52 protein-coding genes (1 of these 52 only partly in view) are annotated in these 57,671 nt (G+C 28.9%); 8 read left to right on the top strand and 44 right to left on the bottom strand.

Annotation, left to right across the window (positions count from 1 at the left end; genetic code table 11):
- The 5 genes in view from iolD to OW729_RS00805 are tightly spaced (at most 44 nt apart) and all read right to left on the bottom strand, a layout consistent with a single transcriptional unit that may run on beyond the window.
- On the bottom strand, positions 1–506 hold the 5' portion of the coding sequence (gene iolD / locus OW729_RS00825; RefSeq protein ID WP_268059497.1) for a 3D-(3,5/4)-trihydroxycyclohexane-1,2-dione acylhydrolase (decyclizing). It extends 1,429 nt beyond the left edge of the window; only the first 506 of its 1,935 coding nucleotides appear in the window; the start codon lies at positions 504–506; its stop codon lies beyond the left edge, outside the window.
- Between the two features lie 19 nt (positions 507–525).
- The gene (locus tag OW729_RS00820) at positions 526–1,314 is read right to left on the bottom strand and encodes a 5-deoxy-glucuronate isomerase (RefSeq protein WP_268059496.1); all 789 of its coding nucleotides are present in this window, start codon (positions 1,312–1,314) and stop codon (positions 526–528) included.
- Positions 1,315–1,346: 32 nt separating this feature from the next.
- Positions 1,347–2,363 carry a 5-dehydro-2-deoxygluconokinase gene (gene iolC / locus OW729_RS00815; RefSeq protein WP_268059495.1) on the bottom strand — a complete coding sequence of 339 codons (1,017 nt, stop codon included), beginning with the start codon at positions 2,361–2,363 and terminating at the stop codon, positions 1,347–1,349.
- Between the two features lie 21 nt (positions 2,364–2,384).
- Positions 2,385–3,230 (bottom strand): class II fructose-bisphosphate aldolase, encoded by an 846-nt coding sequence (locus OW729_RS00810; RefSeq protein ID WP_268059494.1) that lies wholly within the window; start codon positions 3,228–3,230, stop codon positions 2,385–2,387.
- Between the two features lie 44 nt (positions 3,231–3,274).
- On the bottom strand, positions 3,275–4,429 hold the full coding sequence (locus OW729_RS00805; RefSeq protein WP_268059493.1) for an iron-containing alcohol dehydrogenase: 1,155 nt from the start codon (positions 4,427–4,429) through the stop codon (positions 3,275–3,277).
- A 338-nt stretch (positions 4,430–4,767) separates the two neighbouring features.
- On the opposite strand from OW729_RS00805, the gene OW729_RS00800 reads away from it, so the two are divergent.
- Together OW729_RS00800 and OW729_RS00795 are read left to right on the top strand one after the other, a co-directional pair.
- The gene (locus OW729_RS00800; protein ID WP_268059492.1) at positions 4,768–5,559 is read left to right on the top strand and encodes a DeoR/GlpR family DNA-binding transcription regulator; all 792 of its coding nucleotides are present in this window, start codon (positions 4,768–4,770) and stop codon (positions 5,557–5,559) included.
- Between the two features lie 130 nt (positions 5,560–5,689).
- Positions 5,690–6,646, top strand: a complete 957-nt coding sequence (locus tag OW729_RS00795; RefSeq protein ID WP_268059491.1) for a 2-hydroxyacid dehydrogenase — start codon at positions 5,690–5,692, stop codon at positions 6,644–6,646.
- A 322-nt stretch (positions 6,647–6,968) separates the two neighbouring features.
- Here OW729_RS00795 and OW729_RS00790 read toward each other — a convergent pair whose 3' ends face one another.
- The 8 genes from OW729_RS00790 to OW729_RS00755 form a co-directional block, all read right to left on the bottom strand.
- Complete coding sequence (locus OW729_RS00790; RefSeq protein ID WP_268059490.1) at positions 6,969–9,323, bottom strand: hypothetical protein; 2,355 nt, start codon at positions 9,321–9,323, stop codon at positions 6,969–6,971.
- 8 nt (positions 9,324–9,331) lie between these two features.
- On the bottom strand, positions 9,332–11,065 hold the full coding sequence (locus OW729_RS00785; RefSeq protein ID WP_268059489.1) for an Ig-like domain-containing protein: 1,734 nt from the start codon (positions 11,063–11,065) through the stop codon (positions 9,332–9,334).
- Between the two features lie 785 nt (positions 11,066–11,850).
- A complete protein-coding gene (locus OW729_RS00780; protein WP_268059488.1) occupies positions 11,851–13,629 on the bottom strand; it encodes an aminopeptidase P family protein in 1,779 nt (592 codons plus the stop codon).
- A gap of 324 nt (positions 13,630–13,953) precedes the next feature.
- Positions 13,954–14,436 (bottom strand): QueT transporter family protein, encoded by a 483-nt coding sequence (locus OW729_RS00775; RefSeq protein WP_268059487.1) that lies wholly within the window; start codon positions 14,434–14,436, stop codon positions 13,954–13,956.
- Positions 14,437–15,132: a radical SAM protein gene (locus OW729_RS00770; protein ID WP_268059684.1), complete on the bottom strand. Its 696-nt coding sequence runs from the start codon at positions 15,130–15,132 to the stop codon at positions 14,437–14,439.
- Between the two features lie 345 nt (positions 15,133–15,477).
- Entirely contained in the window at positions 15,478–16,326 is an 849-nt protein-coding gene (locus tag OW729_RS00765) for a patatin-like phospholipase family protein (protein WP_268059486.1), read from the bottom strand.
- Positions 16,327–16,572: 246 nt separating this feature from the next.
- Positions 16,573–16,956, bottom strand: a complete 384-nt coding sequence (locus OW729_RS00760; RefSeq protein WP_268059485.1) for a hypothetical protein — start codon at positions 16,954–16,956, stop codon at positions 16,573–16,575.
- Positions 16,957–17,024: 68 nt separating this feature from the next.
- A complete protein-coding gene (locus OW729_RS00755) occupies positions 17,025–18,026 on the bottom strand; it encodes a glycoside hydrolase family 65 protein (RefSeq protein ID WP_268059484.1) in 1,002 nt (333 codons plus the stop codon).
- A gap of 477 nt (positions 18,027–18,503) precedes the next feature.
- Between OW729_RS00755 and OW729_RS00750 the strand changes: the two genes are divergently transcribed.
- The 3 genes from OW729_RS00750 (at position 18,504) to OW729_RS00740 (ending at position 22,662) form a co-directional block, all read left to right on the top strand.
- Complete coding sequence (locus tag OW729_RS00750; RefSeq protein WP_268059483.1) at positions 18,504–18,992, top strand: NADH-quinone oxidoreductase subunit NuoE family protein; 489 nt, start codon at positions 18,504–18,506, stop codon at positions 18,990–18,992.
- 90 nt (positions 18,993–19,082) lie between these two features.
- Entirely contained in the window at positions 19,083–20,891 is a 1,809-nt protein-coding gene (locus OW729_RS00745) for an NADH-ubiquinone oxidoreductase-F iron-sulfur binding region domain-containing protein (RefSeq protein WP_268059683.1), read from the top strand.
- 34 nt (positions 20,892–20,925) lie between these two features.
- Positions 20,926–22,662, top strand: coding sequence for an NADH-dependent [FeFe] hydrogenase, group A6 (locus OW729_RS00740; protein WP_268059482.1), 1,737 nt, complete (start codon positions 20,926–20,928; stop codon positions 22,660–22,662).
- Positions 22,663–22,776: 114 nt separating this feature from the next.
- Here OW729_RS00740 and OW729_RS00735 read toward each other — a convergent pair whose 3' ends face one another.
- The 5 genes from OW729_RS00735 to OW729_RS00715 form a co-directional block, all read right to left on the bottom strand.
- The gene (locus tag OW729_RS00735) at positions 22,777–23,949 is read right to left on the bottom strand and encodes a SpoIIE family protein phosphatase (protein ID WP_268059481.1); all 1,173 of its coding nucleotides are present in this window, start codon (positions 23,947–23,949) and stop codon (positions 22,777–22,779) included.
- Complete coding sequence (locus OW729_RS00730) at positions 23,946–25,676, bottom strand: [Fe-Fe] hydrogenase large subunit C-terminal domain-containing protein (protein ID WP_268059480.1); 1,731 nt, start codon at positions 25,674–25,676, stop codon at positions 23,946–23,948. Before OW729_RS00730 ends, OW729_RS00735 begins: the two co-directional genes overlap by 4 nt.
- A gap of 46 nt (positions 25,677–25,722) precedes the next feature.
- Positions 25,723–25,971, bottom strand: a complete 249-nt coding sequence (locus tag OW729_RS00725) for a (2Fe-2S) ferredoxin domain-containing protein (protein WP_268059479.1) — start codon at positions 25,969–25,971, stop codon at positions 25,723–25,725.
- A gap of 39 nt (positions 25,972–26,010) precedes the next feature.
- Complete coding sequence (locus OW729_RS00720) at positions 26,011–27,747, bottom strand: [Fe-Fe] hydrogenase large subunit C-terminal domain-containing protein (RefSeq protein ID WP_268059478.1); 1,737 nt, start codon at positions 27,745–27,747, stop codon at positions 26,011–26,013.
- 212 nt (positions 27,748–27,959) lie between these two features.
- Positions 27,960–30,137, bottom strand: a complete 2,178-nt coding sequence (locus tag OW729_RS00715; RefSeq protein WP_268059477.1) for a GGDEF domain-containing phosphodiesterase — start codon at positions 30,135–30,137, stop codon at positions 27,960–27,962.
- Between the two features lie 412 nt (positions 30,138–30,549).
- Here OW729_RS00715 and OW729_RS00710 point away from each other — a divergent pair, with 412 nt between their 5' ends.
- On the top strand, positions 30,550–30,933 hold the full coding sequence (locus OW729_RS00710; protein ID WP_268059476.1) for a winged helix-turn-helix transcriptional regulator: 384 nt from the start codon (positions 30,550–30,552) through the stop codon (positions 30,931–30,933).
- A 62-nt stretch (positions 30,934–30,995) separates the two neighbouring features.
- Here OW729_RS00710 and OW729_RS00705 read toward each other — a convergent pair whose 3' ends face one another.
- From OW729_RS00705 to OW729_RS00645, 13 genes are all read right to left on the bottom strand, one after another.
- Positions 30,996–31,163 carry a zinc-ribbon domain-containing protein gene (locus OW729_RS00705; protein ID WP_268059475.1) on the bottom strand — a complete coding sequence of 56 codons (168 nt, stop codon included), beginning with the start codon at positions 31,161–31,163 and terminating at the stop codon, positions 30,996–30,998.
- A 251-nt stretch (positions 31,164–31,414) separates the two neighbouring features.
- The gene (locus OW729_RS00700; RefSeq protein WP_268059474.1) at positions 31,415–32,800 is read right to left on the bottom strand and encodes a GntP family permease; all 1,386 of its coding nucleotides are present in this window, start codon (positions 32,798–32,800) and stop codon (positions 31,415–31,417) included.
- A gap of 398 nt (positions 32,801–33,198) precedes the next feature.
- Positions 33,199–34,200: a 4-hydroxythreonine-4-phosphate dehydrogenase PdxA gene (pdxA, locus tag OW729_RS00695; protein WP_268059473.1), complete on the bottom strand. Its 1,002-nt coding sequence runs from the start codon at positions 34,198–34,200 to the stop codon at positions 33,199–33,201.
- 12 nt (positions 34,201–34,212) lie between these two features.
- Positions 34,213–35,523 (bottom strand): four-carbon acid sugar kinase family protein, encoded by a 1,311-nt coding sequence (locus OW729_RS00690; RefSeq protein WP_268059472.1) that lies wholly within the window; start codon positions 35,521–35,523, stop codon positions 34,213–34,215.
- Between the two features lie 221 nt (positions 35,524–35,744).
- Positions 35,745–36,503, bottom strand: coding sequence for a DeoR/GlpR family DNA-binding transcription regulator (locus OW729_RS00685; RefSeq protein WP_268059471.1), 759 nt, complete (start codon positions 36,501–36,503; stop codon positions 35,745–35,747).
- Positions 36,504–36,949: 446 nt separating this feature from the next.
- A complete protein-coding gene (gene ymfI / locus OW729_RS00680; RefSeq protein WP_268059470.1) occupies positions 36,950–37,690 on the bottom strand; it encodes an elongation factor P 5-aminopentanone reductase in 741 nt (246 codons plus the stop codon).
- A gap of 253 nt (positions 37,691–37,943) precedes the next feature.
- The gene (locus OW729_RS00675) at positions 37,944–38,231 is read right to left on the bottom strand and encodes a DUF2325 domain-containing protein (RefSeq protein ID WP_268059469.1); all 288 of its coding nucleotides are present in this window, start codon (positions 38,229–38,231) and stop codon (positions 37,944–37,946) included.
- A 90-nt stretch (positions 38,232–38,321) separates the two neighbouring features.
- A complete protein-coding gene (gene feoB / locus OW729_RS00670; protein ID WP_268059468.1) occupies positions 38,322–40,340 on the bottom strand; it encodes a ferrous iron transport protein B in 2,019 nt (672 codons plus the stop codon).
- Between the two features lie 126 nt (positions 40,341–40,466).
- Positions 40,467–40,694, bottom strand: a complete 228-nt coding sequence (locus OW729_RS00665) for a FeoA family protein (RefSeq protein ID WP_268059467.1) — start codon at positions 40,692–40,694, stop codon at positions 40,467–40,469.
- Between the two features lie 19 nt (positions 40,695–40,713).
- On the bottom strand, positions 40,714–40,938 hold the full coding sequence (locus OW729_RS00660; RefSeq protein ID WP_268059466.1) for a FeoA family protein: 225 nt from the start codon (positions 40,936–40,938) through the stop codon (positions 40,714–40,716).
- A 149-nt stretch (positions 40,939–41,087) separates the two neighbouring features.
- Positions 41,088–41,687 (bottom strand): DUF3793 family protein, encoded by a 600-nt coding sequence (locus OW729_RS00655; RefSeq protein WP_268059465.1) that lies wholly within the window; start codon positions 41,685–41,687, stop codon positions 41,088–41,090.
- 112 nt (positions 41,688–41,799) lie between these two features.
- A complete protein-coding gene (locus tag OW729_RS00650; protein WP_268059464.1) occupies positions 41,800–42,231 on the bottom strand; it encodes a flavodoxin in 432 nt (143 codons plus the stop codon).
- 90 nt (positions 42,232–42,321) lie between these two features.
- The gene (locus tag OW729_RS00645; RefSeq protein WP_268059463.1) at positions 42,322–42,933 is read right to left on the bottom strand and encodes a DUF3793 family protein; all 612 of its coding nucleotides are present in this window, start codon (positions 42,931–42,933) and stop codon (positions 42,322–42,324) included.
- A gap of 234 nt (positions 42,934–43,167) precedes the next feature.
- On the opposite strand from OW729_RS00645, the gene OW729_RS00640 reads away from it, so the two are divergent.
- Entirely contained in the window at positions 43,168–43,341 is a 174-nt protein-coding gene (locus OW729_RS00640; protein WP_268059462.1) for a 4Fe-4S binding protein, read from the top strand.
- 117 nt (positions 43,342–43,458) lie between these two features.
- Here the strand turns inward: OW729_RS00640 and OW729_RS00635 are convergent, their stop codons facing one another.
- The 3 genes from OW729_RS00635 to OW729_RS00625 form a co-directional block, all read right to left on the bottom strand.
- A complete protein-coding gene (locus tag OW729_RS00635; RefSeq protein WP_268059461.1) occupies positions 43,459–44,649 on the bottom strand; it encodes an HD-GYP domain-containing protein in 1,191 nt (396 codons plus the stop codon).
- Positions 44,650–44,694: 45 nt separating this feature from the next.
- A complete protein-coding gene (locus OW729_RS00630) occupies positions 44,695–45,978 on the bottom strand; it encodes a methyl-accepting chemotaxis protein (RefSeq protein ID WP_268059460.1) in 1,284 nt (427 codons plus the stop codon).
- 433 nt (positions 45,979–46,411) lie between these two features.
- Positions 46,412–46,582, bottom strand: a complete 171-nt coding sequence (locus tag OW729_RS00625) for a DUF362 domain-containing protein (protein ID WP_268059459.1) — start codon at positions 46,580–46,582, stop codon at positions 46,412–46,414.
- Positions 46,583–47,004: 422 nt separating this feature from the next.
- Here OW729_RS00625 and OW729_RS00620 point away from each other — a divergent pair, with 422 nt between their 5' ends.
- Positions 47,005–47,250, top strand: coding sequence for a glutaredoxin family protein (locus OW729_RS00620; RefSeq protein WP_268059458.1), 246 nt, complete (start codon positions 47,005–47,007; stop codon positions 47,248–47,250).
- 141 nt (positions 47,251–47,391) lie between these two features.
- Here the strand turns inward: OW729_RS00620 and OW729_RS00615 are convergent, their stop codons facing one another.
- The 10 genes from OW729_RS00615 to OW729_RS00570 form a co-directional block, all read right to left on the bottom strand.
- Positions 47,392–48,555, bottom strand: coding sequence for an LCP family protein (locus tag OW729_RS00615; protein ID WP_268059457.1), 1,164 nt, complete (start codon positions 48,553–48,555; stop codon positions 47,392–47,394).
- 159 nt (positions 48,556–48,714) lie between these two features.
- The gene (locus OW729_RS00610) at positions 48,715–49,110 is read right to left on the bottom strand and encodes an ArsR/SmtB family transcription factor (protein ID WP_268059456.1); all 396 of its coding nucleotides are present in this window, start codon (positions 49,108–49,110) and stop codon (positions 48,715–48,717) included.
- Between the two features lie 27 nt (positions 49,111–49,137).
- Positions 49,138–49,710, bottom strand: a complete 573-nt coding sequence (locus tag OW729_RS00605) for a DJ-1 family glyoxalase III (protein WP_268059455.1) — start codon at positions 49,708–49,710, stop codon at positions 49,138–49,140.
- A gap of 211 nt (positions 49,711–49,921) precedes the next feature.
- A complete protein-coding gene (locus OW729_RS00600) occupies positions 49,922–50,170 on the bottom strand; it encodes a DUF3892 domain-containing protein (protein WP_268059454.1) in 249 nt (82 codons plus the stop codon).
- Positions 50,171–50,274: 104 nt separating this feature from the next.
- Entirely contained in the window at positions 50,275–51,645 is a 1,371-nt protein-coding gene (locus OW729_RS00595; RefSeq protein WP_268059453.1) for a hypothetical protein, read from the bottom strand.
- A 385-nt stretch (positions 51,646–52,030) separates the two neighbouring features.
- Entirely contained in the window at positions 52,031–52,675 is a 645-nt protein-coding gene (gene trmB, locus OW729_RS00590) for a tRNA (guanosine(46)-N7)-methyltransferase TrmB (RefSeq protein WP_268059452.1), read from the bottom strand.
- A gap of 91 nt (positions 52,676–52,766) precedes the next feature.
- Positions 52,767–53,843: an AI-2E family transporter gene (locus OW729_RS00585; RefSeq protein WP_268059451.1), complete on the bottom strand. Its 1,077-nt coding sequence runs from the start codon at positions 53,841–53,843 to the stop codon at positions 52,767–52,769.
- 385 nt (positions 53,844–54,228) lie between these two features.
- Complete coding sequence (locus OW729_RS00580; RefSeq protein ID WP_268059450.1) at positions 54,229–55,374, bottom strand: ABC transporter permease; 1,146 nt, start codon at positions 55,372–55,374, stop codon at positions 54,229–54,231.
- On the bottom strand, positions 55,375–56,502 hold the full coding sequence (locus OW729_RS00575) for an ABC transporter permease (RefSeq protein WP_268059449.1): 1,128 nt from the start codon (positions 56,500–56,502) through the stop codon (positions 55,375–55,377).
- Between the two features lie 11 nt (positions 56,503–56,513).
- On the bottom strand, positions 56,514–57,449 hold the full coding sequence (locus tag OW729_RS00570) for an ABC transporter ATP-binding protein (RefSeq protein WP_268059448.1): 936 nt from the start codon (positions 57,447–57,449) through the stop codon (positions 56,514–56,516).
- Positions 57,450–57,671 lie beyond the last annotated feature (222 nt).

The raw sequence follows: 57,671 nt of genomic DNA, 5'->3' as shown, positions 1-57,671 counted from the left end.
GCGTTTATCATTGCGCTCATAAGTTGCTCTGGTCTGCTAACTCTATCCCAGTATTTACTAACTGCTCTAAAAGCGTCGTTAGTTGATATCGATAAATCATGTATTTGTTCTATTTGTTGTAATACTGGATCAGGTTGTCTTGTTGCAAATACATCTCCTGGTAATAACAAAACTGGTATATTATTCGCAGTAGCTGTTGCTGCTGCTGTTACCATATTTGCAGCTCCTGGTCCAACTGATGAAGTACATGCACAAATTTGTTTTCTATGTTTTTGTTTTGCAAATCCCATTGCAGCTTGCGCCATACCTTGTTCATTACGTCCTTGGTAAACTTCTAATTCACCTGGATCTTGTTCTAAAGCTTGGCCTAAACCAACAACATTACCGTGTCCGAATATAGTAAAAATACCTTTTACAAATCTTTCTTGTTTTCCATCAAACTCAACATATTGTTGGTTAAGAAATTTAACTAAAGCTTGAGCGGTAGTCATTTTAATAGTTTTCACCTTTAATTACCTCCATCTCCTATTTCTCTGGCCAAATTTTAACATCTTTGCCTAATAACCATTTATGTTCTTCTGCATCGATTCTATCTGTCCATGGATTGTTATCTAAGTGTCTTATCATCCAGCAGTAGTACATTGCATATCCTGGAGCAGCTACTTGTGGATGAACTAACCCTCCTGGAATTATAGATGTACTGTTGTCTTCGATTTTATAAACATCATCACCTATTATTGAACATCCAAATCCTTGCGGTTTATTAAACTTGTAGTAATAAACTTCTGGTTGTGGATGATGGTGTGGTATATAACTAGACCATCTTCCTGGGAAGTTAATAACTTCTCCTATTACTAAATTTGAGTAAGGTGCATTTGAATAATCAAATACTGTACGAACTACTCTTCTAGCAGCATCTTTCCATACACCTTCTCCAAATATATCACTTCTGCAATCCTCTGGTGAATATAATTTGCAATCGAATTCCTTTTCATTATCTGTCTTTTGAAGAATCACTTCTGATTCTTTAACAGCAGTAATTTTTATTTCAACATTTTTAGGAACATGTAAACACCAAGGATCTTCATCAAAAACTGAATTTCTTTCAATTTCTTTTTTGTTTCCATCCCATTCTAATACTAGCTTACCAGTTAATAATAAAACAGCACTTTCTTTTTCATTATCAAGACAAACCTCTTCTTGTCCTGCTTTCATTTTGTATACGCCGATATCCATTAGCATATCTTTGTGCTTTCCATTCATTTCTGTTAAAACATTATATCCTTCTTTAAGTTGACCTAATCTATCAATCACCCTTAATTACCTTCTTTCTATTAAACAATCTTTTAAGCTCTAGCTATCATTTCACCATATTCTTCTTTCTTTTGGCGAATAAATTCTTTTACTTGTTCTGCTGAAGGCATATCTTCAGAACAACTGTGACTAGCAACTAACATAGCTGCTGAAGCACTACCAAATTCTAAGGCATCGATTACATCCCAACCTTCCATTAAAGCGTACATGAATGCTGAACCATAAGCATCTCCGCCACCGAAAGATTTTAATAATTTAACTGGGAATGGTTTTATTTTAAATGATTGTCCGTCATCTGTATAGGCTGTTGAACCTTCTTTTCCGTGTTTAATAACAACTATTTTGTTTCCAGCTTTAATCCATCTTGCTGCTGTTTCTTGATCAGTGCTACCTGGGCTTATGATTTGTTCCATTAAGTCAAATTCTTCTCTTGACCCCATTACAATGTCACTCATTCTAGCAGCCATTGCATAATAAACTGCGATTTCTTCTTTTGACTTCCAAGTATAGCTTCTATAGTCTACATCAAAAATTACTACTGTACCATGTTTTTTAGCATACTCTATAGCCACAAAGCAAGCTTCTCTTGAAGGACTTGCTGCTAATGCAACACCTGATACAACAATTGCTTTTGCACTTTTTATATAATCTTCATTTATATCTTCTGGAGATAATTGAAGATCTGCTATACCATTTCTGTACATTAATATGCTACTCTCTGTTGGGCTTAAAATTTCAGTAAATGTTAATCCTAATGACTCACCATTTTTAGCTACAGAAACATTTGAAGTATCTATACCTTCTTTTTCAAAATAGTTAGTTACGAATTTTCCAAATTGATCATCAGAAACCTTTCCAATAAATCCCACTTTTTTCCCTAATCTAGCCATTCCAACTGCTATATTTGCTGGAGAACCTCCAACATATTTTGTAAAAGTTCTACTTTCTTCTAAAGGTCTGTGTATTTCATTTGGATTAAAATCAATAGCAACTCTCCCTATTGGTATTATATCTAATGGTTTAGAGCTATCAAATTTTATATTATTCATTATAAATTGCCTCCTTACAAATTATGCTCTGTTATTACTTCCAAAAATATTCATATGGTTTTTCACATTCTCATATGCGCCTTCAATGACTTTTTGATGATAAGTAAAATAATCTACTGATTCAGAACTCTTGAACAATTCATCTACTCTCTTGACTACATTATTAAATGTAGCTGTAGCAACATTTATTTTCTTTACACCGTTTTTAATACAATTTCTAAATCCGTCCGCATCAATACCTGATCCTCCATGTAAAACTAGAGGTGTCTTTACTTCGTTATCTATTTCTTTTAATCTTCCTAACTGTAAAACCGGTGTTTCTTTATAAACTCCATGAGCATTTCCTATAGCTACTGCTAATGCATCTACATTTGTTTCCTCTGCAAAACGCTTAGCCTCTTCTACGCTAGTAATTAACATACTTATATCTTGTGATCCATCTTCACTTCCGCCAACTCTTCCTATTTCAGCTTCTACAGTTGCACCATATTCCTTAGCTAATTCTATTACTTCTTTTGTTTTTTTGATATTTTCATCTAATGGCAAGTGAGAACCATCAAACATTACTGAAGTAAATCCTAATTCTAAAGCTTGTTTAATAGTTTCAATTGTCATTCCGTGATCTAAGTGAACAGCTACTGGAACTTTTGCCTTTTTAGCAGCTTCAATCATTACTGGGCCAATCAAATGTAATGGAGAATGTTTTAATCTTACCTCTGCAATTTGTAATATTAAAGGTGAATTTAATTCTTCAGCAGCTTTAACAGCTCCCATAATCATTTCCATATTTGCTATACTAAATGCACCAACACCATAATCTGATTTATCTGCCTGTTCTAGTAACTCTTTCATTTTAACTAGTGACATTATAGTTTGCTCCTCCCTAACTATATCAACTCAAGACTAGGAAACTAGTTCCATAGTCTTGTGTAAATATCTATGACATCTTGCTTTGAAGGTTGTTTTATTGTATTTGCAGGACTTCCACTTGCTAATGCATCTTCTGCCATCTTGTCCATATTTGTAAAGAATTCTCCACGTTCTATTCCGAAATCTTCTAAAGTAGGAATATTTATATCATCACATAATTTTTTAACTTCTAATACTAACGCTTTTGCAGCATCCATATCAGATATACCTTCTTTATAAGCTCCTATTACTTTTGCAATTTGTGCAAAACGTTCAGGTGCCCCTTCTACTGCAAATTCTAAACATTCTCCTATTAACATAGCATTTGCAATTCCGTGTGGTACGTGGAACAATGCTCCTATTGGCCTACTCATTCCATGGATAATTGTAACTGAAGCATTGTTGAAAGCTATTCCTGCTTCTAATGCTCCAAGAGCCATCTCATTTCTTGCTTCAAAATTCTTTCCATCATTATATGCAGTTCTTAAATTTGCAAAAATACGTTTTATAGCTGACAAAGCAAATGTATCAGATAATGGTTGAGCAAGTCTTGAAGTATATGATTCAATAGCATGAGTTAAAGCGTCTATACCAGTTGCAGCAGTAACATTAGTTGGTGATGTCATTGTCATTTCTGCATCAACTAAAGCTAAAGTTGGAACTACATTTGGTCCTTTTAATAACATTTTAACGTTATTTTTTGTATCTGCTATTATTGTAAATTGTGTAGCTTCTGAACCTGTACCAGCTGTAGTTGGTATAGCTACAAGTGGTGGCATAGGATTTGGAATGACTTTTCCCATATAATCAGTTATTTTTCCTGGGTTTGTAATCATTGCTCCTATAGCTTTAGCAGCATCTATCGGACTTCCTCCACCTAGTGCTACTAAAAAATCACAACCGTTTTCTTTGTATAATTTTATTCCTTCTTCAACTATTACATCAGTAGGTTCTTTGTTAACTCCACTGTAAATTTCATATTGTATTCCATTTTCTTTTAATACTTTTGTAACTTTATCTACATTTCCAATTTGGACCATTATGTTATCGGTTACAATTAAAGCTTTCTCTCCAAATTCTTTAATGTAAACTCCCGCTTCTCCTAAAGCATTTTTTCCTGAGATAATATTCTTAGGAACTATAAATTTGTGTGCCACAAGGCTCCCCCCCATTTCATAAAATTCCAAACTACTACATGTTTTGAGTAACTCTTATGAATTTATTGTCATCTTTTGATTAAATTTTACTCCACTTATTACCGATTGTCAATTATTTTTTTTATTTTTTATATTGTTTTATAATTTTAATATAATTTTTTGGTTATGTTTTGATTAACTTTTGTATATACATCTTGTAATTTGGTATCTTTTTTTATATAATTATAATATATTTATATGTAACTTTAAAAAATTTATATAAATATATTGTGAATAAATATGTGATTTTTTACACTTTAAAATATTTGAAAATGTAACCTAGTAGGGGGGGACAAAAGTTGAAATCAGATAGATTAAGAGAAATGGAGAATTATATATTAAAACATGAAAGTGTTTCAATAAATACTCTATGTTCCATTTTTGATGTTTCAAAAAATACTATAAGGAGAGACCTTGGTGAACTTGAGAAAAAAGGCATAATAAAAAAAGTATATGGCGGAGTTACTTTAAGTGATAGTCAAAAAGACACTGTACCTTTTTCAGAAAGAGAGATTAAAAATAAATCAGTAAAACAACTTCTTTGTGAAACTGCAAGTTCATTAGTAAATGATGGTGATATTATATTTATTGATTCAGGAACAACTACAATGCACATGCTTCCTTTTTTAGCAGACAAAAATAATCTCACCATAATAACTAATAATATTAATGTTTTAATAAACTCTCTCCCGTATCCTAATTTAAATATATTGTCTACAGGAGGATCATTGTTTAGAGAAACAAACTCTCTTATAGGAATAGAAGCTGTAAACTTTCTACAAAACTATAATATTTCCAAAGCTTTTATGGCATCAACAGGAGTTTCCATTTCAAAAGGTGTTACCAATTCCTCTTGTATTGAGTATCAAATCAAGAAAAAGGTAGTAAATAAAAGTGATAACATAATAGTTTTAGCTGACGAATCAAAACTGGGTGTAGCATCTTTAATGACCTACTGTGAATTACAGGATATAGATGTGTTTATTACAGATAAAACACCCCCTAAACCTTTTCAAAATTTCTTTCAGCAAAATAATGTTAACGTAATTGTTCCAACTATATATAAAGAAAAAGAGGCCGTAAATATTTAATTATATTTGCAGTCTCTTTTTCTTTTATTAATTTATGCTATCATTATAATATGAAGTATTTTAGATTATCAAATAAAAATTAATCAAAACAAGTTATCCAATAATTTAATATGAAAAGGAGTGTGTTTATATGCGTATTGTTATGTTAGAACCACTAGGAATAAGCCAAAATGATGTACAAACTTTATCTAAATCACTCACATCTAAAGGACATGAATTTGTACCATGTTACAAAAAAATAGAAACTAATGAAGGTTTATTAGCTCAAGCTAGTGGAGCAGATATATTTATCATTGCAAATTCTCCATTAAATAGAGATATAATAGAGTCTGCTCCTAACTTAAAAATGATATCTGTTGCTTTTACAGGTATAGACCATGTAGATATAGCTACTTGCAAAGAAAAAGGTATTACTATTTGTAATGCAGCCGGATACTCTACTAATTCTGTTGCAGAATTAACCTTTGGTCTTATCCTATCAACCTTTAGAAACATAATCCCATGTGATATAGCTACAAGAGAATCCAAAACTAAAGCAGGTTTAGTTGGTAATGAGCTTTATGGTAAAACTCTAGGGATTATAGGTACAGGCTCTATTGGAAAAAGAGTTGCTGAAATAGGTAAGGCTTTTGGGTGCAAACTATTAGGCTATAGCAGGACTCAAAGAGAAGATGCTAAAAACATAGGCATTACATATGTTACTTTGGAAAACCTTTTAAAAGAAAGCGATATAGTATCTTTACATGTTCCTCTTACAGATGAAACAAAACTACTTATAAATAAAAAAAATCTATCTTTAATGAAACCTTCGTCTATTCTAATAAATGCAGCAAGAGGAGGAGTTGTAGATAGTGAAGCCTTAGCTAATGCATTAAACAATGAAAAGATTGCTGGAGCTGGAATAGACGTATTTGAAATGGAACCTCCAATTCCTACAAATCACCCACTTTTAAATGCCAAAAATGTTGTTCTAACACCTCATGCTGCTTTTGCTACAGATGAATCTATGCTTAAAAGAGCAGAAATAACTTTTGGCAACATAACAAAATGGCTTGAAGGTAATCCACAAAACCTTATGAAACTTTAGAAAAATGTTGTGACATAATGAATAACGGCATAGAAATAGATTTTTCTAAATATATGTAGTTATCCATTAAACCTTCAGCACGCAAAGAATTACTAAAGGCGTAGCCTTCTAAAAATCCTACCCTTACTATGCGTCGTCCATGACGCAGTTCGGCTGCAGGAGTCCATTCCTGCAATTACGGGTTTTTAGAATTCTACACCTTAAGTAATTCTAATTGCTACTTCAAAGTTTAATCGGCTAACTACATATATAAGAAAATCTGATTTCTCTGCCTTGATTTTTTCATAATTAAATATCGATAAAATAACTACTCTATCAATACTTAACATCTCTTATTTATTCTTGTTTGCTCTACTACTTTTTGTAATCTATCTCTTATAGTTATATCGGTATAGCTATCATATTCTATAATTGTAATAGTATATCGGTTACCTGTATGGTATATAGTTTTATTACCACTAATCTCAGTTAGTTCTGGTAAAATCTCCCCATATCCTTTTTGCTTATCCGATATAATTTTTCCTGTAGCTTTATCAAATGTTCTTACATCACCATTAACATAATAATTAGTGTAAGTTCCATCATTATTATCTACAGTTTTAATAGGTTTTTGCATAGATAATCTTCCATAGTTAGTTATTTCTTTATTACTTCCAACATCTACACCTATCTTATTAGCTAATCCTGGGGAGTCTTGGAATTCGCTATCTTTAGGATATAATTTATTTCCGTTTTCATCGATTACTGGAATATTGGGATCATCATAATGTATAACTCTAATAAAATTCACCGTCTTATCTGTAAATTTATACCAGACTTCAGTAGGTATCCCTCTCCAAGAATCGAAGTTAATAGTTTTACTACGCTTAAAGCCTTTTAAAGTTTGTGTATCACTATTCGATAAGAATTTAATAGGGACTTCTAAGTCTAAATCATCTTTATAAGTATCAATTAATTGTTCCCAATATTCTTTGATAATAGAAGTTTTAAACTTACAAAATCTTTTATTTGTAGCTTCATCTTCTATATCATAATGAAATTCATAAATAGTATCCTCATTAGGTATACCACTATATGTTATATTTCTATGCTCTTTTGTTTGATTATCCAAAGTACCATCCACACCATATTCAGTAGGAGCTGTTACAGTTAAACAATTATCTGGCTCTAGATTATCATCAATATCTATTCCAAAAGTTAAAGAATCAATTGCTCGGTCATGAGCTATTTTGTCTATTTCTATTGTTGGCATAGTCCAGTCAATATCATAATCTCCCGATTTACCAACAGGATTAGGCGGTGGTCCTGGTATATCTGTATCATAAATACTTCCTGGCATTGAAGGTACACTATACTTAGCTTTTTTCCAAAATCCTTTTGCAGATAAACCAAGATTTTCACCTTCGTGAGTTATATCAACTTCACTTTTTTTGCCAGTAAATGTTTTACTAGCATCCCCATTAACTTCAATCCTGTCCAAATCATACACTACATCAAAATGTTTTGTATAATAATCATAATGACAACTTTTATGACCTTCTGAATTTGTATGGCATACTTTCTTTTTACTTTTTACAGTACCTTTATAAACTATTTTGGTATCTCCTTTATATTCCACTTTAACATTATATGCTCCAATACCTTCTGAAGTTTTACCTCTATTACTCCAAGTAGTTGAATTAGGTTTAAATACTATAGGTCCAACTTTACCACCTGGATGTGTGTTTTCATCCTCTTCGTCACCTGTAACTACCTTATAATCAGCTTCCAATTTTGGATTTCTAGTTATCGGAGGTGAATAATAATTGAATGTTTGTTGCCCATATTCCCCAGAGCAATAGTAATCTTTCATAGTGGGATGCCAGTTATCAGAATTTAACCAGGCTTTTGGATATCTTACGCCTGGAATCATACACACATTTCTAGGTCCTCTTAAATTATCTTTATAAACTCCAAACTCAAGTCCAGGATCTTTACCTATACGTCTTTCTGGGTAAGCTGTTCTTACAACCATAAGAGATTTTAAACTACTTTCAGTAACCTCAATACCAGTAATGGCTAATAGTTGTTTTTTAAATTCCTCTTCATCTACAATAAATTGAATACTATCTGTGAAAGATTTACCTGTTTTCATTACATACCCAACAGCGTCATCAGATAAGAATGTCTTATTAAAGAAATCAGAACCATCCCTTATTGCAGGATTACTGGCTACACTAAAATCACCATAAATCAAAGAACGTATGCCCAAACTATTTGGTTCGTATAAAGTACTATAACCAATTTGATAACCTTTTGTCCAATTTTCACCACTAGGCGTTCCTGGTGGTTGCTTTATAGGGCTTTTTGTTTCATCCCAAGTATTTGTTTGTTTACCTATAAAATGACCTTCTGTTGGACTATCTTCTATCCACTTTACATAATATTTCATATTTAAATCTCTATTGTAGGATAAACTTATCTCTGGTAATGTAATAGGTTTTCCTGATCTAATAGGACTTATTCTTTCTAATTTTCTTCCTTGTGAATCACTCTCTATAATTTGAGGTAAATCAGTTTCACTTTCACCAACTACAGTAATTATTTCACCTTCAGCTTTAACTTGAGTAGGCATAATTAGAGTGCTTATAAATAAAAAACTTAAAACTAGACTATTTATTTTTTTCAGTTTTAACATATACTCACCTACTCCGTTATCACAAAGACACCGGTCATACCATTAATATCTGCTTTATGTCTTGAACCTTCATATATACTTCCCACACCAATATATTTTAGATTAGGATCTAAAAAGTCTCTCTCTATATTAGCTTTTTTAGAGTATTTTATAAACTGCTCTCCTCTACCATGTGGTTGATAGTTTGTCTCATCTTTCCATTCTTTTAAAAATCCCTTAGCACTTATAATATAATTACTTACATCACTGAATGCTCTAACTTTATTTGGGTAATTAAATAGTTTATTGGTATTATCTTCTATAGGATATATAGCATCATGTCCCTTTGTGTCCTCATCGTTCATAAGTCTATCGGTATCTAAATCACCATAGTCATAAGGAAAAGGTACACATCCTCTACACCAATTAAGTTGTCCTCCTCTTACACTAAACTCTAAAGTATTCGATATTAAACTATTGTGACTATAACCTAAATGGCTTCTTTTTGCTGAGAATTTAGCCATAGCTACTAAGTCATTTTTTACTGTCAAAGGTTTAGCACCTTTAGATATTCTCAACTTATTTATCTCTTCTACCATTTCCTTTTCTAAATCTGGTCTCCAGATATATTTAGATAAAGTTTCACTCTTCCCTTCCATTATGGTAAATGCATAACCATCTGTAGTATCGTATGGTTTAAGATATAAATTAGGTATTTCTTTTGGTAAATCTGATCTATCTTTTTTATTTGAAGTGTATAGTTGGATATTTTTAGAATCCCCTAGATTTCTTCTGCTGAGTCCTTTGAAACTTACTGTTGTATTAGGTAACTTTTCATATAGATAAGGATCTGTCAGATTGGAATAAATCGGATTATTGAAATATTTATTTTCTAACCTTGTACCTCTTTCCATTCTTTCTTTGTAGACATCAATAGAATTATTAACACATCCATATTTTGTTTCTTTTCCTAAATTCCACATACCCATATAATCATACTCTACACTGTCATCATAGTAACCACCGCTAATATCTTTCAGTATAGATAGCATTTCTGATTTACTAAATTCTTTACCAGGATTAGTTGTTCCCGCATCTGCTTTAATACTGAATACAAATACTACATCTTTTTTTAAGCCTTTATGACTTGTTAGATTTGTTGTTATATTTGTATTCATTATTAATGCATAAGTTTCACCTGCTTTCCACTCTGATGCAGGTTTTATATCCCATACCTTTAAATTACCACTATGCGGTTCCATTTTAATTTCTTGTACTTTACCTTCACTATCTACAACTTTTAAATTATTTGTATTCATAGTTGTTCTATCTACTTCATGGTTAAATGTGATCTTCCACACTTTATTTTGTGGTAAGTCCTCTTTAGTTCCAAAAGTTTTATAATTGTTAGAATATTTAGTTAAAATACTTGACATATCTTTTGCCACTGTTTTAGCTCCTAATCTTCTTTTACCTTCACTATACTCTTTAACCACATTATCGTAAGTGATGTATTTTCCATCCTTATCCTTTACTCCTAAATACTCAGATTGTGAGACATTTTCTGCAAATTGTTTATACAATTTAGTACGTTGCCTTTCATCTTTTGTCTTTGTTAGGGACTTTTGTAATTCCTCAGTTTTATAACTATGCGTTTGCCCATCTTTAGTTTTTAAATCATAGGCATTAACAATCTCCACATTTGAGATTGTCGTATTTAACAATAGAAATGTTATAAGTAATTCTATCTTTCTTTTTGACATATTTTCTCCCCCTGTTGATCATTATTTTTTATCTGTAAAACCTTAGGCTTATTGCGTCTTTGTTTATACATTATTTATACCTATTTAAAAATAACAAAGTTAGTACAAAAGCTGTTCCCTTTCAATTAACCTTCTACCATAACTTCAATTATCACAATCAAAGTTCTACAATTATATTTATCGCTAATTATGTTTATCCCTTTACAATTCTTATTTATTTAACCAGTTATTACCGCTCTAGTATTATACCATAAGCTTATATATTATGCATAAAAAATCACTATGTTTAGTTTTTGCCTTTTTACCTCATTTTTTAAGCAAAACCTACCTAAATTAACTACAAAAAATCAAAACAAAAAAAGAACTATAATGGAATTAAATTCCCATCATAGCCCTATTTATTTTATCAATTGTTCACTGTCTATTAAATTTAAAGTCACTAATCGCTTTTAATCCTTTAGTCTTCCTATCTCTCCCCAATATATATTTTAAACTATATTATTGATAATAAATCAAGGCATAGGAATAAGTTTTTCTTATATACGTAGTTAGCACATTAAACTTTGAAGTAGCAATTAGAAGTACTTAAGGTGTAGAATTCTAAAAGTGCGTAATTGTCAGAATGGACTCTGACAGCCGAGCTGGGGAATGGACTCCCCATAGCGAGGGTAGAACTTTTAGAAGGCTACGCCTTTAGTACTTCTTTGCGTACTGAAGGTTTAATAGATAACTACATATATCTAGAAAAACTATTTCTTTGCCGTTATTCATTACTTCATATTTTATTATATAGTTCTTGTTTCTTTCTTAAGCCATTCTCTTTCTTCTTCATTTAAATAAGATGAAAGAGTTTCATATACTTTTTTATGATAGTTATTTAACCATAATTTTTCTTTTTCTGTAAGCATATTTATGTCTATTCCATCTAAATCTATTGGACAATAAGTAACAGGCTCAAATCTCATAAATTGACCAAATTCTGTTTCCTCGTCTTTAACAACTAACAATTCATTTTCTGTTCTTATACCATGCTTACCTTCTTTGTAAATTCCAGGTTCATTAGTAATAATCATTCCTGCCTTTAATACTGCATTATTTAAATCTTGACTAAATCTTTGAGGACCTTCGTGAACATTAAGAAGGAAACCTACTCCATGTCCTGTACCACATTTATAGTCAATACCTTCTTCCCATATTGGCTGTCTAGCTATTACATCAAGATTACTACCAGTAGCCCCATATAGGAATTTCAAATTACTTAAAGCCATATGACTTTTTAATACTAATGTAAAGTCATGTCTTTCTTCTTCAGTTAAAGTTCCTAAAATAATTGTTCTTGTAATATCTGTTGTTCCATCTAAATATTGTCCACCTGAATCTACTAATAACATACCCTCTCTTTTTAAAGAATAGTCTGTATCTTCAGTTGCTTTATAATGCATCATAGGTGCATGGTCTTTATATGCCGCTATAGTATCAAAACTAGTTTCTATAAAATGTTCTTGCTCTCTCCTAAATCCTTCTAACTTGTCGGAAGCAGAAATTTCTGTAATATCAACATTTCCTACATTTTCATCCAACCAACGAAGGAATTTTACCATAGCCACACCATCTTTTATATGACATCTTTTTAAATTTTTAATTTCAACTTCATTTTTAACTGATTTTAGTGTAGTAGTAATATCTCTTTCCTCTACTTTAATACATTTTTTTGGAATAGAATCATAAAGTTTTAAACTTACTTTATTAGGATCTATATAAACAGCATTACTTGAATTTAAGTTATTTAGATATTCCTCTATTTTTAAGTATTCTTTTACTTGAACCCCATTTTCTTTTAGAATTTCTGATACTTCTTTACTTATTTTTTTATTATCTACAAATAATATAGCATCTTTTTCTGATATTAATGCATAAGAAACCACTACTGGATTATTACTTACATCATTTCCTCTTATATTAAATAACCATGCTATATCATCTAAAGAACTTAATAAATAATGTTGTGCTCCTATTCTATCCATATAATTTCTTACTATTTTTAACTTTTCTAAAGTACTTTTCCCACAATATTTCACATCATGGATATAAACTTCACTCATAGGTATCTCTGGTCTGTCTTCCCATATTAAATCTATTAAATCATAATCACCATTAATTTTTATTCCCTTTTTATCAAAATGTTCTTTCATCTCTCTTATTTGAGACCATGAAAATACACTACTATCAACTCCGACACATTCTCCTTGTGAAAGTGAATCTCCAAGCCACTCTGTATATGTAGGAACATTAGGTTGTCTCATTTTAAACAACTTAGTTTCTGTTCCACTAAGTTGTTTATCAGCTTGAATAAAATACCTTCCATCTGCCCATAAACCACTTTCTTTCATGGTAATAACAAAAGTACCTGCTGAACCAGTAAATCCAGATATCCATGCTCTTGATCTCCAATGATCAGCAACATACTCACTTTGATGAGCATCAGAACTAGGTATAATATAAGCATCTAATCCTTTTTTCTTCATCTCTTCTCTTAGTAATCTTAGCTTTTCCTTTACTTCCATCTCGTCCCCTCCAAACAATATATTTAATGGACAATTGTCCATTTTCAATTATTACATAATAGTAAAAACATTCTAAAGTTAATAAACTTATATCAATATCTATACCTACTAACACCGCAAAAATAGAACAATATAAATAATCATTACATTATTCATACCATTTCACCTCTATAATAGTAATTATTCCATATATTACAACAATTTTAATTATAGTACAGTGATTTGTTTATGTATATGATTTTCTATTAATTATAAATAACTTAATCATAAATGTAATATAATTTTATTTTCAATGACAAATAAAAAAGCCCTCAGTAAGGACTTTTAATTTATTCTTAAAGCATTGACTATATTTTTATTTTTTAATATGAGATACTTAAATATAGGATATCCTAATAAAGTTACAACTACAAATTCACCTAAAGCTACTTGTAATGTAGTCAACCAAAACGGAAGCTTAGATATATAGTATAACTCTGCTCCTACAAATACACAGTTTACTGTTGGCCATATAGATGCTATTAATAGATTTTTAGTTTTGCTTATCATATATACACTTATGAATGTAGCAAAGCTTCCAACTACTACATCTACTATCCCTAAAGGACTAAATAGATTTGCAATAGCACATCCTAAAACTAATCCTGGTATATATAAAGGATCTATAAAAGCAAGAAGCACCATAATTTCTGACAATCTAAATTGTACAGCTCCATAGCTTATAGGACTTAAACCTGCTGTCAAAACAGCATATATAGCAGCTACAAGTGCCATTTTTATTAAAATACTAGTTTTTATATTTTTCATTTAAATTTCTCCCCCAACCCCAAAATCTGTATTATTCCAGAGAATTTCTATATTTTCATTTTTATCTAAATAAGAATACTCCTCTTTAAACCAATTTATTAATTCCTCATCTCTTTTAAAATGAGTGGTGTTTTCTATATAGATGTTTATACATCCTCTCTCAAAATATTTTTGCAAATATTCCATATCTTTTTTTATCATTTCTTTTGTTTGTCCTTTTATTCCTACCATAAGACATATTGACTTAAAATATTTTGCCACCTCTTCTGGCGAAGAAAATTTAGCACCTTTCTTAAGAACTTCATTCCTAAAATAATCATCAAAAGTTTCTATCCCACATTTAAACACTATAGGTATATTAAAAAATTCTCTCATCTCTTGAAGCCTATTTTTATATATCCAATGACTTTCAAAAAAAAGCTTCTTTATTTTTTTATCCTCAACTATTTTCTTTATGTAATTTAAAGTCTCTTTAGAAAGTTCAAAACAACTTCCAGAATTTATAATCTCTAATACTCCATATTCGCCTGTAACTTTATCTAAAATTTGTTTATTTATCTTAACCATTTTCTTTTCATCTACATCATTATCTAAAATGTAATCACAAAAAGTACATCTTCCCCATTTACATGGAAAAGCCTTTAACAAAACTATTTCTCTTTCATTTTTTCCTTTAACTTCACTGTATCTTTCAATCTCCATTTACTTCCTCCTAAATTATTAAAATAGCTAGTATATTAATTTTTGTTATACTATAAAACCCTTATGGAACTTGTAAATAACAACCTGCATTTAATAAAAATCCTCTTTATAATCCCTAAAATTTAAAAGCTGCCTTAAAATTCTAAGGCAGCTTTTAATAAAAGCACGATAAATAATAACTACACTAAAAACAGCATAGCCATATAAATATACATACTTTAATTATATCAATTTGCACCTTAGTTTTATTTATAGACAGGAGGCTTTCGAACTGTCTTTAGATTATTTAAATTAACGGATTAATTATATCATTAATTTTTACTATTTAAAAGAAAAAACTTATTTTCCAATCCATTTTACCATTTTTTCATAAGATTCTTTTGCATCTACATAACCCATTTCATATAGTTCTTCTAATCTTTCAGATTTTTTTTCAAGTCTGTCAACTTTTAATGGTTTACTTGGTCTAAATACAAACACCTCATTTTTTTTCTCCAATTCTTCTATGTAATCTAAAGTTGTATTATACATATCGTGCCTATTAAAAATAGCTTCTGCAAGAAGCGGATATTTCTTGTAGACTCTTCTTACTAAAGTTTTAAATTTATATGGTTCCTTCCTATACCCATTATTTCTAGTCAAAACTATTATATTTCTTTCCATACCATCTTGTTTCGCTTTTTTTATTGGAATAGAATCAGTTACCCCTCCATCTAATAACCTTTGTTCTTCTAATTCTACTACAGGTGCTAGTAATGGTATACTACTAGATGCTCTTATAACTTTAAGGATATCTTTACATTCATCTTTATCAAAATATACTGTTTTACCTGTTTTACAATCTGTTGTACCTATAATAAATTTTTGATTGGAAGATTTAAAAGCTTCAAAATCAAATGGTTCTAATTTATTTGGTATTTCATTAAATAAAAAATCCATACCAAAGATACTTTTTTCCCTTATTAAATTTCTATAACTTAAATACCTAGGATCTTTTATATAATGAATATTTATTCTTTTATTTCTTTCTTTTTGTTTTGATATATATGAAGTGGCATTACACGCTCCAGCAGATACAGCTACTACATATGGAAAATATAGATTTTTTTCCATAAAATAATCTAGAATTCCAGCTGTATAAAGCCCTCTCATACCTCCCCCCTCTAATACAAGTCCTATATTTTTCATACATTTCCCCCTCCACGTATTATGATATTTAAATTATAACCTTACTTTGGAATTTATTGCAACTAAATAGGTTATTTTCTATAAATCTCTTCTTACACCTGAGCAAAATATACAATAGCGAGTTACATTTTAAATTTTATTATGATATATTTATTTTTTAATAAAATCTATTGTATCCTACTTTAAATAGAATAAGGTTATATTTGAGATAAATACTAATACAGCACTTATCTCAAATATAACCTCTTAACAATATCTAAGAGTTATCCTAACTATTCTTCTGCATAATCTTATTGCAACCGGATATGGAACCCCATATCTCATCATAGTTCTAATAATTTCAGGATTATTTCTTTCTATCATTCTACAAATTCTATCTACATCCCTTGGTCTAATTTTAGAATCATACTTATCATCATAAAATTCATCATCATTATATTTGTCTTTTTGCCTATTGTCTACTCCTTCTACTCTTTCTTCTATTTTCTCTTCTACTTCCTCTTCTCCTCTTGTCATATCTTCAAAATATTGCTCTTCGAGAACAGCATCTACTTCTCTTGGCATGTATATACAACTAGGTAATTCAAAGGGTACCATCTCATAATCATCTAATAAGTCGCTTCTATACAATATAATATACCTCCATATATATATGTTACATTAATAAGATATGATTATATTGTTTTTTTGCTACTCTTTTATACTAATCTATAAGTTGCAATATAATTCCCTCCATATTTCTGTAATAATTTAAATTCATTAAACCTAACCATATTCTCAATTGTTTTATTCGCATTTGTATTTATATAAAAATTCTCCCAAAATCTTTTCAAAAAATTTTTTTGAGATTTCTCTATACTAAAAAAGCCTAACCTCTTTATATTTATTAATTCATCTTCTAATTTACTCTCCATATCCTTTTCTTTAAAATCTTTTGAAGTAAAATATAAAATAAATTTATTAAGTTGTATTTTTTTATTAACTATTGCTTGAAAATCATAAATAAATTCTATTTTTTCATCTTTTTCTATATTCTCAAAATCATAACGTCCCTCGTAAGAAACACTATTTTCAACACCACATATTACTTTAAATTTTGTATTATTAGTTTCTCCAACCATAAGCCCAAAGCTATCTTTAGATTTTTTCTCTACCATTTTTAAGTCTTTTTCTACCTTAACAGAAGATATTATTTTAATCTCTCCAGAAAAATTAAGTGGCACTACTTCATAACAAATAGCAGCTAAATGTTTATTATTGAAAGAAACTATTCTTTTAACATTTACCTCTATTCTTCTACCTCGCGGAGATTCCCATATAAAATGTCTATATAGAATACCACTTCTCAAATCAAGATTTCTCTCATATTCTAAAAAGACACCATTTATTATGTTAAATTCCTCATCTTCAACATATATTTTTAAACATTTGGCTTCAATTACATTAATATTTTTATTTTTCAATGGATCTTTTATTCCATAACTATCAGAATCTAATTCATAAAATCCATTTATAGTTGTACCTTGTGGATATACTTTATTATTAAAATAAACTTCCTCTTCAAAATCTCCTATCATTTTTATATATCCATTACTAGTCTCAAAAACTTTTGAACTTAAAGGCATATTGTTAATATCAAAATTCTTTTCAATAACATTCCATTCATTAAACAAACAATTATTTACAAAAAAATTTGACATATATGTTTACCACCTTATAATTATTAATTAATTTATTATATACGAAATTGCTTAAATTACTAATCACTTTAATTAAAAAATTACATAAAAAAACCATTGTATGTTATATATCTATCAAAGTTTTCCATTAAAATACCCTGATTTGAATAGTTCCTTGCAAGAGATTATGTTAATATATCTATATTTATATAGATTATATACCATTTTTGTATTTTTTTCAAATTAATGTTTATTTTTTACATATAACTTTGTTAAATTTTATATAATCTTTATCTTTATTTTTTACTCTTTTTATAGTAATCTAGTTATATAGAAATAATAAAGGCTAACTTTTCTTACATACAATCCATGAAGAGACAGTGAAATCCTTTGATTTTTCTGAATATTAAATGTTTTTTTACTTATTTAAATTTTTAAGTTGTGTTTATTAAATATTTCACAATATTACTAATCTTTTCTTTAAGGGGGTATTAATTAGTGTGCACTAATAAGTTAACTAGCGAAAAATTTCAAGATTTAGCAAAATTTATTGATGATTTAGAAGATAAGCAGGGTGCATTAATAGAAGTTCTTCATAAAGCTCAAGGCTTATTTGGCTATCTTCCTGAAGAAGTTCAGATATTTGTAGCCGATAAACTAAATATCAATGTTTCCAAAGTCTGTGGAGTAGTAAGTTTTTACTCTTACTTTAATACTAAGCCAAGAGGAAAATATGTATTAAGTATATGCATGGGTACAGCTTGCTTTGTAAAAGGTGCTGGAGATGTACTAAAAGAATTTGAAAAACAATTAAACATCAAAGCAGGAGAAACCACAGAAGACTCTAAATTCACTATCGACGTTCTAAGATGCGTAGGAGCTTGTGGACTAGCTCCTGTAGTTACTGTAAATGGTAAAGTTTATGGTCATTTTACAGTAGACATGGTAAGTAAACTTCTAAAAGAATACTCAGAATTGGAGGGATAATCCTTGAATAAAATAAATTCCTTTAATGAATTAAAAAAACTCAGTAATGAATTTAAAAACCTAGTATCACTTAGAAAATTATCAGAAGATATTAAAAATTGTAATAAAGAAAATTGTTTAAAAAGAGATATACTTATATGCGGAGGAACTGGTTGTAAATCCTCTGATAGCGATGATATTTTAAAAAATTTAAAAACTGAAATTGATAAGGCTGGTTTATCTGAAGATGTCAATGTTTCTATAACAGGTTGCTTTGGTTTTTGTGAAAAAGGTCCTATAGTAAAAATAGCTCCTGATAATGTTTTTTATGTTCATGTATCACCTAAAGATGCAGAAGATATAGTTCAAGAACATATACTTAAAGGTAACGTAGTGGAAAGACTCCTTTATGTTGAACCTACTATAAATTCAAAAGTAAAAAAACAAAATGAAATGTCTTTTTATAAGAAACAAAAAAGAATTGCTCTTAGAAATTGTGGCTTAATAAATCCTGAGGACATTAAAGAATATTTAGGAGAAGATGGTTATTTAGCTCTTGGTAAATGTATTACTGAAATGACCTGTGATGAAGTTATAAAATTAATATCTGAATCTGGATTAAGAGGAAGAGGTGGCGGCGGATTCCCTACAGGTAGAAAATGGAATTTTGCTAAAATGTTTAATGCCCCTCAAAAATATATAATTTGTAATGCCGATGAAGGTGATCCTGGTGCATTTATGGATCGTTCAATACTAGAAGGAGATCCTCACAGTGTACTTGAAGCTATGGCTATAGCTGGATATGCCATTGGTGCTTCTATAGGTTGTATTTATATAAGGGCTGAATACCCTTTAGCAATTGAACGACTTAGAATTGCCATAAAACAAGCTCATGAATATGGACTCCTTGGTGAAAATATATTAGGTACTAATTTTAATTTTGATATTAAAATTAAATATGGGGCTGGAGCTTTTGTATGTGGAGAAGAAACTGCATTAATTCATTCAATAGAAGGCTGTAGAGGAGAACCTACAAATAAACCTCCATTTCCTGCTGAAAACGGATTATGGAATAAACCTACTTGTGTAAATAATGTTGAAACCCTTGCAAATATACCAGCTATAATTAATAATGGTGCAAGTTGGTACAACTCTATCGGTACAGAAACATCTAAAGGAACAAAGGTTTTTGCTTTAGCAGGTAAAATAAATAATGTTGGTCTAGTTGAAGTTCCTATGGGCACAACTTTAAGAGAAATAATATATGAAATAGGTGGAGGAATTAAAAATGGCCGTAAATTTAAGGCTGTTCAAACTGGTGGTCCATCAGGTGGATGTATACCTGAACAATTCCTTGATACACCTATCGATTATGAATCTTTAACTGCTATAGGTTCTATGATGGGATCTGGTGGTATGATCGTTATGGATGAAGATAACTGTATGGTTGATATAGCTAAATTCTACCTAGACTTTACTGTAGAAGAATCTTGTGGAAAATGTACTCCTTGTAGAATCGGAAATAAACGTTTATATGAAACTCTAGAAAAAATAACTGCCGGTAAAGGAGAAAAACAAGATTTAGAAAACCTAAAAGAATTAAGTGAAACAATAAAAGATACTTCACTATGCGGTCTTGGACAAACTGCTCCAAATCCAGTTTTAAGTACAATGAAATACTTTATGAATGAATATGAAGCTCATATATATGAAAAACGTTGTCCTGCTGGAGTTTGTAACGACCTTCTTAGATATGAAATTACTGGAAGCTGTATAGGATGTACAAAATGTGCTAGACAATGTCCTGTATCTTGTATAAGTGGAAAAGTTAAAGAAATGCACGTTATAGATCAAGAAAAATGCATTAAATGTGGACAATGTTATGGTGCTTGTCCTGTTGGCGCAATAATAAAGAAATAACCCATCATTATTTAAAAAGGAAGAGGTGTAAGCTTTGAGTTTAGTAAACCTAACAATAAATAATAGAGAAATACATGTTGAAGAAGGTACGACTATTTTAGAAGCAGCTAAGAAACTAAATATCACTATCCCTGCATTATGTCACTTTAGACTGCCTGATGATAAAACTATAAATCATCCTGGTTCTTGTAGAGTTTGTGTTGTTGAAGTTGAGGGTAGAAAAAACTTAGCTCCTGCCTGTTCAACTCCTGTATCTGAGGGAATGGTTGTAAAAACAAATTCAATAAGAGCTATCAAAGCTCGTAGAAATATTGTTGAACTTATGCTTTCAGATCATCCACACGACTGTTTATTATGCGAAAAAAATACTTCTTGTGAACTTCAAAACTTAGCTGCAGATTTAGGTATAAGAGAAATTAGATATAAAGGTGAAAAAGCAACTTTCCCTAAAGATAACTCTAGTTACTCAATAATAAGAGATTTTGACAAGTGTATACTTTGTAGAAGGTGTGAGACTGTATGTAACGAGATTCAAACAGTAGGAGTATTATCTGCTATGAATAGAGGATTTAAAACTATAGTTGGTCCTGCTTTTGATCTTCCTATGATTGAAACTAAATGTACTTTTTGTGGTCAATGTGTTGCTGTATGTCCTACTGGAGCTTTAACTGAAGTTAATTATGTATCTCAAGTATGGGATGCATTAAATGATAAAGATAAAGTAGTCATTGTTCAAACTGCTCCCGCAATTCGCGCTGCACTTGGAGAAGAATTTGGACTTGAACCTGGTACTCCTGTAACTGGTAAAATGGTTTCCTCTCTTCGTGCTTTAGGATTTGATAGAGTATTTGATACAGATTTTGCAGCAGATTTAACTATTATGGAAGAAGCTAGTGAATTTGTTCATAGACTTAATCATAACGGAAGACTTCCGATGTTAACTAGCTGTTGTCCAGGATGGATTAATTTTATTGAACATGATTTTAATGACCTTTTAGATATACCATCTACTTGTAAATCTCCACAACAAATGTTTGGTGCAATAGCCAAAACATATTTTGCCGCTAAAATGAATATAAATCCCGAAGATATAGTTCTCGTTTCAGTTATGCCTTGCCTAGCTAAAAAATATGAGGCAGCTAGATCTGAAATGAATACTAATGGTATTAAAGATGTAGATATAGTAATAAGTACGAGAGAACTTGCAAAAATGATTAAGGAAGCTGGAATTGACTTTTTATCATTAAAAGATGAAGATTTTGACTCTCCTCTTGGAGAATCAACTGGTGCTGGTGTAATATTCGGAACATCTGGCGGAGTTATGGAAGCAGCATTACGTACTGCTTACGAGTGGATTACTAAAGAATCTATTCATAATTTAGAATTTAAACATGTACGTGGTCTTGAAGGTATAAAAGAAGCTTCTGTTCAAATAAATGATATGGAAATAAGGGTAGCAATTGCTAGCGGGCTTGGAAATGCTCGTAAGCTTTTAGAGGCTATTCAATCAGGGAAAGCAAATTATCATATGATAGAAATTATGGCATGTCCTGGAGGATGTATTGGTGGTGGTGGCCAACCATATATTCATGGAGATTCTTCAATATTAGAAAAAAGAATGGATGCTTTATACGCAGAAGATAAAAATAAATCTTTAAGAAAATCTCATGATAATCCTTACATTGAAAAATTATATAAAGAATTCTTAGGTGAACCTTATGGCGAAAAAGCTCATAATCTTCTCCATACTCACTATATAAAAAGAAAATAAAACCATTTAATTAAAAATTGACAAAAAATATAAGCTAGTGAAAATTTCAATTTTTCACTAGCTTATTTATCATTCCATTGGAATAAAATTTCACTGGCATATGGTTATTAGCCACTAAACATAATTTACCGTTACCGTTTTTCCAAGACTTTTCATAATCTCACATAGTTCATCTACTAACTTAAGTTTTATATTTAAATCTGAAGGGAAATCAGGATTTTGATGTGCTAAATTTACTGCTTTTCCAATCCATAAGTTCAAATTAGTGCAATCTTCCACTAGCATCTTTACCAAAATAGAAGCTCCATCTTTTTCTTTTATGTCATATATCATCCCACTCTCTGCATAACTCTTCACTGCCCTTTTCAGCTTTTCTACAGCTTTGCTTAAAGTAAGAACCCCTTCTGTTATTAAGTCTATTCCATACATAGTTGATATAGGTGGAATCTCTTTATAAAGAAGATCCATTTTAACCTTTATTGGCCTATTTAATTCCCTTGATGCAATATTAGCTGCTGTTCCTCCACAAATAATTTTTTTTCCTTTTCCCTGCATAAGCTTTTTAATTACATAACTATCATTTCCTTTATTGATAGGAGGACCTGTAAATAAATCAATATGCTCTGGTTGCCTCATTTTTACAGTCAATACAGTAGTATCATCTCCTGGTTTTTTCCCATATAAATCCCAACATACTTCTACTAAGTCTCTAGATATATTTTTAGCTGATTTTTTATTACAACAGCTTCTCTCTAAATAATTTTCCACTTTATCCCATGTCCAACCTAAATTTAAAACTTGACCTATTCCCGCATGAATAACCCCATCACTAATGGCAGTAAGTATATCTCCTGTTTGTGCATTAAATTTGCTTACATATACTTTCTTACCATTTATATCAATCTCTTTTTTATCTATATTTATACTTTTATTATTTCTAATTATAAATAAAGGAGGGTTATCATATTCAGCTGTATATATTCGACCATCATTATATATTTTAAGAATAGTAAATGTAGAATACGCTATATTCCTAACTTTACATACTGGAAGAGTGTTTACTATTGTGTCAACAGTTTCATATATATCTTCGCCTTCTTTCAACATGGTTGCTGCAATTTTAGTTGTAAGTGTAGATAAAATATTTGCTTTAACTCCACTTCCAAGCCCATCAGCTAAAACTATAATAATACAATCATCTAATTTAACTATTTCTACATTATCACCGCAAAGCTCTTCTTCATATTTAATTAAGCTATCATATGCAATATCTATGAATAAACTCAATCAATCTCCCCCTCCTCTCCTTCTACAATCCTTCTTAGTTTATTTAAAATTACCTTTGTCTCAGCTGTAGTTTCGCCAAGCACACCCGCAATTTCTTGTGCTACTCTCATCTGTCTTTCTATAACATCTTGAGCAGCATTTAAAGTGTTCTTTTTCACTCTATTTAATTCTTTTTTATTCTTTTCCTCATCCATTATATCAGTCAAAGCTGCCAATATTAAATTCTCTTTATGCAAATACATTATGTTAATCATAAATGCAGCATTATATTGAGGATAACAAACCTTTTTTCCTATAATACTCTCTGCGGTATCTCTTACCCTTACAAAATCAGTATCATCTATTAATAAACTAAGAGGCTTCCCTAAAATATTTTGAGGTTGAACACAGAATACTTGCTGAGCAGCTGGATTAATTTCTATTATATTGATGTCCTCATCTACCATAATTATGCCATTAGCTGTATTTTCAATAACTACATTGCTCAAACTTTCTGCTTTACTCCTCATAAAATGAAGACACATATCCGTTTCAGCCATCCCTTCAAAAACAGCTTTAGCCTTCTCTATACAAGTATCATATCCACAGACTCCACAATTAAGTTTATCTTCTTTGGCAACCTTCCCCATCTGTTTCATTATCTTATCTAAATCTTCTTTTGATGGAGTTGGTCTATGAAATTCCATTTTATTGAACTTTCTTTCGAAAGATATACCATCTAATACGTTTTCTTCATAATTATCTACTTTATTTTGTTTTAATTCTTTCTTATAGATATATTCTTTAGTTTTTTGAAGTCTTTTATAATACTGTTTTTTATTCTTCATCATATTATGTCCGCCTATACAGCCACCCCTACAAATACTTAACTCTGCAAAAACACCTTTTACAGTCCCCATTTTAATACTATCCAACATATCTATACAATCCTGAGTTCCACTTACAATAGCAGGATATAACATATTCTTATCTGTAGTTTCCTTAATAGAATTAACTATTTCACCAGCCAATAAAAAACTTTTTCTTCCCTTAGATATATTTCCATCGAATTCTTCTTCTTGTAACCTATCTAATTTTATTTCTGAACTATATATCCACTTATTAATTTCATTGAAATTGAGCACTGAATCTATAGTTTTTTCTTCAAATTCACTAATTTCTATCTTCTTAGCAATGCATGGATCTATAAATACTATAAAACTATCTTCCCCATATACTTTTCTAAGGATTTTCGCTTGAGCAATCATGGGTGACACCACAGGAATCATATATTTTATAAGTTCAGGATAATATTTTTGTATCAAATAGTTTGCAGATGGACAAAATGTAGTTATATAGTTTTCAAGATTACTATTATCTAAATAATTTTTATAATAATCACCTAAAACATCAATTCCCATATCATTTTCTTCTACAAAAGAAAAACCTAATTTTCTTAAAGCCGCTATTAACTTTCCTTCATCTACATTAAAATAACCTGCAAAAGATGGAGTTATACTAGCAATAACCTTTTTATTACCTTCAATAGCTTCTTTAACCTTATCTAAATCACTCACAACTCTTGTAGCATTTTGAGGACATATTTCAAGACAATGACCACAAGCTATACATCTTTCTTGAACGATTTCAGCTTGTCCATTTTTAAATTTTATGGCTTTTACTAAACAGGCACGTAGACATTTATAACAATTTTTACACCTAGCTTTTGAAAAATTTATATAATTCATTTACCATTTCCTCCTAAGTTGCTAATTAAATTCCCTACATTTTGTGTCATTTATTTAACTTATCAATCACTTGTTCTTTAAAAAATTTTTCTAAGCTACTTTCATCAACAGAAAGAACAGGACCATCATCTATTTTAATGGATACTGGTCTACAGCAGTTACCAAGGCAACAAGCGCCTTTGATAACCACCTTATCCTCAAGATTATTTTCTTTTATAAGTTCAGTTAATCTATTGATTATATTATAAGACCCTTTAAGATAACATGTACTTCCAACACAAACCGTAATTTCCATATCCAAATCACCCTTCTATCCTAACAACTTTTATTTTTTCTAATAATATTTATCATCACCAGAAATAACCTTCCTTAGCTTATTTAATATAACTTTTGTCTCAGCAGTAGTCTCTCCAAGAAGTCCTGCTATTTCTTGAGCTACTCTCATCTGTTTATCAATTACTTCTTGAGCAACATTTAATGTGTTTTCTTTGACTCTTAGTAACTCTATTTTGTTTTTCTCTTCTTCCATAATATTTATCATAGAAGCTAAAACCAAATTCTGTTTTTTAAGATACACAATATTCTGGATTAATATAGCGTTATATTGTGGATAATCTGCTCTTTTTCCAATTATACTCTTACCTGTTTCTTTAACAGTTCTAAAATCCTCATCATTAATCAGCATAGAGATTGGCTTACCTTTTATTTTTTCATCATTTACCATAAATACTTCTTGAGCAGCAGGATTTATTTCCTTTATATTTAAATCCCCATCTAGCAACATAACAATATTAGGAGTGTTCTCAAAAATTACATTACTTAAACTTTCTGCTTTATTTCTCATAAAATGTAGACACATATCAGTCTCTGCCATGCCTTCACAAATAGCCTTTGCCTTTTCTTTACAAGTATTGTATCCACATACTCCACAATTCAATTCATCTTTATCTTCAAATTTTCCCATTTCTTTTAATACTCTTTGTATCTCTTCTTTACTCGGCTCTTCTATTTTTAAGCTCTTATCTTGAAAAGTTCTATGCATATTTAGATTATCTATTGTAACTTCACTACATTTCACCTTATCTTGTGTACTTATCATATCTTCTCTTCTTTTAATATAATTTTTTACTCTTGATAATTTTTCATAATAATCATCATTGTTGTTTATCATATTTGGGCCTCCAACACAGCTACCCTTACAAACACTTATTTCTAAAAATACCGATTTCAAACTTTCTCTTTCCATACTTTTTAGAACATTTATACAATCCTCTGTTCCGCTTATAGAAATAGGTTGGAGATTATTCTTTTCTAGAGTTTTTTTAATTCCACTAATAATCCCTCCACCTAAAGGATAACTCTCCCCTCTTCTACATGCCAACTTATCAAAGTCCTCTTCATTAAGTGAATCTAAATCTAATTTACAATCTAAAATCCATCTATTTATTTCCTCGAAAGTTAAAACTGCATCTATAAATTTATTATCATCTAAACCTTCTGCTTCAATTTTTTTTGCAGCACAAGGTCCTATAAATACTACAAATGCCTCCTTACCATAAGCCTTTTTTAGGATCTGTCCATGTGTAAGCATAGGTGATACTACTGGTATCATATAAGGAACTAATCTCGGAAAATATTTTTCTATTAAATAGTTAGCAGAAGGACAGCAGGTAGTTATATAATTTTCGAGTTTATTATTCTTTATATAATCTTCATAAGCTTGTGATACAACTTCTGCTCCCATGGCAGTTTCTTCTACAATAGAAAAACCTAACTTTCTTAAAGCAGAAACTACCTTACCTTCTTCAAGATTAAAATAGGCAGGAAAAGAAGGTGCTATGCTTGCGATAACCTTTTCACCTCTAGTTATTAATTGTTGTACTCTTTCTAAATCACTTAATATGTCTCTAGCATTTTGAGGACATACTTCTAAACAATGCCCACATCCAATACAGCGTTCTTCAACTATCTTTGCTTGTTGATTTTTAAATCTAATTGCCTTAACTGGGCATGATCTTAAACACTTATAGCAATTTTTACAACTAGCCTTAGAAAAGTTCATATAATTCATTGTTTTACCTCTCCTAGTTATTTAATTTATCTAGTGTAAAGAACCTTTTCACAATTAATTCATAATCTTCGAAAAATTTTCTCTTACCCTTATATTATAAAGGAATAACTATTTTTTTTCACTACTTATTATTATATTAAGTAAATTCTAAAGTTCCTAAACTTTAGTGGTAAATAGCTTTTTTAAATACATATGTAAAAAAAAACAGTAAGTTAAACACTTACTGAAAAAAAACCTTTTTTTAAATTTTTCTCTACATTATTTGCTTCATATGGTTTACTAAAAAAATATCCCTGTATCTTATCACATTTTTTATTAGCTAATATTTTTAGTTGATCTTCAACTTCAACCCCTTCAGCAACAACATCCAATTTCATCTCATGAGCAATTAAAATAATGCCCTCTATTACAGATTTTTGAGTATAATTTACACAAATATTATCTATAAAAGTCTTATCTATCTTTACAGTATCTATTGGTATCTTCATTAAATAGTTTAGTGAAGAATATCCTGTTCCAAAATCATCTAAAGCAGTTTTTACTCCAATTGTTCTTAGTTCATCAAGAATTTTTATACTCTTTTGTAATGACTCCATAAGAACACTTTCTGTTATTTCTAATTCTAAAAATTGAGGTTCTAATTTAGTTTCTTCTAAAATATTTTTAACCAAATCTACAAATCCTCTTTGCCTTAATTGTATTGAGGAAACATTAACTGCTACAGTATCATACTTATAGCCTTTATCTTTCCATTCTTTATTTTGCTTACATGCAGTTCTAAGTACCCATTCTCCTATATCAACAATAAATCCAGTTTCTTCCGCTATAGGTATAAATTCCATTGGCGAAACTAATCCCATTTCAGGATGCTTCCATCTTATAAGTGCCTCAAGACTAACGATCTTTCCAGTTTTAACTTCAACTTGAGGTTGATAATATAATTCTAATTCATTATTATCTATAGCCTCTCTTAGTGCTTTTTCTATTTTGGTTTTCCTTAGCATTTCATCATACATAGATTTTTCAAAAAACTCATATCTATTTTTTCCAGAAGATTTTGCATCATATGCAGCTGTATCTACATTTCTTAATATTATATTTAAATCAGAGCTATCATGAGGGTAGTGAGTTATTCCTATACTTGAAGTTATGTAAATTTTATGCTCTCTTACTTGCCATAAATCTTTAAATATATCTAATATCTTATTTACACTTTTTATAGCTTCTTCTCTTTTATAAATATTAGGTTGAAGTATTAAAAATTCATCTCCACCAAACCTTGCTAAAATATCATCTTTTCCCAAAACTTCTTTTAATTTACAAGCTATAACCTTTAATAATTCGTCCCCTACATCATGTCCTAGAGTATCATTTATATTTTTGAAATTATCCAAATCTAAAAATAAAACTATACCTTTATTATCTTCTTTTAAAATTTCTTTCAATTTTTCTTTAAAAAATCTTCTATTAGGTAATCCTGTTAAACCATCATAATAGGCCATATTAAAAATAATTTTTTCTTTTTTTATTCTTTCATCTATATTAATATGTGCTCCCGTTACACGAGAAGGATTACCTTCACCGTCCCAAACAGCAGTAGCTCTATCTTGTACCCAAATATATGATCCATCTTTATTTTTAAATCTATATTCTATATTATAACTATTTATTTCCTTATTAAGATACTTGTTCATTTCTTCTACAACTCTTTGTTTATCTAATGGATGTATTAAACTTTCCCATACATCATATGAATCTTCTATATCCTCATCTTGATATCCCAGCATATTTTTCCAGCTATTTGAATAAAACATCTTATTATTTTTTATATCAAAATCATATATTCCATCTTTTGCTGCTAATAAGGCTAACTGATATCTTTCTTCACTTTTTCTAAGAAGTTCTTCCTTTTCCTGTAATTCATTATACTGGATTCTAAGTTCTTCCTCTGTTGCTGTCAATTCTTCATATACAGCTGAAAGTTCAATATACTCTTCCTCTAGCCTTTTTTCTTTTTCCTTTAATGTTGTAACATTTATACTAACTCCACCTATTAAAGAAATTTCATTCTTTTCATCTGGAATAGGAAATTTTACAATCATATAAGTGTTATTCTCACCATTAACTTCTATAGTCTCTTCTGTTAATATGTACTGTCCTTTATTTAATTCAAATGCTTCTAAATCACTCTGTGTTATATGATTTACTGTGTCCTTTAACCATATTTCATCATTCTTTTTGCATAAAATTTCATGTAATGGCTTGTTTAATATTTTCTCATATTTCTTACTTAAAAAAACTGTCTTCATGTTTTTGTCTTTAATAAAAACTAATCCAGGTATATTTTTAATAAAAAGTGAGTTCTTTTCCATGTCGTTGAAGTTATTCAAATATATCACCTACCTTGGGCACAAGCTTTAAATTAAACTAATTTTAAGTAAAAATAACCACCATACTTAACATAATTATAATACTAGAAATTATTATTTTCAAATACTTTTATTGATAGCTTTTAACATTTTACACTATTTTTTAATGAAGTATATGGCATTTTTTCTTATTTTAACATATTTTTGCATGAATTTCATTTATTAATATTAATTTTATTCAAATGCATATTATATTTTTATCTTAAAATGAGATTATTTTCTAAAATCAACCTTATTTTTCAAGTATAAATATAGATTTTACACTGTTACATTTTATGGTATAATAATAAATGTCCTTATAAATTATTTAGACTATATATATTTTTAAAGTATATACAGTCAAAAAATATACTAATAGAGATGAGGGGGATACATGTCAAAAGTTAAAGATAAAACTTACCTATGTGGTATGGAGCTCACAATGGATGTGATTGGTGGTAAATGGAAAAGTGTTATACTATGGCATTTAAGAAATAAAACTCTTAGATTTAGCCAATTAAAAAGAAGGCTTCATGGCATAACTCAAAAAATGTTAACTCAACAACTTAGGGAATTAGAAGAAGATGGTCTTATAAATAGAAAAGTATTTCCTCAAGTTCCTCCAAAAGTAGAATATAGTCTTACTGAATATGGACAAAGTATTGTACCTGTTCTTTACAGCATTTATCAGTGGGGAATTAATTATTCAAAACATTTTGATCTAGATTTAGACATCCCTGAAGACATTATTCAAAAAATAATGACTTGTGAAGTATAAAATATCACAAATTTAAAAATGACTGTTGTAATCAACAGTCATCCTTTTACATTATATAAATATTATCTTCTAGGTCCTGAATTTCTTTTTTGCATCTTTTTCTTTTTTCTGCACTCTGGGCATCTTACAGGATCATTCTCAAACCCTTTTTCTTTGTAAAAAGCCTGTTCTCCTTCTGAAAATACAAACTCATTTCCACAATCTTTACATACAATTACTTTGTCTGCCATTATAAACTAACTCCTCTTCCTTTTTAATTTTATTTGCTGCTCTTAATATCAAAATTTCATAAAAGCTTTGATTATTATGGCCTGGAATGATACCTTAAGCGCACCTTATCTTTATTCAGTTTACCACATATATACACAATATTCAATTAATTTGTAACTCTATTTTTCGACACTTTTTAACCACAAAATAAGCTATTTTAGATAATGCCTTTTAACAAACATCAAAATTTATATACACATTTATCTTTAATTTACATTATAAAACTTAATATTATAAGTTCTACTAATCCTACTGCCCAAGCTATAGTTGTAGTAACGGACCAAATCTTTATTTGTTCTTTAGCATCTTTTATACCAAGTGAACGATTAACTACCCAAAAATAACTATCATTAAAATATGAAAACAGTAATGATCCCATACATGCTCCAAGTGCTGCCAATGTTGGATTAACATTTAATGAAGGCATTATTGGAGCTGTTATAGAAGCGGCTGTAATCATGGAAACAGTACCACTTCCTTGTATCAAACGTACTAATGATGCTATTATAAAGGGAATTAATATAGCTGGCATATTTGAATCAGCAATCACCTTAGCTATATAATTGCCTGTACCACTGTCACGAAGTACCATTCCTAAAGCACCACCACCAGTAACTAATATTATAATACCTGCTGATTTAACACCTTTTTCCATTTCCTCTATAACTGTTTTTCTATCTAATTTATTAGCTAATCCATATATTGAAATTATTAGCCCTATTCCTACAGCAATTATTGGTGCACCTAAAAATTGAACTACATTGGTAAATCCGCTAACACTTATCGTTTTCTGTTTAAGTAATGTATCTACTATAGTACTTCCAAGTATCAATATTATAGGAATCAATATAGGCGCAAATGCAGCGAAAGTAGAAGGTAGATTCTTATTATCATTTTCTTCTTTAAAATCATAAACAGGCTCTTGATATTCTGGACGAAGCCATTCATCTTCTTTTTCTCCAGGAATTTGATAAATCTTCTTTCCAACGTATTTACCATAAGTCATACCTGCTATGAGCATAGGTATAGCTAGAACAATTCCCCATAAAATAAATGTTCCTACACTTACCCCGAATATCCCTGCAACACCTACAGGACCTGGTGTTGGAGGTACTAAGCTATGAGTTATTACAAGTCCAAGCCCTAATGCTACCCCAAGAGAAACTACAGATTTCTTTGTTTTCCTTGAAATGGCTTTTGCAAGAGGTGATAAAATTATAAATCCTGAATCACAAAATATTGGTATTGATACTATAAATCCTGTTATAGCCAGGGCTAACTCTTCATGTTTTTTTCCTAAAACTTTTATAAATGTTTGAGCCATTTTCTCCGCTGCGCCAGACACTTCAAAAATCTGTCCCATCATTACTCCAAATCCTATGATTATCCCTATACTACCTAAAGTTCCACCAAACCCTTTTGATATAGAATCAATTATTTTATTTGTTGGCATACCACCTACCAAACCAGTGATAGAAGCCGAAATTATGAGCGCTGGAAATGTGTGAATTTTAGTTTTTAATATTAAAAATACAAGTATTACAATACCTACCAAAAGTCCTAGTATCATTTGGTTTCCAACTACTGCATTCTCCATTAAAAATTCCTCCTCTTGTTTATTTTTCACTTTTGTAAAATATTTATATTTATTCCGTAGCTACCATCCACAATATCCTCATTGCATCTTATGAAATCGTTTCACACTTAACCAAAATCTTTACATCTTCACTTAGCTATAGGAAGCTATTACACTCTTTCATAAGATTTTTTAAATTTTATACAAGTTACATTATCCCTTTTAATAAAATTATCCCTAAAACTAAAAATCGCTCAATATAAACATATTAATTAAAATACCCCTTATAAATATCTAATCTTTGATGTATAATTTACATGTATGTAATTTTTATATGAGCACCTCCTTATAATTTAATAAACACGCCAATCTTTATTGATTATATGGAGGTACTCTAAATCCTTATCTAAAATAACCCTCTATTTTTCAAATTTAGGTGAATATTTAGCAGCTAAAACTATAGCTTCTACCATGCTTACAGAGCTAGCTTGTCCTGTTCCTGCTATATCAAATGCTGTTCCATGATCTACAGAAGTTCTTAATATAGGCATTCCATTTGTAACCGCAATAGTTCTCTCAAAATCTAAAGTTTTTGTAGCTATATGTCCTTGGTCATGATATAAAGATAATACTGAGTTATATCTTCCTTGAAGAGCTAGATGAAATACTGAATCTGCTCCTATTGGCCCCTCTACCTTATATCCCTTTCTCTTAGCTTCCTCTATAGCTGGAACTATTTCTTTCATTTCTTCATCTCCAAATAGTCCATGCTCTCCACTATGTGGATTTAATCCTGCTACAGCCATAGTTCCATCTTTTACACCTAATTTTTCTAAAGCTTTAGAGCATCTTATTATATAGTCTAAGACTTTTTCTTTAGTTACTAAATCACATGCTTGCCTTAAAGATACGTGCCTTGTCAGGAAAAATACCCTCATACCTCTAACTTCAAACATAGTAAGAGGATCTTCTGTATTTGTTAGGTCTGCTAAAATCTCCGTATGTCCTATATAATTTATTTTAGCTAATTTTAAAGACTCTTTATTTATAGGTGTTGTGGCTACTGCATCTATTTGTCCATCCATAGTCATTTCTACAGATTTTTTTATATATTCAAAAGCGGCTTTTCCACCTAAAGCTTGGACTTTTCCTACCTCTAATTTATCTATATCAACATTATTTAAATCTATTAAATCTATAGCTCCTAAGTTAAATTTGCCTTCTTTTGGATTTTTAATTATATTAATGTCCAATTTTAAATCACAAAACTTCATAGCTTGTTCTATAACATCTTTATCTCCTATCAATACAGGATTGCATCTATCATAAACTTTCTTTTCAGATAATGCCTTAACTACTATCTCTGGTCCTATGCCAGCTGGATCTCCTATAGGTATTCCTATTATTGGTCTATTACTCATATTGACTCCTCCTTAATCATTAATAGCTTTTAATAAATGTTCCACACATACTTTCATTCCATTTATATCTCCTACTATCCCTCCTTTGCTTACAATTTTCATTTTTGGGAATTCCCCTCCAATAAGTTCTCCATAGGCTGCAAGTGGTATTACTTCACTTAAAAGTTCCAATCCCACAGAATTGAATTTCTTACAAATACTTATACTTATATCTCCTCCACTACTAAAAATACCTTTAATATCTTTTATATTTTTCAATATTCTATAGCTAATTTCTGCTACAGAATTATTTATTATCTCAGTTAAAAATTCCTTGTTAGTATTCCTGTTTTTTGCCTCTCTATCTAAATCAATCCTTATTTCTTCGTAAATAGAATCTAAAACTATACAAAACACATCATAATTTTCTTTGTTTTGTATAACTTGATTTACCACTCTTTTTATTTCATCTTCTTTCTCATCTAAACTACCTAATATATCTTTAACTTCTATATCCACTTTTAACAAATTTAATTCTTTGCACACCTTATCCAGTTGTTTTCTTGTAGTATTAGTTATACTACCTACAACCATAAGAACTTTATTATCATTCTTTTGTGATTCTTCTTTTAAAGATTCATACTGTGCTATCGTTGCTGCTGTAAATGGCCCTGGGTCTACACATATAAATTTTATTTTGGTATCTACTAAAGCTTCAGATATAACCTCTAGATCGTTATTATTTAAGGCATCAAACACTATAATTCTGTTACCTTTACTATATAATTCTAGTATTCTTTCTTTTAAAATTTCCTTCTTACCCTTAATAGATTCAAGATATATAGAATCTATTTCATACTTTGTTTGCTGTTTTATCAATTTTTCGATTACAGAAGAATTTATAGGTCTCTTTCCATCTTTTGAAGCATCTGTTTCTTCTAAAGCTATTCCATTCACAAGAAGGTATCCTCCCACCGCAACCCTTCCTGCATCTGGGAAAACTGGAACTACCGCTGCAACAGTATCATCTCCTAATGCATCTAACATTCCATCTATTTCTGCACCTAAATTTCCTCTTAATGTACTATCTATCCTTTTTCCGTAAACATTTACACAGGGATTACTGAATAATTCAGTAGCCTTATAAACTCTACAGTATGCTTCTTCTTTATCTACTCCTCTACTATCTGTAGAATAAAGTACTGTATCAAATTTATTTTTTTCTAAATTATCCTTTTCCATAGAGTTCATAATAGTCACAGGTGTTAAATTTAGCTTTTTTATTAAAACTCCTGTAGCATTAGCTCCAGTAAGATCATCTGCTATAACAACATAGTTAATCATTTATTTTCCCCCTTAAGCTATTATCAAATTATTCCTAGTCTTAACGAAATTCTGCTTATGATAGTACTTGCTCCGAGCATTAGAATAACTTATTTACAGAGGCCGCATCCATTATATTCTAATATGAAAGTAAACAAAATAAGATTCATCTTACATTTGGTAACTTTCCCTTTATGTCCATAGGAGAATTAATAATTGTCCCCATATCCATATAATAAAAATTAAACATTTATTACTTTTACATTTAATGAATCTAAGTATTTTCTTTCACTTTCAACAATTTTTTTATCAGTAATAATAGCATCCACAGCTTCAATAGAAGCTATGTTCACAAAAGACTCTTTATTAAACTTACTATTATCTACTAGAACTACTGAGTAAGATGCAGATTTTATTATTTTCTTTTTTAGGCTGGCTTTTTCAAAAGTAGGAGTAGATAACCTCCAATCAGAACTCACCCCAGAAGTTCCTAAAAAAGCTAAATTAACTTTAACATTGGATATAAATTCCTCAGCAGTTGGTCCCATAACACATCCTGTTTCCTCTTGTATTATTCCACCTACTATAAAAGTCCTTACATGATTTTGGTATAACTCCAGGGCTATTTTTAAATCATTTGTTATAATCGTTACATCCTTTATCTCTTTAACTAATCTAGCCACTTCAAAATTAGTAGTACCTGCATCTAAAAATATGGTATCTCCTTCCTTTATTATGTCTAAAGCCCTCTTAGCTATTTTTTCTTTTATATCTATATTACTTATTTTTTTTAAGTCATAAGATTGTTCTAAAAGATATATATCTCTTTTTACTGCCCCTCCATGACTTCTATATAGTAATCCTTTGTCTTGAAGTCTTTCAAAATCCCTTCTTATAGTCATCAAACTTACATTAAGTTCACTCGCAATATCTTCAACTTTTATACTTTCCATTTCTTCTAACTTATCTATTATATATTTTTCTCTTTCTGCTGGAAGCACTTTATCACCTCTTAATTTATATTGATGGTGTATTTTTACATACTATTCTTATAAGTTCATTCATATTTGTTCTTTTGCTTTCGTTTTAATGTTCGTTTATGTTAATTAAATATTATACCTTGTTTTTTATTTTGTCAATAGTTTATGTATTAATTCATATCAAACCAGTATTCACAGCTTAACATCTTGGGAATCAAGTTCGTTTTTGTATTATTAATACACTTCGTTAATTAAAAAATTAACATTTTCGAACATTCGAAAACATATCCATCATTTTTGCATAAATACAAATAAAAATCACCTTGCCAGATAAAGATAGGTAAATTGTTATAGAATTTACCTATCTTTATCTGGCAAGGTATGAGAAATATTTTTGTTAAAATATTAACTTTTCTAATAGTTCATTATAAAACTAAAATATTTATTAAATTATATACTTTTCCAACTTAAATATACCCTCCATCTACAGATATAATTTGTGATGTAATGTACTTAGCTTCATCGCTAGCAAGGAATACTGCCAATTTAGCTATGTCTTCACCTTCACCAAATCTTGATATAGGTATCTCATCAATTAAAGCTTTTCTATCTTCTTGTGACATCCATTTATTCATATCTGTATCTATAACGCCAGGTTGTATACCATTAACTCTTATACCTGAAGGTGCAAGCTCTTTTCCTAATGCTTTTGTAAAAGAATTCACTCCACCTTTTGAAGCAGAATACAAAACCTCACAAGAGGCACCAACCCCACCCCATATAGAAGAAATATTAACTATATTCCCCTCTTTTCTTTCTATCATATGCTTTACAACATTACTACAAGTATTAAAAACACCTCTCAAATTTACACCCATAATATCATCAAAATCTTTTTCTGTCATATCTATAAAAAGGCCCACTTTAGATATTCCTGCATTATTTATTAGCACGTCTATTTTACCGTATTTATCTATTATGTACTGAATCATTTTTTTTGAAAAATCATATTCCTTAATATCACCCTTTATTGTCTCACAATAACCACCTAACTTTTTTATTTCTTCTATAGTCTTTTCGGCCTCTTTATCATTATTTCTATAATTAACTATTACAGAAGCATTGCACTTTGCAAATTCTAATGCTATGCTTCTTCCTATACCTCTACTTCCCCCAGTTATAAGAACCACTTTCCCATGAAAATCCATACAATCACCCTCTATACATTTCTACATTAAGTTTTAAATTTTAATTAATGTGAATTTTTAAATCTTCACCTAATTTAAATAATCCTGTTCATTATATCACTAGTTTTATTGGGTGTGAACTCTAGATCAACTTATATAGTATGTTTATAATCAATTCTACTATTAGTATTTATAGACTAAATAAATTAGATTGCTCTATAATTCGTAGCCAGTATTTTTCTGCTAATATGAATTATAAAGCAATCTAACATTATTAACATTCATTTAAAAACTCATTTAATGATTTTTCTATATGAATCCAAGATCTCTTGGCAAATAAAACTTTTGTACTGTCACATTTAATTTGCTTTTTTAATGCCTTAGTAATTTGATGATTTACAAAATCAGTTAAGACCAGAACTAAATCTGTATTTTCAGGAACTTTAATAGATTTTTGACTTTTCTTTCTCCCTGACAAGTGATTTATTTGTTCAAATCCTTGTAATCTTAAATTTTCTTTTATATTACCTAACTTATCTCCACCTACAACTAAAACACTCACTTTATCTATCCTCCTTATGATATGTAATTGAATTTCATTATCAATTACTTTTTAAATAAAAGGATGATCTCTTAGATCACCCTTATTATATTATTGAAATCCTATTAATCTTCCAACTTGATATACAAGTACTGCTGCTACCCATCCTATTATAAATGTATAAACAGCTGAGAATATAGCCCATTTATGTGAATTTGTTTCTCTTCTTATTGCTCCTAAAGCAGCTGCGCAAGGTGTATAAAGTAATGTCATTATCATAAATGCCATAGCCGTAAGAGGAGTAAATGCTCCTTGTATTGCTGCTGTAAGTGCAGCTCCTTCCTCAACTCCTGCATAAACCATACCTAAAGTAGCAACAACAGATTCTTTAGCTATTATACCAGCAAACAAAGCAACACCTGCTTGCCATGTTCCAAAACCAGCTGGTTTAAATATAGGTGCTATTATTCCTCCTATTTTACCTAAAACTGATGCTTCACTGTATTGTTCAACTCCAAAAGGTATAACAGATAAAAACCAAAGTAATGTTACTACAGCAAATATAATTGTTCCTGCTTTTTTTAAGAATGCTCCAGCTTTTTCCCACATAAGCATTAAAACATTTTTAACTGAAGGTACACGATAAGGAGGTAATTCCATGATGAAATAGGAAGATTCTCCTTTAAACAAAGTTTTACTTAATACTTTACCAGCAATTAATGCCACTATTATTCCTATTACATAAAGTGATATTAATACTAATCCTCCCTTAGCAGAGAAAAACGCACCAATAAATACTAAATATATTGGAAGTCTAGCCCCACATGAAACAAAAGGATTTATAAGTATGGCTATCATTCTATCTTTTTTACTTTCTAATGTTCTTGTAGCCATTATTCCCGGAACGTTGCATCCACCTCCAATTATCATAGATACAAAAGTTTTTCCATGAAGTCCTAATGCTCTCATTAATCTGTCCATAACATATGCTGCTCTAGCCATATATCCACTATCTTCTAGAACACCAATTAATAAGTACATAACCATTATTATTGGAAGGAATACTATTACCGATCCTACTCCATTTATAAGTCCATCTGTAACAAAAGAAGTTAGCATTTCTGAAGCTCCTGAATTTGCCATAGCTTCTCCAGCTTTCTCTCCTAGAACACCAAACCATTCTTCCAATGTATCTGCAAAAAATTGTCCAACAACAAATGTTGCCTGATATAAACAAAACATTATAAAAGCAAATATCGGAATTCCTAGAAATTTATTAGTAACAAATCTATCTATCTTATCTGACAATGTTTCCTCATATTTTTCTGATCTTTTTATAGATTTTTGTACTACTTCACCTATAAATTCATATCTTTTATCTACAATTGCCATTTCAGGTTCATATCCTAATGATTCCGTTAATCTCTTAACACTATGTGAAAGTTTATCTAATACCTTTTGAACATTTCCTTTTTCTTTTATGTTGTTTAGGATATAAGAATCATTCTCTAATAACTTAATAGCTGTCCATTGTGCTGGATATTCTATTGATGCAGCACTTTCTTCAAGAGATGCTTTTAAATTCGAAATTTCTTTTTCAATTTCCGAACCATAAGCAATTTCTACTCTTGCATTCCTTCCTTTTTTTCCATATTCTAATACTTTAGAAATCAATTCTTCTATTCCTTGCTTTTTAGTAGCAACAGTAGCTATAACAGGTACCCCTAATTCAGCCGATAATTTATCAATATCTATTTCTATCTTCCTATTTTTTGCTTCATCTACCATATTTAAAGCTACAACTACATTTGCATTCATTTCAAGAAGCTGTGTAGTTAAATATAAGTTTCTTTCTATATTAGTAGCATCAACTACATTAATAACTACATCTGGATTGTCCTTTATAATAAAATTTCTCGCAACAACTTCATCTTCAGAATATGCTCCTAGGCTATATGTTCCTGGAAGGTCTACTATCTCTTCTTCATTATCTTTATATTTTAATTTTCCTACTTTTTTTTCTACTGTAACCCCTGGCCAGTTACCTACATGTTGCCTTGATCCTGTCAAAGCATTAAATAATGTAGTTTTACCACAGTTAGGATTACCTACCAAAGCTATTGTACTCATTATTCTCCCCCTTATGCAAAACGCTCTTATATGACTTCAATATTCATTCTCATTTATTAATTAAAAAAATAACCTATTATAACAATAATCTTAAAATTACTTATATTACATATTCCATTTGAGCCATCAACAAGCTTGAACCATAATTTTTTGTGCCATTCCTCTTCCAAGAGCTATACGACTCTCTCCTAATCTAACTATGATTGGTCCATTATTATTGCTTATAATTCTAATTTCTGTACCTTTATTAAAACCCATCTCTACCATCTTCTTAGAAAAATCTTCTCCTCCAGCTATATCATGTATTATAACTTTACACCCAATATTAGCAAAACTCAAAGGCATTCTCTCCATAAAAAAACCTCCCTTTAAATTATTCTACTGTAATATACATAGCTTCTGCTTTTCTAAGAGTAAGTTTATACCCTCTTATTAATACTTCTATAGGATCTCCTAGTGGTGCCTTACCTGATACTTGAATCTGTATTCCAGGAACTATACCCATATCCATTAAACGTCTTCTAACATTGCTTTCTCTAGATATAGAGGTAACTTTAGTTTTAACTCCTACAGAAACTTCATTTAAGCCTCTAGCCATAATTATCTGTCCCCCCTTTAAAATAAAAACAAAATCAATAAAAGCACAAATGATTTATTATATCAATTTAAATTAATAATTATTTTCATTTACATGTAAATGATACTCTTTTTCAATTGTATTGTCAATAACAATTGCTAATTTTTATATTAAACTCTAAAAGGATCCAGATCTTGTATAAGCAAATTAATAACCTTTACTTTAGCATCATCATACCTTTTAAAAGTATCTTTCGCTTTCTCCATATCATGATATACTTTCCAATATCCCATTATTAAACATTGTTTATTAGGACAATCTGTAAACTCCAATACATCATCAACAGGATATCCTAAAAAGATTCCTATCTCATGTGGACATACATTCTCATATCTTTGACTTAATAAATTTAAACTTTCTTTTAAACTCATTTCTTCTGTATAACCAAACCTTTGCAAAAACTTTATACTTTTATCCTCCTTTAAAATCTTTATTAATTCTTCACTATTATAAAATAACACAGAAACCATATTTTCATTATGTTTAAGTTCATAAAACTCTAGAGGGATTTCTCTTCTTATTTCTTCCTTATATAATTCCCAATATTTATATAAATTTTTTATCTCTCTATTTTTAAAAACAACAAGGGAAGATGGTTTTTCTCCAGCAATGGTTGGTGCTGTACTATAAGCAATAGTAGAAATCAAGTATTTTTTATCCTCTTGCTTTTCTATGGTATTTATAAACTCTCTAATTAAATCCTTACTCATATATTCCATCCTCCCTTCAATGATATTTAGGTAAGTTTAATCCAAAGTTAAAAAGTTTCGTTATTTTTCTAAGGTCTATTTTCCTGTAACATATTATAATTTATGAATCTAATTATGCTTTTGCTAACATTTCACCGAGTTCTTTACATTTTTGTATATCTTCATCATTGGGTTCGTTGTTCGCCATTAATCCTTCATCTTCTATTAAATCAGCTCCAACACCTTCCATTCTCTCTACCCAATTCCTCATCCACTCTCCGTCTCCCCATCCATATGAACCAAATAATGCGATTTTCTTTCCTTGTACTTTTGACTCAATAGATTCAACAAATGGTTCCATTTCAGCTTCTTCTAAAACTTCTTGTCCCATAGATGGGCACCCTAATGCTACTACATCTGCATTTATAACATCATCGACTGAAGCCTCACCTACATTAAGCAATTTAACTTCTGCCTCATTTCCTTTTGCACCTTCTGCTATTGCCTTAGCCATAGCTTCTGTATTTCCAGTTCCACTCCAATAAATAATATTTATTTTTTTCATAGTTACCCCTCCTAAATGATAATGAGTTTCAATTTCATTATCAGTATATACTATTATCTTTGTTTTGTAAATATCTTTCCGATATTTTTATTAAATTTTATTCAATATATCTATAAAATCTACTCCATTACTAATTAAATTTATAACTTTTTCTCTACAAGAGTCATACTTCTTAAATACATTTAATGCGTAATTAAGATTATGATATACTTTCCAATATCCAAATATTATAGCTTCCTTTTGATTATCACTTATAAATTCAATTACATCCTCTAAAGGATACCCTAAAAAAACTCCTATTTCATTAGGACAACTATAATAATATCTATTTTTTAATAAAGAAAGACATTGTTTTAATGACATTTTTGATGTGTATCCATATTGTTTTAAAAACTTTGTATTCCTTTTATTTTTTAATATTTTATTCATTTTACTATTATCATAAAAAAGAACAGCTGTACTATCACTATTATTTTTTAATTCATAAAAACTTATATTTAATTCTTTATATATATCATTTTTATAAATTTCCCAAATATTATTTAATTTTCTCTTTCCTTGATTATGAAAAATTATAAGGTATGAAGGCTTGTGCTTTGCTATAGTAGGTGCAGCACTATATAAAATCATTGCAATTAAATAATCCTTATTACTAAACTTATCAATTATATTCATAAAATTATATTTCTTTAGATTATCCATAAAATACCTCTCTATCTTTTGTTTTAATAATTTTTAAGAATACATTAGATTACCAAAACAGATAATTCATATACTTTTCTTTAAATCTTAATAATATTATTTACATTAATAAATAATATATTTTGCTTAATTAAACAATTTCTAAACAAAGCGAATCATAAAAGAAAATGTATATAATATTCTCTAAAAGCAAATTATAATGAATGTGAAAATAAGTTTAAGGAGGTTTTCTTAATGGCTTTTAAAATTATTGATTCCTGTGTGAGCTGTGGAGCATGCGAACCCGAATGTCCTGTTAATGCAATCAGCCAAGGTGAACATTATTATGTTATAGATCCCAACACTTGTATAGACTGTGGCGCTTGTGCCAATGTCTGTCCAGTCGGTGCTCCTGTACCAGAAGATTAGATTATAAACTTTAGTTAATATAGCTAAAATAATAAAAAGAGATAGAATGTGAAAACCATTCACATTCTATCTCTTTTTATTATTTATATTACACTATAATTAATTTTCTTAATTAAATTACTCAAGTGCTAATCTAACTTTTTTAGTAGCTAAAGGACATAACGCACCATCAATAATCATATCATTAACAATATTCCACGCTTTTGATGCTTCCATCCCTTTCCTATAAGGTCTATCTTCAGTTAATGCTTGATATACATCACAAACACACATTAATTTATCTATATCACCAAGTTCACAACCTAGAAGCCTTTGTGGATATCCCTTACCATCAACTCTTTCATGATGATTGGATGCCCATGAAGTTATGTCTTCTATACCAGGTATTTGCTCTAATATTAATCTTGTATAATAAGGATGAGTATCAATTATACCTCTCTCATATGTATTTAATTTCCCATTTTTGTTTAAAATGCTATTTGGAACTGCAATTTTACCAAGATCATGTAAAAGTCCTGCAATATACGCTTTTTTTTGGACGACTTGATTATATCCTAATATATTTGTAACACAATACATCTTATTTGCTATACCTCTTGAATGATTATGAGTAAACTTGCTTTTACTATCTATAATACCTGCAAAAACTTCTGAAATATTCTCTAAAGACTCTAAATTAATATTTAGCATATCTTTAGGCAAAATTTTATTTAAAATATAATCAAAATTATTAAATTTACAGTCTAACCAAAATCTTTCGCCTTCAGATATTTTTAGAAAACCATCTATAACTTCTGAGCTTACCCTTTTGTTTTTATTTTTAATAATAGCTTCTGTAAATATATATTTTGCTTTTATATAATCTATACGTTCATCAAATATAGAATCAAATTCATCAGCAAGCGAGACTATTTGAGAAATAATTGGTATATTATTTCTATATAATTCAAAAGGTCCTTTGCCATCCCATCTTTCATGATGGTATTTAATAGCTATATAAACTTCTTCAGGCAAATTCATCCTCTTTAATATATGTTCACCCTTTTTACAATGAACTATCCAATTAGTCTTTTTATCTAATATATCACTTCTATTATAGTTGTTTATTCCTATATCATGTAATGCTGCTGCATAATATACATTCTTAATTTTATCTTCAGTTAAATTTAAAGCTCTTGCTAATCTTATAGAAATATAAGCTATCCTTTTAGCATGATTAATACTTTTACATTCTGCTATATCTAATGCCATAGAAAACGCATTAAATACATGAAAAGATGGTATTTCATTAAAATACGTTCTCTCCATAATCGTTATATATCTCCTTTACATAAATAAATTTTTGACTTAGTTTTAGATACTAAATTCCTCTATACTATTCTTTAAATTCATTTCTATTGTTCCTAAAGCTTTAGAATTTTTTATTACATTTTTCATATCACTGCTTTGATTCTCTATAAATAGAATGATTTTCTCATTGAAAACAGATAAACTCTTAAAATCATTAGATATTTCTTCAAATATTTTAGAAACCACTTTATTATTTTCTTCCATTCCTTCAAACTGTCTATATAATATATTCATACCAAAATTCATATCTAAAATCGATTCTTCAATATTCTCAAAACATTTATTAGTTATCTCTAAAGATTCACATGTTTCATTAACTATTTTAACTTCAGTATCCATATTTATTTTTACAGCATTTATTTCTTCCTCTATCTCAATAATTATATTTTCTATATTATTAGTAGCTATTACTGTTTGTGCTGCAAGCTTTTTTATTTCTCCTGCTACAACAGCAAATCCTTTTCCTTCTTCACCAGCTCTTGCAGCTTCTATAGCTGCATTTAAAGCGAGTAAATTAGTTTTATTCGATATTCCTTTTATTACATGTACTATACTCCCTATATCCCTTGATTTTTCATTTAAATATTCAATTCCATCTTCTAAGTCTAAAACTGCTTTTTTATTTACCTCAAATTTATTCTTTAATTCTTGCATAGCATTTACACTCTCATAATTAAGTTCTTGAATTTCTGTGGATTTGTTCTTTATATTTTTAATATTATCAGTTACTCTATATATATCTTCTGTAAGTTCTATAATCTTTTCTGTACCTGTTTCAATATTACTTGTTCTATCTTGCATTTTCTCAAATCTATTTTTTATATTAGATACATTTTCTGCATAGCAATTATTTAATTTACTTATACATGAATCAATATTTTCGTATACTTCATTTGCTTCATATAAATCATCACTTATACATAATATTTTTTCTTTAATTTTATTTTTAAAAAAATATATATTATCTAAAATCTTAGGTTGTCCATGAATCTGATTCCTATTATCATTATCAAGATTTATATTTAAAATTTTATTTAATTCACTATATAAAATATCAGCTTCCCCTAAAACTTTTCTCATAGCTATTATAGCTAATATAATAAATAAACTAGTTGATATAAAAATAATAGATACTTGTTTAAGTATTATACTTCTTACACTTATAGTTAATGGTGTATTTATTAAAATTCCACTTTCCATGTTAAGTAAAGTTATTCCTATAATAATAGAATTTAAAACTAATATACCACTAATAATTCCATAACACTTTAACCTTATATTCTTCATACTTTCCTCCCTTATTAAATGTGTATTATTTACAATTTAATTGTCATATTAAAGATAACTTTATAGATGAAAAATTCTATGTTCAGTTATTCTTTGTCTATTTTATCTTACTTATATACCATAAGATATTGAAAACAATTCTCATTTTCAATAATTTATTATATATCTTTATGCTAATTATTTCAACATTTATCTACAATAAAAATAAAGTTATCTCTGAAATATCCTTATAAATAGATTTCAAAGATAACTTTATGTTAAAAAATTATTCTAGATAGATTTTGAAGGTAACACACTATATAATAAATTTATGTAATACTTATTTATTATATAAAAATACATGTTAAACATCTAAACTTTAAACTTGCTTAAAATATATTTGTATATAACAAAAATGTAAGCCACGCAAGGTAACTTACATTTTTAAGTTTAATTATTCTTGTACTATAGCTCCTGTTGGGCAAGCATTAGCACAGCTTCCGCAATCTATGCAAGAATTTGCATCGATTTCGAATTGAGCATCTCCTTGATTGATAGCTCCTACTGGACATTCTGAAGCACAAGCTCCACAGCTTACACAAGCATCTGTAATTTTAAATGCCATAATAAAACCCTCCATCTCTTGTTTTTATGTATTTGCCTTACAACAAATTTACAAATTATATATTACCATATTTATTGATATAAACAAAGACTTATTTAATATTTTTTTCAAAATTAATAAGTATTCTTAGATAAGAAGTATAATCTAAGCTTAAATGTATGTTTTTTTGATTTTTGAAAATATAACCTAATTTGATATATTATATTAATTTTTTTTATAACTTATAAATCTGACTATTAAAGCAGATGAAATTGGTACATAGAAACTGATGAAATTATGCAAACTAACATAGATGGTGTATTTTCTAGCAGAAAATTTCCTGAAAAATATTTAAATAACTAAGAAAATAATAATAAATACCATTATTAAAACCTTAATGGTATAAAAATACACCTTAATAAAAATTAAGGAGGTTTCTTAATATGATAAAAGTATATTCGACTCCAACTTGTTCTCATTGTAAAAAAGTTAAAGAGTTTCTAGATTCTATAAATGCTAACTATGTCGATGTAGATGTGCTAAAGGATAGAGTAGCAAGAGAAGAAATGATAGAACTTTCAGGTCAACAAAGGGTCCCTGTAATCAGTATAGATGGTGAAATAGTTTTAGGATTTGATAAACCAGCTATAATAAACACTCTTGATAAACATAACGCTTTAATGAAATAAATAATATTCCTGCTTTACTAAAAAATATATACTAATTTATAAATCTAGGTTGTTGGATAATAATAAAATATAAATTATTCAACAACCTAGATTTGTTTTAGAACTTTATTTGTTTTAGTGTTTCAAATAAATAATTACATATTAATTTTTTTTATTGTTATTGTTTTTTTTGTATGGATAACTATGGTCACTTGCTTCAGGCTCTTTTTTAAGCTCTGGATCATCTTGATCTACATGAGGATGAATTTCTTTTTCTGCTTGGAGATACTTCTTTAATATTTTCTTAAACTGACTAATGTCGTACTCTTTTTTATCTGGTTTTTTATCTTTAAAAATAAAATCATTTAAAATTTTAGCATTTTGCTCTATATCCATAATTTGAACCCAGCTACCCATGTATATTCTTCCCTCACTAAGTTCATTTTGTGGTATTTGAAGCTGTTCTATAGTCAAAGGTTTAATCTTTGATACAGTATATCCATAATTTAAAAGCATTACAGGCTCTATATTGGTTTTTACAATAGGTAACAAACTATTGAGGAGCTTTGGGTATTGAATAATATTTATATCCTCTAATTTTTTAGCTAATAAAGAGATAACCAACCTTTGTCTTTGATCTCTTTCAAAAGTTCCATTTCCAACCTTTCTTATCCTTGCATAAGATAGAGCTTGTTGCCCATCTAAATGCTGCAGACCACTATGAGTAATAGTTGCAGACTTTTTTCCACCTGTAGATTCTCCTATGAATTTATTCAGCTCTTTTATTTCGTAATCCTTTACATCGACATCAATTCCACCTACAGCATCAATAAGTCCTTCAAATCCCCAAAAATCAATTATAATGTACTTATTTATATTAATTTTGAAATTATCTCTTAGTGTTTTAAGTAAAAGTTCTGGTCCTCCAAAAGCAAAAGCAGCATTTATTTTTTGTTCTCCATGACCACTTATAGGAACATAACTATCCCTCATTATAGATGTTAACTTTAATTTTTTATCATTGTCATCTATCGTCATTATAATCATTGAATCTGAACGTGCTTTTTCTTTTGGATCTCTACTATCAACACCTATTAATAATATATTATTTATACCTTCTTGTTCTTCATACTCTGGATTTTGTTCGCTAGCTGAGTTTTCATGTGTAATATCATTATCTGGAACCTTTATATTGTGTCTAACATAATAATATAATCCCCCAAAACAACATAAAACTAAGAAAAGCACTATTAATATGACTTTTACTGCTTTTTTTTTCTTCCCATCCTTGTTTTCTTTATTTTTATTTGCTCTTGAGTTTCTCATTTTATACCTTCCTAACATAAGAAATTATCATGTCATTCTATAATTTCAAAACAATCAGAATTTTTTGTAGTATTTTAATTATATCATTTACTGTATATTAACATCAAGTTTCACTCTCATTGCATAATAGATTAATTACATATAAACATATAAATACTTCTAACCTTTAGAAGTATTTATATGTTTATGTTGTATATGGTCTAATCCTTGTTTAAATACATTTTCCACATGTTCATCATCAAGTGAATAATAAACCACTTTTCCTTCTTTTCTATATTTAACAAGTCTAGCACCTCTTAAAACTCTCAATTGATGAGAAACAGCTGATTGATTCATACTTAGCAACGTACTTATATCACATACGCACATTTCATTAACAGAAAGTGCGAATAAAATCTTTATTCTAGTATTATCCCCTAATACCTTAAAAAAATCAGCTAAAGAAGTACTTATTTCTTCTGGTATCATATTCTCTTTTACTTTATGTATCACATCATTATGTATTTGATTACACGAGCAAAATTCTACCTCTGATTGTGTTTTATATTTCTTCATATAACCCTCTCCATGTATAGCAGCATATTATAATTTTTTTATTTCTTCTTCTACAAAGTTAAGCATCATATCTTCTTTTAATTGATATGATACATCTTTTCCTACAAGGTTTTCCACAAGCTTTAAAGCAAAATATATTGCAGTAGCAGGTCCTCTACTTGTAATAATATTATTATCTTCAACTACCATATCCTCACAATAAATTCCTTCTTTTAATTCCTCATTAAATCCTGGATAAGAAGTAATTTTCTTTTTTTGTATAATACCTGCCCCACCTAAAACTATAGGTGCAGCACAAATCGCTGAAACTATTTTAGAATCTTCATTAAATTTTTTAACTATATTTATTACTTCACTAGAATTTTTTAGATTGACAGAACCTGGCATACCTCCTGGAAGAACTAAAGCATCATAGTTTTTAGTATTTAAATCACTAACTATTTTATCACATTCTATATTTATATTATGTGCTCCTTTTACGTATCTTTCTTTTAAAGAACACATATCACATTGAATATTGGCCCTTCTTAAAACATCTACTACTGTAAGAGCTTCTATTTCTTCAAATCCATCTGCTAAAAATATTATAACTCGTTTCATTAACATCACTCCTTTATTATATATATTACATTCGTACTGTACATACTCCAAATTATAACATATTATTATTATATTAAGTTATTGAATATTTTTTAAATCTATTTAATAATCTATATATAATAAAAAAGCAGTAAAAGGAATTCCAATAATTTATATTGAAATTCTTTTACTGTATTCATATCATGTAAACCTATACATAAAATAATAAATTTTAATAAATTACTGGTAAGTCCCAAAGATTAGTGTTAATTTCACTAATTGATAAGTTCTTAAGGAACTCCTCCTTTTCTTCCAACATGCTTGAGCTAATACCTGCTATAGCTCCTTCTCTTGAAAGCTCAATAATTTCATACTTAGATACGTTTCTTCCATCTTCTAGTCTGTAACTTACCGTTTCTCCATTTCGATTCTTTTTGACCTCTGTTATAATGTGTTCGAATTCCAAGTTTCCAAACATCATATTAACACCTCCACCTTCATTATATGAAATTTTTGTTAAAAATTCAACTGTATTCCATTAACAGTTCATTGCCACTTATTCTTTTTTATAATATTTTGACAATTCTAAACCAGTACTATTGAGAAAATTACAGTTATTATAATACCTATTAATATAGGAATTATATTTCTTCTTGCAAGTTCAAATGGTTCAACGTCACATACTGCTGCAATAGGAACAACACTCCATGGTATAATTGTTCCTCCACCAATCCATATTGTTATTATCTGCCCTAAGGATGCTATTTTATACTTATTAATTCCTATTGCTTTATTAAACACTTGTGCTAATGTACCAACCAATGGTAGTCCAGCAAATCCTGATCCTCCCACTCCTAATAATGCACTTATACCTGTTTGCATTATTACTGCAGATATTTTATTTAAAGGTATCTTATTTGAAATATAAATTCCTATATCGGTTAAAAAACCATTAACTTCCGCTTGAAATATTACACTTGCAGTTTCCTTGCTTCCAAGAAAGAAAAATGCACTTATGATAATTATTGGAGCAAACACTTTTATTCCAAATATAAATCCTTCTACTATATACTTTCTGACATGATTTAGGGAATTTTTAAGATTATATTTTATAATAGATGCACAAACCATAATAATAATTGAAGTTCCACCTATAAGAGCGGTAGCATTACCTCCTTTTAACTTATACTTATAAATAAAAAACATATCAATTAAAAAAGATACTGGTGTTAGAAATGCAATAAATTTCGTCCCTAATCCTGCTTTAATAACTTCATCTTTCTTTTTATTACTGTTTGAAGCATAGTAATTAGTTATTTTTAATTCTTTTTTCATAATATAATAAGCTACAGCAATAGTACTAACACTCATTATTATCCAAAAAGGTACAGTAGCCTTTATTATATCAAATGGATTATCCGCTCCTGCTGTTCTTGCTGTTATTGCTGGAGCCGCTTGTATAAAATAGTCACTAGATAAAGCTGCCCCATTACCAAATAAACTTAAACAAACCGCTGCCCAAACTGCTGGTAATCCCGATTCAACTGCTGCAGGTACCATTATAGCTCCTATAAAAGCTACTGCTGGTGTAGGCCATATAATCCATGATACTAACAGCATAGTAATTCCTAATACAAAAAATGAAGTACTACTATTAGTCATAAATTTCTTCAAAGGCTTTATTATGAGTTCATCAGCTCCCATGTCTTTTAACACTTTAGACATGGAATTTAAAAGAGCTATAATAACTATTATTTCTATAAATTCTCTTCCTGATATAACAATTGAATTAAATAAAACTTGAATACTTTTTAAAAAACTATGAGTAAATACATATGCTGTTATTAATATGGCAATTAAACATGGAAGAACAGCATCCTTTTTTAAAAATATAATTAAAAGAATTACAGAAATCAGAATTATATACACATAATGAACCATTTGAAGCATTATCATATATATCCTCCACACATCTTATACTATTAAGTTATTCTTAACTTTTCATAGAAATTTTTTAAACATTAATACCTTATCTCAATTTTACAATTATTTAATATTTAAACTAAAACATCTCAAACATATACTTTTATTATTCTATAAAAATATAGTATTTATTAATAAATACTATATTTTTATAGAATAATAATTTTATCCAATTACAAATCATAGTAATAATATGATATTAAATTTAAAATTAATGTAACTCACCTTTTATTTTTTCAAAAACTAAATAAGAATCAAATTCTATTACATAAAAGATTTTTTACATTAAAAAAGCCTCCATATATATGGAAGCTTTTTTTAACCTGAGACATAGATTATTTTATTCTACGCCCGATTACTATTTAAGTTTAGCTATAAGAAATTTACTCTTTATTCCTAGTTCTTTAAATTTTGATTCATACTCTGTCATAATATTTTCTTCTTTATATTCACTATTATGCAAATCGTAAGTTTTATAAACTATTTCAAATCCACTTTCCTCAAAATACTCAAAAGACTCTTGAAAAAGTTCTAAATCATCTGTTTTAAAATAAATTTCTGTTCCCTTTTTTATAAATTTCTTATACTCTATTAAAAGCTTTGTATGGGTAAGCCTTCTTTTTTTATGTCTATCTTTAGGCCATGGATTACAAAAATTTATATATATCCTACTTATTTCATTCTCATCAAAAACTTCTGAAATTCCACCTATATTCATTGCTATTATTCTAGCATTTTCAATCTCAGCCTCAACAAGATTTCTAAGTGCCATTACCAAAATCTCATCTTTTAAATCTATTGCTATTATATTTTTATCAGTATATCTTTGAGCTGTCTTTGTAGTAAATCCACCTCTTCCACATCCTAATTCCAAATATATATCATTATTATTTTGAAATTCTTGACTCCATTTACCTTTTAGTTCTTTTGCTTCATCTAACGATTTAAATAAATGACTTGCCTCTAACTCAGGCCTAGCCCACCATTTTTTTCTTAGTCGCATGAACGTTCCTCCTTAGATCTCCAAAACTAAGCACCAATTGATATTATACTTTATTCTAAGAAAGCATACAACATAAAATCCTATATTAATATTAAGCATCAGCTTTCATATTATGTATCTTATCATTATTAGTTTTTACCCTATCTTTATTAAGTTTTAACTTAATTTGCTTTTTATCACTTTCTAGATTAACACCTAACATATCCAAAATAAATATAACTATTGGAATGCCTAGCAAAAGACCCCACGTTCCCATAAAATGTTCAGAAACAATTAGAATAACAAAAGTAAAGAAAACAGGCAAATTAGTTTTATTTGACATTAATTTAGGATTTAATACATAGCTTTCAAAGGCATGTATTATAGATATCATTACTAATATATAAAATACTTTTATTATACCACCTAATTGAAAAGCTATAAAACAAAGAGGTACTAATGATATAATAACTCCTGCTACTGGAATCAAGCTTAATATAAATATCATAAAACCTAAAGCAATTAAATTTTTAAACCCTATTGCAGAAAGTCCAATAAGCGAAAAACCTGTATTTACTACTGCTATAAGAATTTGAGCCTGTATAACTTTAGCAAAAGAATTCATAAAACTTTTTCCAAAATAAGACATGTATTGATAAAATCCAGATATCCTGCTATCCTTAAATTTTCTTATAAAATCTTTTATCTCTTCTTTTTGAAGAACAAAAAATAAACTTAAAATTAAAGATAGAAATATGTTAACTGCCCATTTTCCTATATTAGTTGCACCTTCAACTAAACTATTCACTCCCATATGAGTATATTTGCCAATATCCACTTGCTCTAATATTTTTGTAATATACTTAGATTCTGTAAATTTAAAATTAGACGCTTCATGTATAAAATGTGCACTCTCATTGACTGCTACTGGTATATACTTTGTAATAACAAAACCTAATATTAAAACTATAAACGTATAAATAGCAAAAATAATCAATTTAGGGCTTACCTTTATAAATTTACTTAACTTATCCACAATAAACATTTTTGTAGTATCTACAAAATATGCAAGTAAAAATGTAAGTAAAAACAAATTAAACATTGGTTTTATAAAATATAACATTATTAATAAAATAATTAAATACATTGCTTTTTTTGTAGCTTGTTTTTGCCAAAGTTGCTTCAACATAGTATCATCTCCTATTAGGGTTAGCAAAATTTAACTATATCCATTCTTAACACTACTTGCATATAGATATCTAATGCAATTTTCTCAATTAAATATTTAGAATTCAGCAAACATTATAGCACAATTTTATATGTTTTTTCTTAAATATATCTTAATACAATCATAAAAATAATTAAATAATATATAAATATAAATTTGTTAATACATCTATACTAGTTAATTGCTATGTCATAGATAAAAAGCCGCTATGATTTTAATTAACTAATAGCGACTTTAATTAACAAATTATTCGTCTTTTACACCATAAAAATAATTATAAATTTAGTATTAATTATAAATTTAATATTAATTATACAAATAAAGTTTTTTAACCATACAATCTTTTTTAAATAAAGCTTCCTATCTTGTCACTTTTCTTCATCTTGAAAGTAGCCACAAGAAATAATACTAATGCAAACGCAAGTAAAATTACTATATTTATTCCCGTATCCTTAATTCCTCCTCCATTTTGAAGCTTTGATATCGCTTCTATAGCCCATTTCTGAGGAACAAAATTAGATATTCTTTGAATCTTATCTGGCATTATCTCAATTGGCCAAAAACATCCCCCTAACATACATGTTGGAGTAATTATCAAGGTAGATAAATTTCCCGCTTCTGCTGTTGATTCTGAAAAAGCAACAACTATCATTCCTATACCTATAGATACAATTCCTAATAGCATCATAACTAAAAATAATTTATATACTTCCATGTATATGTCAATATTTAATATACACTTTATAGCTACAATAGCAAGTATTACTTGAATTGATATAATAATTAAATTTGCTAATATATTGCTTATCATATATATTCTAGAATTTACAGGAGTCGAGCATATTCTTTGATAAGTTCTTTCTCTTTTTTCCTTTAAAATTATATTTGAAGTAGACGTAGCTCCAATAAGAAGAAACATTATTAAAATTCCTAATCCTCTTTCTGTTAATTCTTTATTTAATTCTTTATCTTTAACTTTTTCAACACTTAATTTTAAATCTTGATTTTTATATCCATTATATATTGCATTAAATTTATCTTTATTTCCTTTAGAAGCCTTAGCTATATCTAAAATATTTTTTATATATAGGTTAGTATAATTTTCAACCCAAGCCGTTACTTCTTTTCCTTGAATAGATACCATCTTAATGCTTTCTAATTTATTATTATAAATCTCTTCACTAAATCCTTTTGGTATAATAATAGCAAGATTCACATTTTTATTTACTACATTGTTTTGTACATCCTTCTCTTCAATAGGTATATTTTCAAATTTTCCTGTATTCTCTAGATATTTAAGCATATCCATTGAAATAACACTATTATCTTTATTAACTACTCCTATCTTTATTTTTGTCACTTCACCCTTTCCCATTATTGCCATTATTATAGCTAGCGATAATATAGGCATTATAAAATAACCTATTAGATTAGACTTTTTCCTTAAGGTAACTTTTAAGGTATTTAAAGCTAGTACAAATATATTCCTCATTTAAGCTTCCTCCTTTCTAAAAAGCATTGTAGCAATCATTAAAAATATAAAAGCTATACTAAAATTAATTAGTACTGCAGGAAACACTTTTTCATAATTATTTGTAAATACAATATTTAATATAGAACTATTAACCCACCTTATAGGAGAAAAATTTGACACATTAGTAAGAAGTGTATTCTTAAATTCATCTATAGGTAAGTATCCTCCACCTAAAAATACCATAACAGGAATTACAGCATTTAATATTCCATTCATAACGGCTTCTGTCTTTGTCAAAAATGCTACCCCTATTCCTATAGACACCGCCATCACAATCTCCGAAAATAAAACAAGTAATAAAATAGGTAAATTATCTCCCCAATTTACTTTAATTACATACTTACTAAACATAATTACAATAATAATTTCAATTACCGTTATAATTACCGAAGATAGTATTTTTCCCATAAAAATTTCTTTTTTTGTAATAGGTGCTATAATCATTCTATTACTCGTCTTTCTGTTTTTTTCACCAACAATTCCAAAAGCTGCTGTCATAGATGAATACATTATTATTAAAGTAGTCATTGTAACACCATAATAATCTATAGCCCTTGGTTCCTTCTTTTCATTTAAAGATTGTATATTTACATACTTTTTATTATTTTCTTTTAAAATCTGTCCAACCATTCTTGGATCATGTCTTCCTATTTCATTGACTACATTATATCTTTGTACAAATGTATTCAATATTCCTTCAACAAAACTACCTCCCAGTCTATTTCTTTCATTCTTGAAAATTTTTATTTCCTTCTCATTTTCATTAATCAATAAATAACAAGCATAATCTCCATTTTCAAGGCTTTTTTTAGCTTCTTCTATATTATTGGTTTCTTTAAATTCTACATTATAATTTTTAAGTTTATCTTCTAATAAATTAAAACTAGTTCCTATATTATTATCTTTCCCTTGTATAGTATATAGTACATTTATTTGTCCCAATTTAATATCTCCATTCATAGCACTAGAAAGGGCTGTTCCTAATATAACTATTAAAACAATAGGAAATAAAATCATAAGAGCTAGTTCTTTTTTGCTTCTAAATCCTTCTTTCATGTCTTTTAAGATTATATTTAATATATTCACTATATTCCCCCCTAATCTCTCAATTTTCTTCCTGTTAATGTTAAGAATACTGTTTCAAGATCAGGTCTTTTAGTTTCAATATTCTTTATTTCTATACCTTTGCTTGTAAAATACAATATTATTTTATCTAAATTATTGATTTCTTTAGAACTATATATCTTTATTCTATTTTCATTAATTTTAGCTTCTAAAACTCCATTTATATTTTCTATCTCATCAATATTTATATCTAAATTAAAATCCACAGTAACCTCTGTATAATTTCTATCTGTTACAATAGATTTCAATTCTTCTTTACTACCTTCTGCAATAACCTTTCCATGATCTATTATTCCTATCTTTGTACAAACAGATTCAACTTCTTCCATATAATGAGTAGTATAAATTATTGTACATCCCATAGAATTTAACTTTTTAACTGATTGTAATATATGATTTCTAGATTGAGGATCTATTCCAACTGTAGGTTCATCCATTATTATTAGCTTAGGTTTGTGTGCTATAGCGCAAGCTATATTAAGCCTCCTCTTCATTCCTCCTGAAAAACCTTTTGGAAATTCCTTCGCTTTATCATTTAATCCAACAAACTCCAAAGCTTCCATAGCACTTTCTCTTAGTTTTTTTCCTTTTAGTCCATAAAGACTTGCAAAAAAACTTACATTTTCAAAAGCAGTTAAATCTTCATATATAGCTATTTCTTGAGGTACTACTCCTATATTCTTTTTAGTATAATAAGCTTCTTTATTTATATCTTTATCTAAAATTTTTATTTGTCCTTTATCCATAGATAAAAGTCCACACATCATGTTAATAGTTGTACTTTTCCCTGCTCCATTTGGCCCAAGTAAACCATATATTTCTCCCTCATGTATATTTAAATTTATATTATCAACAGCAATTAAATCTCCAAATTTTTTCATTAAATTTTCTATTTTAACTATATTCATATACTCACTCCCTATTTATATATATCATGCTTTTATTATATAAAAAAACAGTAGATAAATTTAGTAGATAAAGTCATGTTTAATATATGACAAAAGTCATATATTTTTATCATATATACCTCCACTAATGCTCTACTACTTCTTATGCATATAGCCATATAACATTATTATTGCTAATTATAAGTTTCAAACTCTATATTTGGAGTGAAAAAATCTATTTAT

The organism is Clostridium brassicae (genome assembly GCF_026738875.1).
Lineage (GTDB): Bacteria > Bacillota > Clostridia > Clostridiales > Clostridiaceae > Clostridium_H > Clostridium_H brassicae.
Note: the sequence above shows the minus strand (reverse complement) of the source record. Positions and strands in the feature narration are given on the sequence as shown.

Excerpts from the sequence above, each read along its gene's own strand:
- OW729_RS00625 (WP_268059459.1), bottom strand. The coding sequence starts at position 46,582 with ATGGCATTTAAAATTACAGATGCTTGTGTAAGCTGTGGAGCTTGTGCT.
- OW729_RS00665 (WP_268059467.1), bottom strand. The coding sequence starts at position 40,694 with ATGGAGAGAATGCCTTTGAGTTTTGCTAATATTGGGTGTAAAGTTATA.
- OW729_RS00710 (WP_268059476.1), top strand. The coding sequence starts at position 30,550 with ATGTCAAAAGTTAAAGATAAAACTTACCTATGTGGTATGGAGCTCACA.
- OW729_RS00605 (WP_268059455.1), bottom strand. The coding sequence starts at position 49,710 with ATGAAACGAGTTATAATATTTTTAGCAGATGGATTTGAAGAAATAGAA.
- OW729_RS00730 (WP_268059480.1), bottom strand. The coding sequence starts at position 25,676 with ATGAATTATATAAATTTTTCAAAAGCTAGGTGTAAAAATTGTTATAAA.
- OW729_RS00620 (WP_268059458.1), top strand. The coding sequence starts at position 47,005 with ATGATAAAAGTATATTCGACTCCAACTTGTTCTCATTGTAAAAAAGTT.
- OW729_RS00755 (WP_268059484.1), bottom strand. The coding sequence starts at position 18,026 with ATGTCAAATTTTTTTGTAAATAATTGTTTGTTTAATGAATGGAATGTT.
- OW729_RS00700 (WP_268059474.1), bottom strand. The coding sequence starts at position 32,800 with ATGGAGAATGCAGTAGTTGGAAACCAAATGATACTAGGACTTTTGGTA.
- OW729_RS00775 (WP_268059487.1), bottom strand. The coding sequence starts at position 14,436 with ATGAAAAATATAAAAACTAGTATTTTAATAAAAATGGCACTTGTAGCT.
- OW729_RS00795 (WP_268059491.1), top strand. The coding sequence starts at position 5,690 with ATGCGTATTGTTATGTTAGAACCACTAGGAATAAGCCAAAATGATGTA.
- OW729_RS00705 (WP_268059475.1), bottom strand. The coding sequence starts at position 31,163 with ATGGCAGACAAAGTAATTGTATGTAAAGATTGTGGAAATGAGTTTGTA.
- OW729_RS00615 (WP_268059457.1), bottom strand. The coding sequence starts at position 48,555 with ATGAGAAACTCAAGAGCAAATAAAAATAAAGAAAACAAGGATGGGAAG.
- OW729_RS00650 (WP_268059464.1), bottom strand. The coding sequence starts at position 42,231 with ATGAAAAAAATAAATATTATTTATTGGAGTGGAACTGGAAATACAGAA.
- OW729_RS00690 (WP_268059472.1), bottom strand. The coding sequence starts at position 35,523 with ATGATTAACTATGTTGTTATAGCAGATGATCTTACTGGAGCTAATGCT.
- trmB (WP_268059452.1), bottom strand. The coding sequence starts at position 52,675 with ATGCGACTAAGAAAAAAATGGTGGGCTAGGCCTGAGTTAGAGGCAAGT.
- OW729_RS00660 (WP_268059466.1), bottom strand. The coding sequence starts at position 40,938 with ATGGCTAGAGGCTTAAATGAAGTTTCTGTAGGAGTTAAAACTAAAGTT.
- OW729_RS00570 (WP_268059448.1), bottom strand. The coding sequence starts at position 57,449 with ATGAATATAGTTAAAATAGAAAATTTAATGAAAAAATTTGGAGATTTA.
- OW729_RS00635 (WP_268059461.1), bottom strand. The coding sequence starts at position 44,649 with ATGGAGAGAACGTATTTTAATGAAATACCATCTTTTCATGTATTTAAT.
- OW729_RS00580 (WP_268059450.1), bottom strand. The coding sequence starts at position 55,374 with ATGAGGAATATATTTGTACTAGCTTTAAATACCTTAAAAGTTACCTTA.
- OW729_RS00585 (WP_268059451.1), bottom strand. The coding sequence starts at position 53,843 with ATGTTGAAGCAACTTTGGCAAAAACAAGCTACAAAAAAAGCAATGTAT.
- OW729_RS00810 (WP_268059494.1), bottom strand. The coding sequence starts at position 3,230 with ATGTCACTAGTTAAAATGAAAGAGTTACTAGAACAGGCAGATAAATCA.
- ymfI (WP_268059470.1), bottom strand. The coding sequence starts at position 37,690 with ATGGATTTTCATGGGAAAGTGGTTCTTATAACTGGGGGAAGTAGAGGT.
- iolC (WP_268059495.1), bottom strand. The coding sequence starts at position 2,363 with ATGAATAATATAAAATTTGATAGCTCTAAACCATTAGATATAATACCA.
- pdxA (WP_268059473.1), bottom strand. The coding sequence starts at position 34,200 with ATGAGTAATAGACCAATAATAGGAATACCTATAGGAGATCCAGCTGGC.
- OW729_RS00600 (WP_268059454.1), bottom strand. The coding sequence starts at position 50,170 with ATGATGTTTGGAAACTTGGAATTCGAACACATTATAACAGAGGTCAAA.
- OW729_RS00640 (WP_268059462.1), top strand. The coding sequence starts at position 43,168 with ATGGCTTTTAAAATTATTGATTCCTGTGTGAGCTGTGGAGCATGCGAA.
- OW729_RS00655 (WP_268059465.1), bottom strand. The coding sequence starts at position 41,687 with ATGAGTAAGGATTTAATTAGAGAGTTTATAAATACCATAGAAAAGCAA.
- OW729_RS00790 (WP_268059490.1), bottom strand. The coding sequence starts at position 9,323 with ATGTTAAAACTGAAAAAAATAAATAGTCTAGTTTTAAGTTTTTTATTT.
- OW729_RS00610 (WP_268059456.1), bottom strand. The coding sequence starts at position 49,110 with ATGAAGAAATATAAAACACAATCAGAGGTAGAATTTTGCTCGTGTAAT.
- OW729_RS00720 (WP_268059478.1), bottom strand. The coding sequence starts at position 27,747 with ATGAATTATATGAACTTTTCTAAGGCTAGTTGTAAAAATTGCTATAAG.
- OW729_RS00780 (WP_268059488.1), bottom strand. The coding sequence starts at position 13,629 with ATGGAAGTAAAGGAAAAGCTAAGATTACTAAGAGAAGAGATGAAGAAA.
- feoB (WP_268059468.1), bottom strand. The coding sequence starts at position 40,340 with ATGAGTACAATAGCTTTGGTAGGTAATCCTAACTGTGGTAAAACTACA.
- OW729_RS00645 (WP_268059463.1), bottom strand. The coding sequence starts at position 42,933 with ATGGATAATCTAAAGAAATATAATTTTATGAATATAATTGATAAGTTT.
- OW729_RS00725 (WP_268059479.1), bottom strand. The coding sequence starts at position 25,971 with ATGGAAATTACGGTTTGTGTTGGAAGTACATGTTATCTTAAAGGGTCT.
- OW729_RS00630 (WP_268059460.1), bottom strand. The coding sequence starts at position 45,978 with ATGAAGAATATAAGGTTAAAGTGTTATGGAATTATTAGTGGTATATTA.
- OW729_RS00765 (WP_268059486.1), bottom strand. The coding sequence starts at position 16,326 with ATGAAAAATATAGGACTTGTATTAGAGGGGGGAGGTATGAGAGGGCTT.
- OW729_RS00785 (WP_268059489.1), bottom strand. The coding sequence starts at position 11,065 with ATGTCAAAAAGAAAGATAGAATTACTTATAACATTTCTATTGTTAAAT.
- OW729_RS00595 (WP_268059453.1), bottom strand. The coding sequence starts at position 51,645 with ATGATAATGCTTCAAATGGTTCATTATGTGTATATAATTCTGATTTCT.